The sequence below is a fragment of the Flavobacterium sp. LC2016-13 genome, from assembly GCF_009707955.1.
GTDB lineage: Bacteria > Bacteroidota > Bacteroidia > Flavobacteriales > Flavobacteriaceae > Flavobacterium.
The window spans coordinates 461,372-519,042 of the sequence record NZ_WMDQ01000003.1; the positions used below are offsets into that span (position 1 = coordinate 461,372).

The 57,671-nt window shown below is 32.8% G+C and carries 52 protein-coding genes (2 of these 52 running past the window's edge); 35 read left to right on the forward strand and 17 right to left on the reverse strand.

Annotation, left to right across the window (positions count from 1 at the left end; genetic code table 11):
• The 11 genes from GKZ86_RS08990 to GKZ86_RS09040 form a co-directional block, all read left to right on the forward strand.
• Window positions 1-377 carry the 3' portion of a VOC family protein gene (locus GKZ86_RS08990; protein WP_154782779.1) on the forward strand. Its footprint begins 55 nt before the window's first position, so only the last 377 of its 432 coding nucleotides appear in the window; its start codon lies beyond the left edge, outside the window; it ends in the stop codon at window positions 375-377.
• A gap of 471 nt (window positions 378-848) precedes the next feature.
• A complete protein-coding gene (locus tag GKZ86_RS08995; protein ID WP_154782780.1) occupies window positions 849-1,325 on the forward strand; it encodes a hypothetical protein in 477 nt (158 codons plus the stop codon).
• A gap of 10 nt (window positions 1,326-1,335) precedes the next feature.
• Entirely contained in the window at window positions 1,336-3,120 is a 1,785-nt protein-coding gene (locus tag GKZ86_RS09000; protein WP_154782781.1) for a type VI secretion system Vgr family protein, read from the forward strand.
• A gap of 6 nt (window positions 3,121-3,126) precedes the next feature.
• Window positions 3,127-3,297 (forward strand): hypothetical protein, encoded by a 171-nt coding sequence (locus GKZ86_RS09005; RefSeq protein ID WP_154782782.1) that lies wholly within the window; start codon window positions 3,127-3,129, stop codon window positions 3,295-3,297.
• The gene (locus GKZ86_RS09010; protein WP_154782783.1) at window positions 3,281-4,144 is read left to right on the forward strand and encodes a hypothetical protein; all 864 of its coding nucleotides are present in this window, start codon (window positions 3,281-3,283) and stop codon (window positions 4,142-4,144) included. Before GKZ86_RS09005 ends, GKZ86_RS09010 begins: the two co-directional genes overlap by 17 nt.
• Before the next feature lie 16 nt (window positions 4,145-4,160).
• Window positions 4,161-4,835, forward strand: coding sequence for a hypothetical protein (locus tag GKZ86_RS09015; protein ID WP_154782784.1), 675 nt, complete (start codon window positions 4,161-4,163; stop codon window positions 4,833-4,835).
• Between the two features lie 264 nt (window positions 4,836-5,099).
• On the forward strand, window positions 5,100-5,972 hold the full coding sequence (locus tag GKZ86_RS09020) for a hypothetical protein (protein WP_154782785.1): 873 nt from the start codon (window positions 5,100-5,102) through the stop codon (window positions 5,970-5,972).
• Window positions 5,951-6,658 carry a hypothetical protein gene (locus tag GKZ86_RS09025; protein ID WP_154782786.1) on the forward strand — a complete coding sequence of 236 codons (708 nt, stop codon included), beginning with the start codon at window positions 5,951-5,953 and terminating at the stop codon, window positions 6,656-6,658. Before GKZ86_RS09020 ends, GKZ86_RS09025 begins: the two co-directional genes overlap by 22 nt.
• A gap of 384 nt (window positions 6,659-7,042) precedes the next feature.
• Entirely contained in the window at window positions 7,043-7,810 is a 768-nt protein-coding gene (locus tag GKZ86_RS09030) for a hypothetical protein (RefSeq protein WP_154782787.1), read from the forward strand.
• A 543-nt stretch (window positions 7,811-8,353) separates the two neighbouring features.
• Entirely contained in the window at window positions 8,354-8,758 is a 405-nt protein-coding gene (locus GKZ86_RS09035) for a VOC family protein (RefSeq protein ID WP_154782788.1), read from the forward strand.
• Between the two features lie 24 nt (window positions 8,759-8,782).
• A complete protein-coding gene (locus tag GKZ86_RS09040; RefSeq protein ID WP_154782789.1) occupies window positions 8,783-9,382 on the forward strand; it encodes a hypothetical protein in 600 nt (199 codons plus the stop codon).
• Between the two features lie 66 nt (window positions 9,383-9,448).
• On the opposite strand, the gene GKZ86_RS09045 is transcribed toward GKZ86_RS09040, so the two are convergent.
• A complete protein-coding gene (locus GKZ86_RS09045; RefSeq protein WP_154782790.1) occupies window positions 9,449-9,682 on the reverse strand; it encodes a hypothetical protein in 234 nt (77 codons plus the stop codon).
• A 342-nt stretch (window positions 9,683-10,024) separates the two neighbouring features.
• Here GKZ86_RS09045 and GKZ86_RS09050 point away from each other — a divergent pair, with 342 nt between their 5' ends.
• Window positions 10,025-10,360 carry a hypothetical protein gene (locus GKZ86_RS09050; RefSeq protein ID WP_154782791.1) on the forward strand — a complete coding sequence of 112 codons (336 nt, stop codon included), beginning with the start codon at window positions 10,025-10,027 and terminating at the stop codon, window positions 10,358-10,360.
• A 138-nt stretch (window positions 10,361-10,498) separates the two neighbouring features.
• Complete coding sequence (locus GKZ86_RS09055; RefSeq protein ID WP_154782792.1) at window positions 10,499-10,924, forward strand: response regulator; 426 nt, start codon at window positions 10,499-10,501, stop codon at window positions 10,922-10,924.
• 15 nt (window positions 10,925-10,939) lie between these two features.
• On the opposite strand, the gene GKZ86_RS09060 is transcribed toward GKZ86_RS09055, so the two are convergent.
• The 4 genes from GKZ86_RS09060 to gnd form a co-directional block, all read right to left on the reverse strand.
• Window positions 10,940-11,383, reverse strand: a complete 444-nt coding sequence (locus GKZ86_RS09060) for a cupin domain-containing protein (protein WP_154782793.1) — start codon at window positions 11,381-11,383, stop codon at window positions 10,940-10,942.
• 107 nt (window positions 11,384-11,490) lie between these two features.
• Window positions 11,491-12,927: a gluconokinase gene (locus GKZ86_RS09065; protein ID WP_154782794.1), complete on the reverse strand. Its 1,437-nt coding sequence runs from the start codon at window positions 12,925-12,927 to the stop codon at window positions 11,491-11,493.
• Window positions 12,915-14,234, reverse strand: a complete 1,320-nt coding sequence (locus tag GKZ86_RS09070) for a gluconate:H+ symporter (RefSeq protein WP_154782795.1) — start codon at window positions 14,232-14,234, stop codon at window positions 12,915-12,917. Before GKZ86_RS09070 ends, GKZ86_RS09065 begins: the two co-directional genes overlap by 13 nt.
• Window positions 14,235-14,305: 71 nt before the next feature.
• The gene (gene gnd / locus GKZ86_RS09075) at window positions 14,306-15,205 is read right to left on the reverse strand and encodes a phosphogluconate dehydrogenase (NAD(+)-dependent, decarboxylating) (RefSeq protein WP_154782796.1); all 900 of its coding nucleotides are present in this window, start codon (window positions 15,203-15,205) and stop codon (window positions 14,306-14,308) included.
• A 414-nt stretch (window positions 15,206-15,619) separates the two neighbouring features.
• Between gnd and GKZ86_RS09080 the strand changes: the two genes are divergently transcribed.
• The 9 genes from GKZ86_RS09080 (at window position 15,620) to GKZ86_RS09120 (ending at window position 25,031) form a co-directional block, all read left to right on the forward strand.
• A complete protein-coding gene (locus GKZ86_RS09080) occupies window positions 15,620-16,213 on the forward strand; it encodes a TetR/AcrR family transcriptional regulator (RefSeq protein WP_154782797.1) in 594 nt (197 codons plus the stop codon).
• Window positions 16,214-16,520: 307 nt separating this feature from the next.
• A complete protein-coding gene (locus GKZ86_RS09085; protein ID WP_228526562.1) occupies window positions 16,521-17,666 on the forward strand; it encodes an efflux RND transporter periplasmic adaptor subunit in 1,146 nt (381 codons plus the stop codon).
• An 11-nt stretch (window positions 17,667-17,677) separates the two neighbouring features.
• Window positions 17,678-20,842, forward strand: a complete 3,165-nt coding sequence (locus GKZ86_RS09090; protein WP_154782799.1) for an efflux RND transporter permease subunit — start codon at window positions 17,678-17,680, stop codon at window positions 20,840-20,842.
• 130 nt (window positions 20,843-20,972) lie between these two features.
• On the forward strand, window positions 20,973-22,391 hold the full coding sequence (locus tag GKZ86_RS09095; protein ID WP_154782800.1) for a TolC family protein: 1,419 nt from the start codon (window positions 20,973-20,975) through the stop codon (window positions 22,389-22,391).
• A gap of 568 nt (window positions 22,392-22,959) precedes the next feature.
• A complete protein-coding gene (locus tag GKZ86_RS09100; RefSeq protein WP_154782801.1) occupies window positions 22,960-23,340 on the forward strand; it encodes a DoxX family protein in 381 nt (126 codons plus the stop codon).
• A gap of 12 nt (window positions 23,341-23,352) precedes the next feature.
• Window positions 23,353-23,562, forward strand: a complete 210-nt coding sequence (locus GKZ86_RS09105; RefSeq protein WP_154782802.1) for a hypothetical protein — start codon at window positions 23,353-23,355, stop codon at window positions 23,560-23,562.
• An 87-nt stretch (window positions 23,563-23,649) separates the two neighbouring features.
• Window positions 23,650-24,036 (forward strand): VOC family protein, encoded by a 387-nt coding sequence (locus tag GKZ86_RS09110; RefSeq protein ID WP_154782803.1) that lies wholly within the window; start codon window positions 23,650-23,652, stop codon window positions 24,034-24,036.
• 7 nt (window positions 24,037-24,043) lie between these two features.
• Window positions 24,044-24,553, forward strand: coding sequence for a DinB family protein (locus tag GKZ86_RS09115; protein WP_154782804.1), 510 nt, complete (start codon window positions 24,044-24,046; stop codon window positions 24,551-24,553).
• A 10-nt stretch (window positions 24,554-24,563) separates the two neighbouring features.
• The gene (locus GKZ86_RS09120; protein WP_154782805.1) at window positions 24,564-25,031 is read left to right on the forward strand and encodes a DUF1440 domain-containing protein; all 468 of its coding nucleotides are present in this window, start codon (window positions 24,564-24,566) and stop codon (window positions 25,029-25,031) included.
• A gap of 186 nt (window positions 25,032-25,217) precedes the next feature.
• On the opposite strand, the gene GKZ86_RS09125 is transcribed toward GKZ86_RS09120, so the two are convergent.
• Window positions 25,218-25,379 (reverse strand): DUF1328 domain-containing protein, encoded by a 162-nt coding sequence (locus GKZ86_RS09125; RefSeq protein WP_042565425.1) that lies wholly within the window; start codon window positions 25,377-25,379, stop codon window positions 25,218-25,220.
• A gap of 401 nt (window positions 25,380-25,780) precedes the next feature.
• On the opposite strand from GKZ86_RS09125, the gene GKZ86_RS09130 reads away from it, so the two are divergent.
• From GKZ86_RS09130 to GKZ86_RS09170, 9 genes are all read left to right on the forward strand, one after another.
• Window positions 25,781-28,051, forward strand: a complete 2,271-nt coding sequence (locus tag GKZ86_RS09130) for a glycosyltransferase (protein WP_154782806.1) — start codon at window positions 25,781-25,783, stop codon at window positions 28,049-28,051.
• Between the two features lie 213 nt (window positions 28,052-28,264).
• Window positions 28,265-28,822, forward strand: a complete 558-nt coding sequence (locus GKZ86_RS09135) for a TetR/AcrR family transcriptional regulator (protein WP_154782807.1) — start codon at window positions 28,265-28,267, stop codon at window positions 28,820-28,822.
• Window positions 28,822-30,066: a beta-ketoacyl-ACP synthase II gene (fabF, locus tag GKZ86_RS09140; RefSeq protein WP_154782808.1), complete on the forward strand. Its 1,245-nt coding sequence runs from the start codon at window positions 28,822-28,824 to the stop codon at window positions 30,064-30,066. The genes GKZ86_RS09135 and fabF overlap by 1 nt, the downstream gene beginning before the upstream one ends.
• A gap of 270 nt (window positions 30,067-30,336) precedes the next feature.
• Complete coding sequence (locus GKZ86_RS09145; RefSeq protein ID WP_194632494.1) at window positions 30,337-31,095, forward strand: ABC transporter permease; 759 nt, start codon at window positions 30,337-30,339, stop codon at window positions 31,093-31,095.
• A 2-nt stretch (window positions 31,096-31,097) separates the two neighbouring features.
• Window positions 31,098-31,877, forward strand: a complete 780-nt coding sequence (locus GKZ86_RS09150; protein ID WP_154782809.1) for an ABC transporter ATP-binding protein — start codon at window positions 31,098-31,100, stop codon at window positions 31,875-31,877.
• 24 nt (window positions 31,878-31,901) lie between these two features.
• Entirely contained in the window at window positions 31,902-32,705 is an 804-nt protein-coding gene (locus GKZ86_RS09155) for an MlaD family protein (RefSeq protein ID WP_154782810.1), read from the forward strand.
• 15 nt (window positions 32,706-32,720) lie between these two features.
• A complete protein-coding gene (locus GKZ86_RS09160; protein WP_154782811.1) occupies window positions 32,721-35,540 on the forward strand; it encodes an AsmA family protein in 2,820 nt (939 codons plus the stop codon).
• Window positions 35,541-35,546: 6 nt separating this feature from the next.
• Complete coding sequence (locus GKZ86_RS09165; protein ID WP_154782812.1) at window positions 35,547-36,035, forward strand: low affinity iron permease family protein; 489 nt, start codon at window positions 35,547-35,549, stop codon at window positions 36,033-36,035.
• Complete coding sequence (locus tag GKZ86_RS09170; RefSeq protein ID WP_154782813.1) at window positions 36,032-37,231, forward strand: FAD-binding oxidoreductase; 1,200 nt, start codon at window positions 36,032-36,034, stop codon at window positions 37,229-37,231. The genes GKZ86_RS09165 and GKZ86_RS09170 overlap by 4 nt, the downstream gene beginning before the upstream one ends.
• Window positions 37,232-37,313: 82 nt before the next feature.
• On the opposite strand, the gene GKZ86_RS09175 is transcribed toward GKZ86_RS09170, so the two are convergent.
• On the reverse strand, window positions 37,314-38,264 hold the full coding sequence (locus tag GKZ86_RS09175) for a bifunctional helix-turn-helix transcriptional regulator/GNAT family N-acetyltransferase (RefSeq protein WP_154782814.1): 951 nt from the start codon (window positions 38,262-38,264) through the stop codon (window positions 37,314-37,316).
• Between the two features lie 283 nt (window positions 38,265-38,547).
• Window positions 38,548-39,570 (reverse strand): AraC family transcriptional regulator, encoded by a 1,023-nt coding sequence (locus GKZ86_RS09180; protein ID WP_154782815.1) that lies wholly within the window; start codon window positions 39,568-39,570, stop codon window positions 38,548-38,550.
• A gap of 211 nt (window positions 39,571-39,781) precedes the next feature.
• Between GKZ86_RS09180 and GKZ86_RS09185 the strand changes: the two genes are divergently transcribed.
• Together GKZ86_RS09185 and GKZ86_RS09190 are read left to right on the forward strand one after the other, a co-directional pair.
• Window positions 39,782-40,267 carry a DNA-deoxyinosine glycosylase gene (locus tag GKZ86_RS09185; RefSeq protein WP_154782816.1) on the forward strand — a complete coding sequence of 162 codons (486 nt, stop codon included), beginning with the start codon at window positions 39,782-39,784 and terminating at the stop codon, window positions 40,265-40,267.
• Window positions 40,268-40,524: 257 nt separating this feature from the next.
• Window positions 40,525-40,959 carry a DUF6526 family protein gene (locus GKZ86_RS09190; RefSeq protein ID WP_154782817.1) on the forward strand — a complete coding sequence of 145 codons (435 nt, stop codon included), beginning with the start codon at window positions 40,525-40,527 and terminating at the stop codon, window positions 40,957-40,959.
• A gap of 45 nt (window positions 40,960-41,004) precedes the next feature.
• On the opposite strand, the gene GKZ86_RS09195 is transcribed toward GKZ86_RS09190, so the two are convergent.
• Complete coding sequence (locus tag GKZ86_RS09195; protein ID WP_194632493.1) at window positions 41,005-42,183, reverse strand: hypothetical protein; 1,179 nt, start codon at window positions 42,181-42,183, stop codon at window positions 41,005-41,007.
• A 250-nt stretch (window positions 42,184-42,433) separates the two neighbouring features.
• Between GKZ86_RS09195 and GKZ86_RS09200 the strand changes: the two genes are divergently transcribed.
• Entirely contained in the window at window positions 42,434-43,348 is a 915-nt protein-coding gene (locus GKZ86_RS09200) for a hypothetical protein (RefSeq protein WP_154782818.1), read from the forward strand.
• A gap of 167 nt (window positions 43,349-43,515) precedes the next feature.
• On the opposite strand, the gene GKZ86_RS09205 is transcribed toward GKZ86_RS09200, so the two are convergent.
• From GKZ86_RS09205 to GKZ86_RS09230, 6 genes are all read right to left on the reverse strand, one after another.
• Window positions 43,516-45,540 carry a glycoside hydrolase family 97 protein gene (locus GKZ86_RS09205; protein WP_154782819.1) on the reverse strand — a complete coding sequence of 675 codons (2,025 nt, stop codon included), beginning with the start codon at window positions 45,538-45,540 and terminating at the stop codon, window positions 43,516-43,518.
• A gap of 25 nt (window positions 45,541-45,565) precedes the next feature.
• The gene (locus GKZ86_RS09210; RefSeq protein ID WP_154782820.1) at window positions 45,566-46,807 is read right to left on the reverse strand and encodes a glycoside hydrolase family 71/99-like protein; all 1,242 of its coding nucleotides are present in this window, start codon (window positions 46,805-46,807) and stop codon (window positions 45,566-45,568) included.
• A 692-nt stretch (window positions 46,808-47,499) separates the two neighbouring features.
• Window positions 47,500-49,011, reverse strand: coding sequence for a RagB/SusD family nutrient uptake outer membrane protein (locus GKZ86_RS09215; RefSeq protein ID WP_154782821.1), 1,512 nt, complete (start codon window positions 49,009-49,011; stop codon window positions 47,500-47,502).
• A gap of 24 nt (window positions 49,012-49,035) precedes the next feature.
• Entirely contained in the window at window positions 49,036-52,053 is a 3,018-nt protein-coding gene (locus GKZ86_RS09220; protein ID WP_154782822.1) for a TonB-dependent receptor, read from the reverse strand.
• Window positions 52,054-52,082: 29 nt separating this feature from the next.
• Window positions 52,083-53,165 (reverse strand): hypothetical protein, encoded by a 1,083-nt coding sequence (locus GKZ86_RS09225; RefSeq protein WP_154782823.1) that lies wholly within the window; start codon window positions 53,163-53,165, stop codon window positions 52,083-52,085.
• A gap of 8 nt (window positions 53,166-53,173) precedes the next feature.
• Window positions 53,174-53,698 carry a DUF5004 domain-containing protein gene (locus tag GKZ86_RS09230; RefSeq protein ID WP_154782824.1) on the reverse strand — a complete coding sequence of 175 codons (525 nt, stop codon included), beginning with the start codon at window positions 53,696-53,698 and terminating at the stop codon, window positions 53,174-53,176.
• A gap of 481 nt (window positions 53,699-54,179) precedes the next feature.
• Here GKZ86_RS09230 and GKZ86_RS09235 point away from each other — a divergent pair, with 481 nt between their 5' ends.
• The gene (locus GKZ86_RS09235) at window positions 54,180-55,778 is read left to right on the forward strand and encodes a DUF6377 domain-containing protein (protein ID WP_154782825.1); all 1,599 of its coding nucleotides are present in this window, start codon (window positions 54,180-54,182) and stop codon (window positions 55,776-55,778) included.
• Between the two features lie 78 nt (window positions 55,779-55,856).
• Here the strand turns inward: GKZ86_RS09235 and GKZ86_RS09240 are convergent, their stop codons facing one another.
• Both GKZ86_RS09240 and GKZ86_RS09245 read right to left on the reverse strand, forming a co-directional pair.
• A complete protein-coding gene (locus GKZ86_RS09240) occupies window positions 55,857-57,077 on the reverse strand; it encodes a sterol desaturase family protein (RefSeq protein WP_154782826.1) in 1,221 nt (406 codons plus the stop codon).
• 219 nt (window positions 57,078-57,296) lie between these two features.
• Window positions 57,297-57,671: the 3' portion of a Glu/Leu/Phe/Val dehydrogenase gene (locus GKZ86_RS09245; RefSeq protein ID WP_194632492.1), read on the reverse strand. Its footprint extends 912 nt past the window's final position; the window shows 375 of its 1,287 coding nt (coding positions 913-1,287); its start codon lies off the right edge, out of view — the gene reads right to left on this strand; it ends in the stop codon at window positions 57,297-57,299.

Consider the following 57,671-nt stretch of genomic DNA (forward strand, 5'->3'; position numbering starts at 1 on the left):
CATTTTACAAATCTGTTTTTGGTGGTGATTTTTCAAAGATTTCCCGATACGAAGACATCTCAAGCGATCAGTATCCTATTCCGGAAAATGATTCTAACAGAATTATGCATATTGTTTTGCCTATTGGTAAAGGCAATTCGTTAATGGCAAGTGACACATTAACAAGCATGGGACAAGTAATGGAAAAAGACAACAGATATACGGTTTTTATTAGTGTTGAAAGTCAGGAAGAAGCCGTTAAATTGTTCATCGGACTTTCTAATGGCGGTACAATCGAAATGCCAATAGGTTACAGTCCGTGGGGTAATTATTTTGGAATGTTTTCAGACAAATTTGGTGTTCAGTGGATGATAGATTTTGACCCGAAAAATATATGAGACGAGATGTTTGTTAGGTACTTTCTCTGCTAGTTTCAGCGTCTCACTTTTGAACACAAAGAGTGGTAACTTCTATAAAATAAAATCTAGTAACGGTTTTGCCGAAAAGATATTTATAGAGTGGATATAGTATTGTTGATTTTGATTGCGTTCACGAGCGAGACGCTCACGTTGGGAATTTACAAAAAATTATTTTTCTTCTATTTAGGATTAACAATATTGTATTTATAAGAAATTATTTTTTTTGATAAAAATAGAAACAACGGAATACTATACATCAAAAGTTCTGTTAACATGTATTATCATAAATACTAACCTTTTTTTTCTTAGAAATTTACCCTTCCTCTAAAATTAAAAGACTTCACTCAAAAATGTCTTATTCTGTTATTACTAAAACTTTTACTAGTTAATAAATTGAACTACGTAAACCTAAATTTACTAAATCGATTTCGTTTAATAAAAATAGTGATTATGCAGACCAAAGATAAACTCATTAAATTATTAACTCAAAAGTATAATTCTCATATTACAATTTATGGTAATTATGAGAAAAATAAAAACACTCTTCTTTTAGATTCTAACTCAGAAACCTTATTTACGATACAAGACGATTTTCTATTTTCTTTTAAAGATAAAGATCACAACAGCTGGTCAACAATCCCAAAAGAAGTGTATGTAAACGGTACAAAAATTTATCCAAATTTAGGTGACAGCATTACTCGAAGTGATGGTGTAAAACATTGTTTCACCACAAAAGAAAATGTGATAGAAATGGCTGTCTCCTATTTTGAAAAATTTATCATCCCTTATTATGGACTTAAGGTAAACTGGAGAGTCTGTCATTTTCAGGAGATGATAAACGGAACAAAATACAGCTATAAATTATCTGAAATAAAATTTAAATCATCTTCGTACAAGGAAATCGAAGCTTACATATCATCTAACTAACAATAAAATTATGTCAAATTTCTCAGAACAAGTTCATATAACGATTGACGAATTTACGCAAACCGTTGTGTACTACGATTTAGAGTTATCTCAAATAATGATGGATCATCATTATTTTTCGTTTGTATGGCAGTATACAGGAAAAGCAGTTATTAAACCAGCAGACCAGGCAGCAGCCGTTCGTAAATATGAAGGAAGGGAAGTTATTTTTACTTTTAAAAGCCTAAACGGCGGCATTAAATTAATGTCTAAAGGAATCATCACCAAACTTAAATCGGTTGATGTAAACGGAAGTCCGGTTGGTTTACATGTAAAAGGAATAAGTCACACGGTTTTACTCGATGACATGAAAAAATCCAGAACTTTTCTGGACCGCAACCTACAGGAAATAGCACTGAATATTTTTGCCGAAGAAACTGCCGGAGAATTTTATCAAAGAGATGCCATTGAACCTACTTACATCAAAATTTTCGATTACAAACCGCAATACAACGAAACCAGTTTTGATTTCTTAAAACGTCTTTCTGCCCGTTACGGACAATGGTTTTATTTTGACGGAATGCGCATACAATTGGGACAAACCAAAACCAGTAAAGTAAAACTAATCAACGGGGCTTCACTTCATGAATTTGGTATTGAAACCAATTTAGTTTCCCATAAAACCTCTTTTGGAGGCTATGATTATAATACTGCCAGCAATATTACAGCCTCAGAAGCCAAAACCAATACAGGAAGCGTTGATAGTTTCTCAAGGATTATTTTAGACAGGCAAGCCTCGGTTTCTCAACCCAATCTAAATATTGGCGCCTATACCAATCAGGCGCAAAATGCAACAGAAATTGCAGAATTGTCCAAACTGCAAACCGCAAGTCGAGATGCCAATAGTGTTTTTTATACCGGAATATCTTATTTGCCTATTGGCGTGGGGCAGGTTTTTACCATTCAGGATCAAACCGTAGAACATGAACTTCTTGCTATTGAAGTGATTCACCACTCGCAAGTTCACGGAAATTACAAATGTGAATTCAAAGCCATTCCTGCTGATGTTGCCGCACCGCATTATACCAATGTAAATGCATTTGCCATTGCACAAAGCCAGTCTGCCAAAGTATTTGACAACAATGACCCCGAAGGATTAGGACGCATAAAAGTCGATTTTTATTGGGGAGCCGGAAGCACAAAAAGTGAATGGATGCGCGTAGCGCAACAATATTCAGGAGACGCAAGAGGAATTTACTGGACGCCTGAAATTGGCGATGAAGTATTGGTTGATTTTGAAGGCAGTAATATCGATTGCCCGTATGTTTTAGCATCGCATTATAACGGAAAAGCCAAACCTGAATTTTTTGATTCTAAAAACATGATTAAAGGATGGAAACTGAAATTTGGTCAATTGTTCAAGTTCGTTGAGAAAGTAGGAATTTGGCTTTCTGACCCGAGTGGGAATGAAATTCATTTGGATGAAGAGAATAAAAATATAAATGCCACTACTCCCGAAACTTTTACAGTACGTGCAAAGAATATCGTTTTTGAAGCAACGGAAAGTATAACTTTTAAAGCAGGAACTAACATCATACAAGAGGCTGAAAATGATATAAACATTACTGCTGCTGGCAGACTACTTGAAAACGGCGATGAAAAAATAGAAATTATTGATGAAAAAATCACGATAAACGCTGCAGAACATATTGAGACAGCAGAGAAAATAAACATGAATGCTACAAATGGAGACATGACATTCAAAGCTTCAAAAACGATTCACGCCAACAGCGGAGAGAAAAGCAATTTTAATTAATTAGATATGGCAATAATTAAACGAGCAAGAAACAGCATCCTTAAAATAAACACAAGGCATGTTATAATAGCAGGTGAAATAGAAAAAACAGCAGAAACCATAAAATTGGTTGCTACTTATGGAAATATAGAATTATACAGTACAAATAAAATTATAAAAAATGGGAACATCAATTAGTCTTGGGGATTACGAGCCAGAAAAAATACCAGAACCTTGGGAAGAATATCAATATAGAGATTTGTCAAGAGCATATTATACGCAAAGTATTTCAATAAGAATCAATGGATTATTTCATTGTATAACAGCTTTAACGTCTTTAGAATTGAATAAATGTTATACTGATCCAGTAGAAAAAGGAGAATATTTATCTACAACTGCAAGAAATTGTTATTTAAGTGCTTTAACTATTTATATGGACAATAAAGGCAGAATAATTAAAGGAGAAAAAGTGCTTACACAATTTAAACTGAAATCTAATAATGGAGAGCATATTTTAGATTCATCATTTAAGGTAAGAAAGCAAATGGAGTTATGTGTTGATAAAAAGGAACTTCATAATCATGTAATAAAAAACAAGCAGATTACTTTTAGAAATGGAAAAATATATTCTTTAAAAAAATTTCATGAATATATTATACAAGCCTCTATTTGTAATCGTCGTACTGATGTAAATTATACCAATCTAAAAGTTACAGGAAATCGAGATGAGCTAAATAAAAAGCTAAGTCTTTTGGGAATAGCCGAGTCTTCTGTTGGTTTTGTATCAGGAAAAGCGCCGGTAATTGCTGAAACGGCAATGAAAATTTTAGGTTTGGCGTTAAGTACAGAACCACAATTTAATCTTGCAGAATATACTTTTCCTATAAATGGACCAGTTTATCTTGATAATAAAACTGTGATTCAAAATTACAAAAGAGAAAATCATAATGGATATATATCTTCTCAAAAACTACAAGGCATCCCTCATGAAGAAAAGAGAGATATTCTAGAAGAATTGGAAGAAATTGGATTGAATATAAAATAATAATAATAATAATAATATGAAATTTTTACCAATACTATTTTTAGCTCTTGGAGCTATATCCTGTCACAACACAGATACAATTAATCATTACCTAACTAAACCCATAAATCCACAAGTATTGGAAAGCAATGGTTTTTATAAGTATTCCTATTTAGTAATATTAGATGATCAAGATAAAGTTGATGATACTATCAGATGTAACGTAAAATATGATATGTATTCAAATGTAAAACCTGAAAAAAATGCAGAAGGTAAATTATATCCGACACAATTATGGAATTTCTTTCGTAAAGATTCAATTAAAAAAAAGAGAAACATAGATTATCTTAAAAATGATTTAAACAACAGAATTATAACATATGTTTTTATAAATAATACTCTATCATATAAAAGCATTATTATAAAATCCCTTGATAAAACAACAAAAAGAATAGCTGATTTAACTACAAAAGAGAAAATCATAAAATACTATGACAGTTTAAAAATTTCTATAAAGCCATTTTTTGAAAAAAATATTAGTACAGAAAAATATACGACTTTATTTATGATTGATAATTATAGAACAATAATTTATTATAACGATAAAGATAGTTCTTATGAAATGTTTACAAATTATAAGAATAATTATAATTACAATATTTTAGAAGATTGGTATGGTGGAAGAACAACTTATGGTAATCCAGTTAAGTAAGATTTGTTAATTTAAAGTATATATTTTTTCCCCACTCTGGCGCGATTGCCTCAGTCGTGAATATAAATAATGATAACAATAAAGTAAATCTATTAATAGTTTATCAAAAGATGTCTAAAGAAATATCGTAATTCTTAATTTAAATTGCGTTCACGAGTGAGACACTCGCATAAGCATGGGAAATAGAAAAAACAGCAGAAACGATAACGTTAATTGCTACTTATGGTAATATAGATTTATACAGTACAAATAAAATTATAAAAAATGGGAACATCAATTAGTCTGGGCAATTATGAGCCGGAAATAATTCCAGAGCCTTGGGAGGAATATCAATATAGAGATTTGTCAAGAGCATATTATACACAAAGTTTAAACATGACAATTGATTCTGATGGATTATTGCATTGTGTAACTGCATTAACTTCTTTAGAACTCAATAAATGTTTTACCGATTCAGAAAAGAATGATAATATAAATAAAACCCCAAGAAATTGTTATTTAAGTGCCTTAACCATTTATTTGGATAATAAAGGAGAAATAATAAAAGGAGAAAAAATAATGACCCAATTTAGACTCATTTACGATCAATCTAAAAATAGGCATATTTTGGATTCTTCATTTAAAATTAGAAAACAAAAAGAAGCGTGTATAGATGCCAAAGAGTTACACGATCATGTTATCAAAAACAAAACAGTAACCTTTAGAAACGGAAAAATTTATCTATTAAAAAAGTTTCACGAATATATTGCTCAGGCATCGCTTTGTAACCGACGTACCGATGTAAATTATACTAACTTAAAAGTTACAGCAAACCGTGATGAGTTAAATAATAAATTAAGTCTTTTAGGTATAGGAGAATCTTCTGTTGGTTTTGTATCAGGAAAAGCTCCTGTAATTGCTGATGCAGCAATGAAAATTTTGGGTATGGCATTAAGTGCTGAATCACAATTTAGTCTTGCAGAATATACGTATCCTATTGCTGGACCTGTTTATTTGGATAATAAAACAAGAATTCAAAAATATAAAAGAGAAAATACAAATGGCTATGTATCTCCTCAGAGAACAAAAGGTAAGCCTGAGCAAGAAAATAGAGATACATTAAAAGAATTAGAAGAATGTGGATTCGTACTAAAATAATATTTAAGATTAGAATTATAGGCGTTTTGCTGATTACATTTATATCTACAACATGTAGTAAAAAAGATACAATTAATCACTTTTTGACTAAGCCTATAACACAGGAAGAGTTAGAAAAGAATGGTTTTTATAAATATTCATATACTGTAATATTAGATGATGAAGATAAAGTTGATGATACTATACGTTGTTTAATTAAATACGACATGTACTCCAATGTAAAACCAGAAAAAATGGAAAATGGAAAAATATGTCCAACTCAATTATGGAATTTTTATAGTGAAGATTCAATTAAAAAAAGAAAAAATACTGACTACCTTAAAAATGAATTGAATAATAGAATTATAACTTATCTTTTTAGGAATGATTCTTTGTTTTACAAAGATATATCTATAGAGTTTTTTGATAAAACTCAGAATAAAATGCCTGATCTAACAAGTAGAAAAAAAATTATTAATTATTATAACGGAATCAAAGTTTCTATAGAACCATTAATAAAAGATGCTAAGGAAGGAGAAAAATATGCTACACAATTTCTAATTGATAATTACAAGACTAGATTTTTTTACTCTGACACAAAAAGTGATTATGAAATTTTCACAAATTACTTAATGAGTTCTACTTCTTATCCTATAAAAGAAGATTGGTACTCAGGTTACATATATGAAGTATATTATTTTGACTAAATGAAAAAATTAAAAATATTATTATTGGTTTTATCTTTTTCCCACTGCTGGCGCGAGCGTCTCGTTCATGAACACAAAGAGTGTAACTTGTAATACAATAAATCTCGTAACACTTTTTCGAAAAAATATTACGAGAGCTGATATCCATATTGTTGATTTTGATTGCGTTCACGAGCGAGACGCTCGTGCTAGCTTTTAGAATTGCAAAATAAATTAATTGTTCTAAAATAAAATTTCTCTTACCAATTTGTAAGAAAAAAATAAATACATTTGAGAAGAATAAATGAAACAAACTTTCTTGATTATATCCAATTTTGGGTAAATTGATGAAGGTTTTTTTATATCTAAAAAGTTGTGCGACAACATAGAAAAACACTTTAAAGGATGAAAATAAAGGCAATACATTTAACTTTTTTATTATTACTTACTACTTTAACAATATTTGGACAACCCAAAATTATTGGAGAATGGTACACACCAGTTAGAAATAAATTTTTAAAAATAATTATTAAAAACGATTCTATAATTTTAACAAAGCAGAAATTCGATTTAAGTGAAAAATCAAATTATCCATACGAAGGATTGTTTAAAATTGAAACAAAATTATTTGATAACAATACTTTTTCATACGTTGTTTCTGAAACAAAATTTGTTGACAAAAGTGATTTGCATGGAGATAAATCAGAAGTTACCGGAAAACAAATTTCATATAAGATATTAACTTTTAAATCTGATTCAATAAATAAAAAATTAGCGATGGCAATTTATTCGCTTGACTCTAATTTTACCAGTAAGGATATAGCGGAACAGTTTTTAAATGAAGTGCAAACTAATTTTATTGGAATTGGTCTCTACGATAATTTAGGTGTAGAAATGGAGACAAAGAAAAAGAATATAAATTTAATGCAGTTGAATGATGTTAAAAAATATCTTCAAGAGATAATTCTCTTTGATAATGCAAATAGGGATAAAATTCAAAAAAAATATAAATTAAATTATGTTTACAAGGAATCAATAATTAGAGAAATATTATCAAAAATTGGATATAATTCATTTTATAATGGAAGAGATTTAGAAGTAATTTTCGAAAAATATTCAACAGATTCAGAAATCAAAAAACTACTAAATCAGATTTCGAAGTCAAACGAATAAAATGATGATCGCACTCGCTCTCGTAAGTGCGTCATTCGTTAACAAATTGCTGTTTCTAATCCCGATCTCCGAAGAGTTCATCCGCAAACACTGTACGTATGTTTCCGAATTCACACCTGCGAGTGGTAAAATCAAATTCTAAAAAGCTTTCTTAAAAAGAAATAAATATAAAAATCCTTTACAAACTCACTCAAAAAAAGAAAATATAATTATGATAAAAATCTTTAAATGGCTTCTTTATATTGGGTTAATTTTGCCGTTACTATATTCGATTTTGGATGTAATTTATAAAGTTAATTTGCCTATTATAGAAGTATATTACATTGGTAAAACTACACGCAAAATTTTTTCGGTTTTTTTTATTTTATTCATCTTACTGAGTGTTTACATGTTCAAAACACAAAAGAAATTTATTTATATATTTTTTACAGTTTATAATTTATTCTTTTTGATCGTAATGAATTATTGCTGGACTTCAATATAAATCGGTTAATCTTTTAAAACAGAAAAACAATAAATTAATCATCCTACATCAAAGTAAAAATGAAGCAAATATTTATCAATTTACCTGTTGAAAACATAGAAAATTCTATGAACTTCTATCTTCAATTGGGTTTCACAAACAAACCTTTATTTTCAGATGATCATCAAAAATGTATGATTTGGAGCGAAGAAATATCTGTAATGCCTATGTCACATGAAAAATTTGCAGGTTACAGCAAAAAAGCCATTCCTGATACAAAAACTGTAATGGGTGCATATTATACACTTCATGTTGAAAGCGTTGACAGAATTAACGAAATTATTGATCTTGGCTTAAAAGCAGGCGGAAAAGAACCAATTGAAATGATTGATGAAGGATTTATGCAATTGAGAAGAATTGAAGATCTTGATGGACATACATGGGATTTTATTTTTATGGATCTTAGTAAATTTCAAAAAGAATAGAAACCTAAATACATAAAAAAACTCATGAGCGAAAACATTTTATTACTTCTTCGAATAATAACGGTAGACTTTTTTACAGCATTTGGTTTGTATTCATTTTTATATCTAGTTGTTTCTATTTTTATAAAGAAACCAATTCTGTACAAAATAGATGAAGAAGCAGTTAAATTTATTTCTTTGGCTGGCGTAATTTATTTTGCTGTCTGGATAATTGGAATTTTTGTTTTTTATGCAGAAAGTAATCCCGAAGAAAAAAGCGATTTGATCAACAGAATGTTTGGAAAATACTGGATTGGAATTTGGTTACAGCCAATTCTATGGTTTGCCGTTACACAATTATTGCGGTTTAAAAAAGTTAGCAAAAATGCTTTGTTGAGAATAATATTTAGCTTTGTACTTATTGTTTCAATAGAACGATTTATAATATTTATTACTATTTTCCATCGTGATTACTTGCCAAGCTCATGGACAATGTATCACGATTTAGATATTTATCCCTCTAATTTTTTTCTTGCATTATTGATTAAAATTATGGTGTTTTTGCTTTTTGTTGGAATATATTATTTGATAAAAAGTAAATTAATAGTCGTAATCAAAAGTAAAATAGCTGAAAATTCAAAATAAATAATCATTAGAAAACCTCGATTTTATCAAAATCGAGGTTTCTTTTTTATTATCAATTAAAAAACTCTATTCTACATCCAAATAAGGATTTAAAGTTTCGGCTAATTCGTTCAGCCAAAAAAAGCTGTTTCTTAAGTTTGTTACTTCGTTTTGAAGCATTTCATCTTCGCTCATAATGCCTAAAGTCAGCACATAATTTATGTGTCTAATTGCTTTAGCCATACTTTTGGGATCTATGGTGTCGTTGAAAAAATGCAGTAGCCTTGTTTCGGCTTCTTTTGAAAGGGTGTTTGTACTCATATCTTACATTTTAGTGATATTAAACCCATGTTCGTAAAGATGTTCGTCATTAAAAGTAATATTTGTTACTTTCAATACTATCATCATACCACAAGGGCAAATTCTATTTTGTTTTAATGTGAAGATTTAAGAACAGCGAATTTATTAAAACTATTCAATATTAACAAGCTTTTACTTATGTATAATTGTAATTTTTTAAATCTCATTCCGAATCTGCAGCTATAATTATTACTCTTTTTAAAAATGCCTTATTTTGACACAATAAAAACTTTTAGTGGCAAAACAATTAAAATTGGCAGTCTTATATTTACGTACTAACCTCAAATTTTAAATATTTTTATTATGCTAACCACTCAAAAAATCAACGAGTTACTATCTAAAAATTATGCTTCAAATATTACAATTCTAGGCAATTATCTAAGTTGCAAATACACTTCAATTCTCGACAATAATAACGGAACTATATTTATTGCATCTGATAATCTTTTATTTTGCTTTAAAGATCAAAACGAAAATCATTGGTTGACCATTCTAAAATCGTTTCACTTAATTGAAAACGAACATAATTTGGAGTTTGATCATTTTTATGCTCCAAACGACGATATTAAGTATAGTCTAACAACGAAAGAAGAAGTCGTTGCAATGGCAGTTGATTATTTTGAACAATATACTTTTTGAATATGAATTGCAATATAAAGTTATACAGTGCTTTAGTTCTGGTATTTCAGTCTGGATAGAAGTTATTGGCACTTTCAACACTCAGGTTATATTAAAGTTGCCAACTGAATTAAATAAACTACCTTTATAAGAAACACTATGAACAAAGGCGGACCTATTATTATAATTGAAGATGATTTAGATGATCAGGATATTTTGAGTGAAGTTTTTAAAGAACTGAATTATAAAAATGAGGTCATCTTTTTTGACGATGGCGAAAAAGCATTAAGCTATCTAACATCAACAGAAATTGAGCCTTTTATCATTTTCTCTGACATAAATATGCCAAAACTAAGCGGTATAGAACTACGGGAAAAAATTCATCAAAATGAAGATTTAAGACTTAAATCAATTCCGTATTTGTTCTTTTCTACAAGTGCAGAACAAAGGCACGTTATAGATGCGTATTCAAAATCTATTCAGGGCTTTTTCGTGAAACCATCAAGTTATGCCGAAATAAAAGAAACAATTAAAACAATTGTAAGTTATTGGGAAGCATGTGTATCTCCAAACTATGTAAAATAGAATTTAAAGTTACAATTATTTCAAATCTTTCTTAATCACCAAATACTTCAAAGTAGTATCACCAACATTACTAATTCCGTGTTCAACATTTGACGGGCAATAAAAACTGGTATTTGGTCCTGCAACGGCAGTTTTTCCGTCAAGATAAAATTGAGCTGTTCCTTCGAGAATATAGAAAAACTCTTCTTCAACGTGATGATGCGGCGCATGTGTTGATTTTCCAGGTTCTACAATACTCATTTTGAGCGTATTTTCCTGAGTAAAATCTTTATTGGCAAACCAATATTGATAACCTACTTTGGTTTTTGTCGCTTTCTCTAACTCAAAGTGATTGACACAATTTTCGATGGTATATTTTTTATCGGTTGCGTTTGTCTCTTTTTTTACTTCTTGAGAAAAAGCAAATTGCTGAAAGAATAAAATAGCAATTACAGTTCTTATAAGGGTTGTTGTTTTCATTTTTTTTATTGTAATGTTACGAAAAAATGGAGGCTGTTGAATATTATATTTTAAAAGTGAGCTAAGAAAGTTGTATTTCTTTGACAAACTTAAATCATAATTTGTTTTTAAAAATCTTTCAATAAAGGATACACTTTTTTAAACTTTTTAAAAGAAACGTCATAAACACTTTTGTTTGCTACATTCGGAAAATAGGTTTTTCCGATTTTGTTTTCGCTTATTATCTCTTCGCCCTGAGATTTTAACCCTATCAGGACAGCGCCCCAGGAAGATCCTTCGATTGTTTGTGAGGTTTCAACCTGCATCTGAAAAATATCTGCTGTCATTTGTAGCCAAAGTTCACTTTTCCCAAATCCACCACTGGCCATTACTTTGATTTGTTTTCTTTTTTCAGGATCAGGAAGCAAAATTTTAGTGATTTGAAACAATCCAAATAAAATTCCTTCTAAAGTTGCGCGTACCAAATGTGCCTGCGTGTGTGTTATGTGCATGCCTAAAAGCGCTCCTTGTGCTGAGGCATCCCAAATAGGCGCTCTTTCTCCAAGTAAATAAGGTACAAAAAGCAAACCTTCAGAACCCGCAGGAATTTTTTCGGCTTCTTCAAAAAGAACTTCAAAAGACTGATCTGTTTTTAACAAAGCGTCACGGAGCCACTGCAAAATGATTGCGCCATTGTTTACAGCTCCTAACGTAAGATATTGGTCATTCATCAAATGGTAACATTGCGTACGCATTTGTTCGTCGAGATAAGGTTTATCAATAGGCAATCGTACTGCGCCGCTCGTACCAATTGTTAAGGCAATACAGCCTTTGTTCATGGCGCCTGTTCCGAGATTGGCTAAAGCGCCATCGCCACCACCAATTACATACAGAAAATCATCTGAAATTCCTTTGCATTGATGCGTGACCTCACAAATTGCTGATAATTGATGCCGTTTTATATTTAAGAAATCTAAAATTTCTGCATCCCATTGTAACGTATGAATGTTTAATAATCCGGTTCCCGAAGCCATTGAAGTATCTGTATAATATTCATTGGTAAGATGATGCCATACATATTCTTTGATACTGATGAATTTAAAAGTTCGGGAAAAAATTTCAGGATCAAATTCTTTGAACCATGCAATTTTGGCCATCGGAGAAAAAGGATGAATCGGAATTCCTGTTTTTTGATAAAAATTTTTCTCTTTATCAGAATTTTTAATCTTTTCGACAATTACAGCAGCTCTGTTGTCTGCCCATAAAATAGCGTCTGTTAATGGTTTCCCGGTTTCATCAATTGCGATAATACTTTGCATAGCCGAACTAAAACTAATAAACTGAGGCTTAATATCTTTTGTGATTTCGGTAATGCACTCTTTTACGGTTAGCAGAATCTCATGCGGGTTTTGAACACTCCACTCCGGTTTGGGATGATACATTTCATACGCCATAGAAATTTGACGGATCACATTTCCCTGCTTGTCAAAACAGACTGCTTTTGTGGCCGTGGTTCCAATGTCAATTCCTATATACAATGATTCCATTTCTTTTATTTGATCCATAAGTTTAAAACCAATACGCCAATTAATCCCATTACTCCAATAATTGTTTCCATAATTGTCCAGGTTTTAAAAGTATCTGAAACACTTATGCCAAAATATTCTTTAAACATCCAAAATCCGGTATCGTTTACATGAGAACACATTAAACTTCCGGCACCTATAGAAAGAACCATCAATTCCGGACTTACACCAGAGGCAATTACCAGCGGTTGTACAATACCTGCTGCAGTTAATCCGGCAACGGTAGCAGATCCTAATGCAATCCTAATTATTGTAGCAATGAGCCAGCCTAACAATAATGGAGAAAGCGATGAACTTTCGAAAAACGCACTCAAATCTGTTCCTATTCCGCTATCTATTAATACTTGTTTAAAAGCTCCTCCAGCGCCAATGATTAGAATGATCATCGTAGCAGAACTTAAAGCATTACCCGACTTATCCATGATATCCTGCATTTTGCGGCCACGAAAAATTCCTAATGTAAGTAGTGCAAAAAGTATTGCGATTAACATTGACGTGGTTGGATTTCCGATAAAAAGCAATACTGAACGCAAAGTGTTTGTTTCAGGCAATAGTAATTCACTAAATGTGGCAGCTGCCATTAAAAATACCGGAACTAATGCAGTCAGAATACTAATTGCAAAAGAAGGCATTTCGGCTTCTGTGAAAGTTTTACTGTCAAATAATCCTTTTGGAGGAAATGCTTTTATTTTTTTTATAAATTCAGGAAAAACAATGCCGGCAACAAAAAGTGCAGGAAGTGCAACCAAAATCCCATAGAGTAACGTTTTACCAATATCTGCTTTAAAAATCACTGCAATTGCTGTTGGCCCGGGATGCGGAGGCAAAAAACCATGCGTGATAGAAAGTGCTGAAGCCATTGCAATGCCCAAATAAATGATGGGTTGTCTGGTACTTTTGGCTACAGCAAAAATCATCGGAATCAAAATGATAAACCCTGCATTATAGAACATCGAAATTCCAACAGAGAAACCGGTAATAACCATTGCCCATTTAATATGCCTGATGCCAAATGACCGAATCATGACTGAACTTATACGCTGGGCAGCGCCGCTGTCTGAAAGCAAATTTCCTAATATAACTCCAAATGCAATAATCAAAATTAAAGAGCCTAACGTACTTCCTATTCCTTGCTGAATGGAATTAATTAAATCCGGAAAATTCATTTGCTTGGAAATTCCAACAAAAAAAGCGGCAATAATTAAGGAAATAAACGCATTGAGCTTAACAGCAGAAATAAGAATCAATAATAAAAGAATACCGGCAATCAGAATCAGTAGGGACATGAAATTTGAATATTAAGGATTAATAAGTATTCCAAACGAACTTTATAAAATCTTCCTGATGAAAGATTTTATTATTCATTTTTTTCTACAGCATGTCCTCCAAACTCGTTTCGAAGTGCGGCCACCACTTTTCCTGAAAATGTATCTGACATTTGAGAGCGATAACGCATCATTATTGAAAGGGCAATTACGGGAGTTGGAACACCTAAATCTAAAGCTGTTTCCAATGTCCATTTTCCTTCTCCTGAAGAATGCATAATACCTTTTATACCGTCTAGTTTTGCATCTTTTGAAAAAGCACTTTCCGTAAGTTCCATTAACCAGCTTCGCACCACAGAACCATGGTTGAATAGTTTTGCAGTTTTTTGAAAATCAATATCAAATTCTGAATGCTCAAAAACTTCAAAGCCTTCTGCAATAGACTGCATCATACCATATTCGATACCGTTGTGTACCATTTTAGTAAAATGACCACTTCCCGCTTCACCGGTATATAAAGATCCGTTTTCAACAGAAATATCCTTAAAAACTTCAGCCACATACTCAAAAACATCAGCATCTCCGCCTATCATGGTACAGGCACCGTTTAAAGCTCCTGAGGTTCCTCCTGAAGTTCCACAGTCTAAAAAATTAATTCCCTGCTCTTTAAGAAGTGCATATCGACGTTTCGAGTCTTTATAATTAGAGTTTCCTCCATCAATAATAATATCGTTTTTTGACAAATAAGGCAGTAAAGAAGTAATTACGGAATCTACTATTTCTCCCGCCGGAACCATTAACCAAATAACTTTTCGTTCCAGTAATTTTTCGCATAATTCTTTAACAGAAAGAGCGGTTTCAATTCCTTCATTACCAATTTTTGACACAAATTCAGTATTGACGTCCTGTGCCACAACCTGATAATTATTTCGTTTTAAATTTAATGCGAGATTAAATCCCATTTTCCCTAATCCGATTATTCCTATTTGCATTGTTTTTATTTTACAGTTTGCTTCGTAAAAATATTACTTTCTTTACTTTTAATTTCGTCATTTTGAATTTAATATTTTAAATAATAAAATTTGATTGAAAGCCGCTATAAAAAACATTAGAAATGAGTTTTCTTGTCTGCACTAGCCAAAACTAAGATGCTTTTATGATGGTGAAGAAGCCTTCAGGTATCTAAAATCTATACCTGGCAGGAAGAAAAAAGGCAATAAAAAATTAAAAAACAATCTTTCTATTATAAAAACATAAACCTAATTTCCTTATAAATAAAGGCTTCAGAAGCTTTTATAAGATACCTTATGGTACAATAAGAAAATATTATAATAGAATTATAGTATAATTAGAAAAACCGCCATACATTTGCCTAACAGTGTTAAACAATTTAATACTCATTAAAAATGGCAAGTAAAGATCGTATTTTAAGACAAAAAGAAGAGACAAGAAGTAACATTCTTGAGGCTGCTTATGCTATCGTCAAAGAAGAAGGATGGCAAGGTCTGAGTATGAGAAAGATTGCTGACAAGATTGAATACACTGCTCCTATTATCTACGAATATTTTTCTAATAAGGATGCTATTTTAAATGAACTAACCGGTAAAGGGTTTATTAAATTATCTAAAGAGCTTCAGGAAGCCAGAGGAAGATTTGAAAAACCGGAAGATCAACTGGAAGCTATGTGGATGGCTTATTGGGATTTTGCTTTTACAGATACTGAAATGTATCAGGTTATGTTTGGTGTGCAAATGAACTGTTGTTCGCAACAATGCTCTGCTGCAGAAGCGCCTTATAAATTATTTACTTCGGTGATTGCTGAAATTATGAAAAAGAGCAATCCGAGTGCTGAAGTAATTAAACAAAAGTATTTTACTTTCTTTTCTGTTATTCATGGTTTGATCGCTATTAATATCATCAACAGAAGTGAAATTATGGAAACCATAAACAATCAAATCTTAAAAGATGCGATTGGAGGAATCATAAAATCAATACAATAAAAAAAATTTCATAATTACTTAACAGTGATAAATGATTTAATAGAGTAATATAAAAGTACTTTTGCATATTACTTCCCAGCATAAATAAAGTAACATAGCACTTTTTTTTACTATTTTACTTAACAGTGATAAATAATTTAATACCGATTATAAATACTTAATTGGAAGGCATAATTATATGAATTTTTGCACCAATTTACTTAACAACGTTAGATAATTTAATAGAATTAAAATGAATACCACCAATACTATAAAAGAGAGAATGTTAAACAACGAGAATTTCCAACAAATTAAAACCAATAGAAAAATGAAAAATGTAATTATAACCAGCTTTATTCTGGCTCTGGTACTTGCTAGTTGTGCCGATAAATCGCAAGCTCCGGCTCCACCGCCACCTCCGGTTTTACCTGTTGCCGCTATCACAATTGAAAACACTACTACTGATAATGAATATCCTGCCTCTATACAAGGAACTGTTGACGTTGAAATTCGTCCGCAAGTAAGTGGAAACTTAGATCGCGTTTTAGTAGACGAAGGTGCTTATGTATCTAAAGGACAATCTTTATTCAAAATAAACGAAAGACCTTACCGTGAGCAATTAAACAATGCATTGGCTAGTCTTCACGCTTATGAAGCAGCTTTAATCAACGCTCAGTTAGAAGTTGATAAATTAACTCCTTTAGTTCAAAACAAAGTAGTTTCTGATTATCAGTTAAAAACTGCTAAAGCTTCTCAAAAAATTGCTGCTGCAAATATTGAACAAGCTAAAGCAATGGTAGCATCTGCAAAAATTAACTTAGGATATACAAATGTGACAGCTCCAGTAAGTGGTTACATTGGAAGATTACCTAAAAAACAAGGAAGTTTAGTTTCTGCATCTGATGTTGAGGCTTTAACAACACTTTCAGACGTTCATGAAGTTTTTGCTTATTTCTCTTTAGGAGAAACAGATTTCATCAACTTTAAATCACAATACGCAGGAAACTCACTTGGAGATAAAATAAAACACTTACCTCCGGTTTCTTTAATATTAGCTGATAACAATGCTTATCCTCAAACAGGAAAAATCGACATGGTAGATGGTCAATTTGATAAAACTACCGGTGCCATTACTTTAAGAGCGACTTTCCCTAACAAAAACGGAACATTACGTTCTGGAAACACAGGAAGAATCAGATTAGGAATTCAGCACGACGATGCGATTTTGGTTCCACAATCGGCTACAATAGAAATGCAGGATAAAATCTTCGTTTTTACTTTAAGCAAAGACAACAAGGTTAACAAAATGCCAATTACGGTTATTGGAAAAAGCGGAACAAACTATCTTATTAAAGATGGTGTAAAATCTGGCGATCAAATCGTATTAAGCGGTGTTGATAAACTTCAGGAAGGACAAGTAATTCAACCTGAAAAATCAGCTACAAAAGTTGCCGAAATAACTAACAAAAAATAATTTTTACGAAAATGTTCAAAATATTTATACAAAGACCCGTTTTAGCAACCGTTATTTCCATTTTATTGGTGATATTAGGTATACTTGGTCTTACGAAATTACCTTTACAACAGTTTCCTGATATTGCGCCGCCATCGGTTTTGGTAACGGCAGTTTATCCGGGAGCGAACGCAGAAACGGTTTTACGTTCTGTTGCGCCTTCACTTGAAGAGTCTATAAATGGTGTTGAAAACATGACTTACATGAGTTCAACAGCGAGTAATGATGGTACTTTAGCCATTACTGTTTTCTTTAAATTAGGAACTGATGCTGACCAGGCTGCAGTAAACGTGCAAAACAGAGTTGCACAAGCTACAAGCCAGTTGCCTGCAGAGGTTGTTCAGCAAGGTGTAACAACTGCGAAACAACAAAACAGTTTTATCATGGCGATTGGTATGTATACAGAAGATGAATCGAAATACGATCAGACTTTTGTTGCCAATTATGCTCAAATTAATATTATTCCTGAGATTAAACGTATTCCGGGAGTTGGTGCCGCCAGTATTTTTGGTGGTGTAAAAGATTACTCAATGAGAGTTTGGTTAAATCCAACTCAAATGTCTACTTACAATGTTACGCCAAACGAAGTTATGGCAGCTATTCAGGACAAAAGTTTAGAAGCTGCTCCGGGTAAATTTGGAGAAAGAAGTAAGGAAGTTTTTGAATATGTAATTAAATACAAAGGAAAGCTAACCAAACCAGAAGATTATCAAAATATTGCAATTCGTTCTAATGCCGACGGTTCTGTCCTTCGCTTAAGAGACGTTGCAAGAGTTGAACTTGGTGCTTATTCTTATAACAGTTTAACACGTTTAAATGGTAAAAAAGGAATCGTAATTGGAGTTATTCAATTAGCGGGTTCTAACTCAAATGATATTCAGGTTGCGATAAATAAATTGATGGTTAAAGCATCAAAAGATTTTCCTCCTGGCATTAAACACAATATTTTCTATAGCACAAAAGTATCTTTAGATCAATCAATCGATCAGGTAAAACATACTTTATTAGAAGCTTTTATATTAGTATTTATTGTGGTATTTATCTTCTTGCAAGATTTTAGATCAACATTAATTCCGGCCATTGCTGTACCTGTAGCAATTTTAGGAACGTTCTTCTTCATGCAATTATTCGGATTTTCGATCAACCTTTTAACGCTTTTCGCTTTAATTCTGGCGATTGGTATTGTGGTAGATGATGCAATTGTGGTTGTCGAAGCCGTGCACGCTAAAATGGAGCATAAACATTTGTCTCCAAAAATAGCGACACATGAAGCAATGCACGAAATTACGGGTGCTATTATCTCGATTACGCTGGTAATGGCTGCTGTATTCCTGCCGGTCGGTTTTATGGAAGGCTCAACAGGAGTTTTCTATCGTCAGTTTGCTTTTACGATGGCAATTGCAATTGTAATTTCGGCCGTAAACGCTTTAACTTTAAGCCCTGCCCTAGCCGCTTTATTCTTAAAGGATAATCACGGTGAACACGAAGGAGATGCTCCATACGTGAAAAAAGGATTTAAAGAGAAATTCTTTAACGGATTCAACAAAAGTTTTGACTCATTAACAAACCGTTATGTTGGCGGATTAAAATTCTTAATTCGTAACAAATGGGTAAGTTTAGGCGGATTGGCTTTAATTACTTTCGCTACTGTTGTAATGGTTAAAACAACTCCATCAGGATTTATTCCAACAGAAGATCAAGGATTTATTGCAATTGCCGTAAATACGCCTTCAGGAACATCTTTAGACGGAACTCAAAAAGTAATGACTCAGGCAGAAAATACTTTAAGAGCTTTAAATTCATCACGATTTGTAACAGCGATTTCAGGTTTCAACTTGTTAACGAATTCTACAAGTCCATCATCAGCAGTTGTTTTCGTATTGCTTAAACCAAACGAAGAACGTGGCGATGTTAAAAATATCGATGAAATCATGAATGAAGTTCGTGGCAAATTAGGCGCGATTTCAGGAGGAAGTTTCTTCGTATTTAGTTTCCCAACCGTTCCTGGTTTCAGTAACGTTGAGGCTTTAGATTTGGTTCTTCAGGATAAAACCGGTGGTAAACTGGATAAGTTTAGTGGAATCTCTCAAAACTTTATCGGAGAATTGATGAAACGTCCTGAAATAGCAGTTGCTTTTACAAGTTTCAAGGCTGATTATCCTCAATTACAATTGGATATTAATGATGCAAAAGCAGATCAGTTAGGCGTAAAAGTCAAAGATATTCTGCAAACCATGCAAGCTTATTTTGGTAGCGCGCAGGCATCAGATTTCAATAGATTTGGTAAATATTACAGAGTTGTTGTTCAGGCTGATATTGCAGACAGAGCAGATCCATCAGCAATTGATCGTGTATTTGTAAAAAACAAAAATGGCGAAATGGTTCCGTTAAATACTTTGGTAAAACTAAGCCGTATTTATGGTTCTGAAACAGCATCAAGATATAATTTATTTAACTCAATTGGTATAAATGCAATTCCGAAACCTGGATTTAGTTCCGGAGATGCCATCAAAGCAATTGAAGAAGTAGCAGCACAACAATTACCTGCGGGCTACGGATTTGAATTCTCAGGACAAACCCGTGAAGAAATTTCTTCAGGAGGTCAATCGGCAACAATTTTCTTACTGTGTTTGATATTCGTCTATTTCTTACTTGCCGCACAGTATGAGAGTTACATCCTGCCTTTAGCAGTAATTCTATCAATCCCTGCAGGTATATTTGGAGTTTTCGTAGCCATTGGTTTAACTGGAATTGAAAATAACATTTATGTTCAGGTTGCACTGGTAATGCTTATTGGACTGCTCGCTAAAAATGCCATTTTGATTGTCGAATTTGCCGTTCAAAAACGAAAATCCGGTCAGGCATTAGTAAAAGCATCCATAGATGCAGCAAAATTACGTTTACGACCAATTATCATGACATCTCTTGCCTTTGTTGTGGGATTAATCCCGATGATGAGCGCAACAGGACCGTCAGCACAAGGTAACCACTCTATTAGTATTGGTGCCGCCGGAGGTATGATATCAGGAGTAATTCTTGGGTTGTTAATCATCCCGGTTTTATTCATCGTCTTCCAACATTTACAAGAAAAGGTTTCTGGAAAACCAGTAGCCGTAATTCATAACGAAGAAAAATAAAAATGGAAAATTATATAACGACAATACTGGTGACCATTATAACGGGCATCGTTTACATATCCTACAAGATTTCTAAAGATCTGGACAGCAGAAAAGATACTTGTACTGAAATTTAATGACAACATATAAAATGAAAAAGTATATAACCAAAATTGTGATGATCGCTATTTTGATCGCCACAGTAATATCCTGTAAGGTTTCGAAGGATATTGAAACTCCAAAAGATGCATTTCCTGAAAATTTCAGGAATGCATCAACTTCAACCGATACAACAAGTATTGCTGATTTGGAGTGGAAAAATTTCTTTACAGAAAAAGATATTATTCAATTGATTGATAGCGCGGTGGCCAGAAATAACGATTTACAAATCGCTACAAAAAACATCGAAATTGCACAATACAGATTCACACAATCTAAATGGGGAAATGTTCCTCAGGCCAATTTATTTGTAAATGCAAGTACAAGCAATCCGTCTGACAATAGTTTTACAGGAATGAACCTGAACCAGGCTTTAGGTCAAAAACATATTGACGATTATTCTGCAGGAGTTTCACTTTCTTGGGAAGCTGATATTTGGGGAAAAATCCGCAGTCAGAAAAAAGGTGCTTATGCAAGTTACCTTCAATCTGAAGAAGTAAAAAAAGCGTTGCAGACTAATATTGTTGCGAATGTTTCTAAAGGATATTATAATCTTTTGATGTTAGACGCGCAATTGGATATCGCTAAGAAAAATGTACAACTAAACGATAGTACAACCAATATAATCAAACTAAAATTTGATGCCGGACAAGTTACTTCGTTAGGAATTCAACAATCTGAAGCACAAAAATTAACTGCTGCACAATTGATTCCTTTATTAGAGCAAAATATTGCTATTCAGGAAAATGCTTTGAGTGTTTTGACAGGATCATTTCCAAATTCAAAACAAAGAAGTATTAAATTAAGTTCAATTGAAGTAAAAAACAATACAGCAATCGGAATTCCGTCTTCATTAGTAAGCAGAAGACCTGATGTAAAAAGTGCTGAATTGGCTTTAAAAGTTGCCAATGCAAACGTGGGAATCACAAAAGCAGATTTGTATCCTTCGCTTAAAATTACCGCTCAAGGCGGAGTAAATTCGTTCGAAACCAGCAATTGGTTCAATATTCCGGCTTCATTATTCGGAACTGTTGCAGGAGGTTTAACACAACCTTTATTGAACAATAAAAGAGTTCGAACTCAATATAATATTGCTGTAGCCGAAAGAGAAAAAGCAGTTTTAAATTTCAGACAATCGGTTTTAGTAGCCGTTAGTGAAGTTTCAGACGCTTTAGTAAAAGTAGAGAAATTACAGCAGCAGGAATCTTTCCTTAAAGAAAGAGTAAAAACCTTGCAGCAAGCCATTAAAAATTCGAATTTGTTATTCAAAAACGGAATGGCAGAATACCTTGAAGTTTTATCTGCGCAATCTAATTTATTGCAAAGCGAGCTGGAACTGGCAAACATAAAAAGAGAGCAACTTTCTGCTAATACCGAATTATATCGTGCATTAGGCGGCGGTTGGAGATAATACCCGTTTATTTAATTATTTATTTGAGATGCGCTGCGAGACTTCGGTTTTGCAGCGTTTTTTTTTGTTGTTAGAATGCAGATTAAACAGATTCGCGATGCGAAGACGCGGATTTGAACGGATTTTTTTTAATCAAAGTTGTGTCATTTCGACCGGAGGAGACCCGAGCGATAGCGAACAGGCGAAGCAAATCACATAACGTTTACACGTAATACTTTCCCTTTTGGATGTGATTTACAGCTCGTAGCTCTCTGGATGTGATTTCTCCCTCCGGTCGAAATGACACAAAATACGATTATTATCCAAAAAAATAAAACTTCCAATCTTTCCTCTTTATTCTTTCCTCTTTATTCTTTCCTCTTTATTCTTTCCTCTTTATTCTTTCCTCTTTATTCTTTCCTCTTTATTCTTTCTTCTTTCCTCTTTCCTCTCCCCTCTCCCATTCAAAAATCTAAAATCAACTTCTGTCCCAAATGCCCCTAAAAAAGTCGCAAACATGTATTAAAATAAAAAAATAAGAATTGTAAGTTTGTAATACATTAACTAATAACTATTTAATATTAAACCAATGAAAAAAGCAAAAATTATTTTTTGGATTACTACTATTCTTATTTTTTTATTTGAAGGCGTTATGCCGGCACTTACTTCTCAAAGTGAATTAGCAAAAGAAGGAATTAAACATTTGGGATATCCTGAGTATTTTGGGAATGCTTTGGTTGTTTTCAAAATTCTGGGCGTTTTGGTTTTAGTAATTCCACAAGTTTCAAATCGTGTTAAAGAATGGGCTTATGCCGGTTTTGCTTTCGATTTTATATTCGCTTCAATAAGTCATTTTGCGGTTGACGGAATTGGTTTTGAAGGCTTTTTTCCTTTAATCGTTTTATTGATTCTGGTAATTTCTTATGTGTACCATCATAAAATTGAGCGTTACAAAAACATCGCTTTGTAAATTCAGAAAACGATGATAGAGGTTTTTAAAACAAATGTTCAGGAAGTCGAGCACTCTCAAATGATTGTGGGAAAGCTTCTTGAACATTTCCCAAATAGTATCATCAATTTCGATCTCGAAGATTGCGACAAGATCTTGCGAATTCACGCTTCATCAATTTCAAATCATAAAATTATCGAATTGCTCAATTCGTACGGATACCATTGCGAAGTTCTTTTATAAATTATTCAAAACCTTAAAACTTTAACTGTCAGAGTTTTAATATATAATTGTAAATTTGGGTTATCAATCATTAAAATCAATCAACAAATGAATATACCTAAGAATCATCAGACAGTAATGCCGTATTTAATTTTAAACGATGCATTAAAATTTATAGATTTTACGAAAAATGTTTTTAATGCCGTAACATTACAAGCTCCTCATTTGAGAGAAGACGGAACGGTACAGCATGCTGAAATTACCTTAAGCGGAAGTACAATTATGGTAACCAATGTAACCAAAGAGTGGAAACAAGAAACGGCAAATTTGTTTGTATATGTTCCCAATGCCGATGAAAGTTTTAATAAAGCAATTGAACACGGTGCCGAAATACTGATGGGATTAAGCAATCAGGATTACGGAAGAACTTGTGGGGTAAAAGATCCGTTTGGAAATGTGTGGTGGATAACATCTGTAGATAAACTTACAATCTAAATGAAAAATGAAAGCAACAGTTCAAAAAAATATTGTTGAAACATTTAAAAAACTAAACGAAAGTGTTTCTTCTTTTTCACAGGAAGAATTTAATATTGCTCCGTATAAAGGAAGCTGGACCGCAGGACAAACTGTTGAGCATATTATTAAGGCCTGTTCCGGTTATCCTAAATTATTTGCCGGAAATAAGAAAAATACCATTCGAAAACCTGATGACAATATCAAAGAACTTGAAGGCATTTTTTTAAACTTCAATATAAAAATGGATTCTCCTGATTTTCTTAAACCTGAGATTATCGACTATAATAAAAATTCTCAAACTTTAGCTTTGCTTAAAATAGAATCGGAATTATTAAACAGCTGCGAAACGTATGATTTAACGTTGACATGTCTGGATTTTCAACTTCCCCATTTTGAACAATTCACGATTTACGAATGGATTAGTTTTGCTCTTTTTCATGCTCAAAGACACACCAAACAACTCAATGCTATTTTGCATTACATGACAGAATTATAAAAGATATTATATGAAATCAAAAACCGGAGCTGTATTTTTATCAGGATTAATTTCTGGTACACTCGACATTCTTGCAGCCATTTTTTTCTACGCTATTGTTTTTCAAAAAACAACTGCCATAAAAATTCTACAATCTATTGCAAGCGGTGTTTTTAAAAAAGAAGCTTATACAGGCGGAGCACAAATGACATGGTACGGATTAGGTTTTCATTTTATTATTGCCATCCTTTTTGCGTGGTTCTATTTTACGATTTATCCTTATCTCCCATTTTTAAAAAAGAATGCATTATTGTCCGGAATTATTTATGGTATTTTTGTCTGGATTGTAATGAATCTGATTGTTTTGCCAATTGTATTTCCGTTATTGCCTGAAAAGCATTTCGACTTTCCGTTGATTTTATCTGTATTGATTTTAATCTTTTGCATCGGATTTCCAATCGCGTTTATTGCTCGTAAATATTATATTTCAATACGATAATTTTAAATGCTTTAGTTTTTTAAACACATAGAAACATAGATTTTTGAGGTGAAAAAGGCGTTTCACTTGTCTAAACAAACATAGTAAAGAACAGGTGAAACCTGAAATCTGAAACAAAAAAAACCTGAAACAAAAAAAGCGACACCAATATTGGTGTCGCTTTTTTTATATGATTAAAACTTATTGCTAAACTTTTCTTCTTCCGCTAATTAATGAAAGTATAAATAATACAATAAATATGAAGAATAAAACTTTTGCAATACTAGCGGCTCCGGCAGCAATTCCTCCAAAACCAAATATTCCCGCTACTATAGCTAGAATAATAAAAATGACTGTCCAACGTAACATATGATTTATTTTTAAGTTTATAAAATGACTTATTTAGTCTGTTTGTTATATCAAATTTCTTTCTTAAAAACAGCTTCGTTTAACTCTATCCAATTTTTTTTTATCGCAAAAAAATATGATACACAATAAATTTTAAATTTTAGTAAAAGTTTCATAATTAAACATTTAACTTTATAGAATTTCCATAAAAACGCATTTGAGTTAATTTTTTAGTGGATTGGATTAATCGACACTTCATGTAAATTTTAATTTTATATCAAATAAGAATAAGGAAGAATTTTACAAAAGGAAGTAACCATTTTTAAAGCCCTTTTTTATATTTATTATAGAGCTGCTAATAAAAAATTGCGGTTGCTAATGTGAACTTAAACGACTTATTAAACGAACTAAAAAGAATCCTCATGAAAGCAATATCTAACAAATCGAAAATCGTTTTCTTATCGACTTTTCCACCAACTCAATGTGGAATAGCTACTTATACGCAGGATACAATAAAAGGAATTACCGATGTATTTGGTAAATCTATAGCTTGTGAAATTTGTGAATTGGTTGATAAACCAAATGCAAACTCAACACAGGCCTTTACTTTAAACACAAAAAACAGAGAAGACTATACTCGAGTTGCTGAGGAAATTAATGCTGACGAAAATGTCAAATTAGTTCATATTCAACATGAATTTGGTTTATTTTCAGGGAACTACGGAGATCATTTATTAGATTTCTTAAATGTGATCAAAAAACCCGTAACGTTTACATTTCACACCGTGCTTCCTGGTCCTAATGACGAATTAAGAACATTTGTAAAATTGCTTTTAAGCTACAGTAATTCAGTATTTGTGATGACCAACAGATCTGAAGAAATATTAATTAATGATTACGAAATTCCAAAAGAATATATCACTACTATTTCTCACGGAACTCACGTTGTGGTTTACGAAGCACCGGAAACTGCTAAGGCAAAATTTGGAATCGAAGACAGAACCGTACTTTCTACTTTCGGTCTTTTAGGCGAAGGAAAAAATATTGAAACCGGTTTAAGAGCTTTAGGTAAAATTGTCGAAAACACGCCAAATGCACTTTATTTAATTATTGGAAGAACACATCCAAATTTAATTATCGATGGCGTAGATACGTATCGTGAAAAACTAGAAAGCATAGTTGATGAATTAAACTTACACAACAATGTTCGTTTCATAAATCAATATCTTGAAACAGAGGAACTTTTAGAATATCTACAGGCAACTGATATTTATATGTTTACCTCAAAAGATCCAAATCAGGCGGTAAGCGGCACATTTTCTTATGCCATGAGTTGCGCCTGCCCGATTGTAGCTTCAAAAATTCCGCATACAAAAGAAGTACTAACAGAAGATTCAGGGATTTTAGTTGATATTGGAGATGAAAATCAATTTGCTCAAGCTGCCATTAAACTGCTTAATGACGAAAATCTAAGAGAAGAAATGGGGAAAAATGCTTTCAGAAAAACCAGAGCATCTTCTTGGGAAAACATCGGTATTGCACACATGAATACCTATAAAAAATTAATGGATAAATCATCTGATGTTAAATTCAGTTATCCGTCAATTCAATTAGCGCACGTCAAAAAAATGACGACAGAACTTGGAATTATTCAGTTTAGTAAAATTTCTATTCCTGATCTTGAGTCCGGTTATACTTTAGATGATAATGCCCGTGCTTTGGTTGCAATTTGTATGCACTATAAATTAACCGAAGACAAAGATGATTTACCATACATTTTAATTTATCTTGACTTTATAGAACGTTGCCAGAAACCAAAAGGTAATTTCATGAACTATGTCGATCAAAATAATCGTGAACATATCGAGCAAAATGAAGAAGTCAATTTAGAAGATTCAAATGCACGCGGAATCTGGGCTTTAGGAACTGTAGTTTCTATCGGAAACATATTGCCGGAATCTATTACTAAAAAAGCCTCTAAATGTTTGTTAAACTCCTTAAAATGGGCCGAAAGTATTCAGTCGCCACGTTCTATTGGTTTTGCAACAAAAGGTTTGTATTTATATCATAACGCTGTTCCTAATTTATATGTAGCGGCTATTATCAATAAATTGAATGCAAAATTGTTGTCTAATTATGAAATTCATGCTACAAAAGACTGGAAATGGTTCGAAAATTATATGACTTACGGTAACGGAATTTTACCTGAATCGATGTTGTATGCTTATTTGGTAACCAATAAACCAATCTATAAAAAAGTGGCTCTGGAATCGCTGGATTTCCTGATTTCGAAAACTTATAATGGCGATAATTTCAAAGTAATTTCAAACAACGGCTGGTATCACAAAGATTCTGAACCACACGGATATGGCGAACAACCAATTGATGTTTCGTACATGATTCAGACTTTAAATTCATTTTACAGTGCGTTTAAAAATCCGGAGCATAAACAACAAATGAAAATTGCATTTAACTGGTTTTTAGGTAAAAATCATTTAAACCAAATTATGTACAATCCCGTTAGCGGAGGCGGATATGATGGTTTAGAAAAAGAAAATGTAAACTTAAATCAGGGAGCAGAATCTACGGTTTGTTATTTAACTGCCCGATTAATAATGGAAAATCTTAAATTATCAGAAAGCAAAGTGATTCCGCTTATGAAAGCTAAAACAGGAGTTGCTATTAATCAATAAATTTTTAACTAATTATATATTCCAAAAAACTAAATTTTCTACTATTACCCTAAAATCCCTTTCTCACAAAGGGATTTTTTGTTTTTTATATCTAACAGAATCATCAAATTTTTAGTCTTTTTTAAATCACCTGCTTTAATCGTTTTAAAAATAAGCATTAAATATTTTGCCTATCTACTAATAGGTAGTATCTTTGTTGAAAATTTTATTGCTATGAAAACAAGAGAAGTAATTATAGACAAAGCAGATCAGTTTATTAGAAACAAAGGGTATAATGCCTTTAGTTTCAAGGATATTTCTAATGATATAGGCATCAAAACCGCTTCAATTCATTATCATTTCCCTACAAAATCAGATCTTGGTGTAGCAACAATAAAAGAACATATTGCCAGAACTCAGGCTTTAAAGGAAAAAGTTGCCAATGAATCTCCATTAATAAAACTGGAAGCTTTCTTGGCCGTTCAGACACAAATAAAAAAAGAAAATAAAGTCTGTATTGTGGGTTCATTAGCAACAGACTTAAATACACTTGACGAATCCATAAAAACAGAATTAAAACTATTTGCCCAAATCGTAATAACCTGGCTAACGGAAGTTTTAACCGAAGGAAAAGAGCTTAAAATTTTTGATTTTGAAATGGCTCCAAGAACAAAAGCAATAATGATAATAACGAATATGGTTGCCATTGTGCAGCTTTCAAGACTTACAAACGATAATGATTTTGAATTGGTAAGAGAAACAATATTAACAGAATTAAGACCTAAGCAATAATGAAAAGAGTAGTAATAACAGGATTAGGAGCTGTAACTCCTATTGGAAATAATGTTCAGGAATACTGGAATTCCTTAATTAACGGAGTTAGCGGTGCAGCTCCAATAACAAAATTTGACACCACACAATTTAAAACCAAATTTGCATGCGAAGTTAAAAACTTTGATGCCCAACATATTTTTGAAAAAAATGAAATCAGAAAATACGATCTCTTTACGCAATACGCATTGTATGTAACAGATGAAGCCGTAAAAAATGCAAACATAGATTTTGATTCTTTAGATAAAAACAGAATTGGCGTTATATGGGGTTCCGGCGACGGTGGGGTTTCTACTTTTGAAGAACAAATTGGAGAATACAAATTAGGCAACGGAACACCAAGATTTAGTCCGTTTTTCATTCCAAAAAGAATTATCAATATCGCTTCAGGAGCTATTTCTATAAAATACGGTCTTCGAGGCATTAATTATACCACAGCTTCAGCTTGTTCTGCCAGTAATACAGCCATTATTGATGCCTTTAATTACATTCGTTGGGGCAAAGCAGATATGATTATTAGCGGCGGTTCTGAAGCTTCTATTTCAGAATCTTCAATTGGCGGCTTTAATGCTTCAAAAGCGTTGTCGACATTAAATGATGATTTTACTAAAGCCTCACGTCCTTTTGATGCAACCAGAGACGGATTTGTTTTGGGCGAAGGCGCTGGCGCAGTTATATTGGAAAGCTATGAACATGCAATAAAAAGAAATGCTGTAATTCTTGCTGAAATTGTTGGTGGCGGATTAGCCGGAGATGCTTATCATTTAACAGGAACACATCCTGATGGCGAAGGTGCCATTTTAGGAATGCAGCTTGCGCTTGAAGAAGCTGAAATTACACCGGACAAAATTGATTATATCAATGCACATGCAACCTCTACTCCAACCGGAGATTTAAGCGAACTTAAAGCTATGGAAAAAGTATTTGGTATTAATCCAAATGCAAATATTAGTGCAACAAAATCAATGACAGGACATTTACTCGGTGGCGCCGGAGCAATTGAAGCTATTGCTTGTATAAAAGCAGTTCAGGAAAACATAGTGCCACCAACAATAAATACGCAAAACATAGAACCGGACTTTTTAAACAAGTTTAATCTAACACTTGGAAAAGCACAATCGAGAACTGTGAATTATGCCATGAGCAATACATTTGGTTTTGGCGGACATATAGCGAGTTCAATCTTTAAAAAATTTACAGAATAATGTAATGCTGCATTTTACAGCTTAATTAAATAAAACTCAATTTCAAAAAATCCCTTTCACGTAAAGGGATTTTTTTTGTTTTTAAAAGATTTGAGTAACGTCAACTTATAGCAATTATTGTATAGTTATGTTAATTATATAAACATCCAAAAAAGTTGTGTAAGAATTTTTGTTAACTAATGAGGTAATTTTATTTAAAAATAACGAAGGAAAATTAAATATGTTAAATATTGATTTTCAGAATTCTAAACTCACCTAAAACATACTATTGTGATTGCAAACTTAAAAAATACCTTCGCAGATATAGGAAATGCAACTTTGTTTGCAAAGCAGTTTTTTAAGGAAGTTTTTATACCTCCTTATGAGGCCAGACAATTTGTAAAACAATGTTATATTATAGGATATAAATCATTGCCTTTGGTTGCGATCACAGGCTTTATTATGGGCTTGGTACTTACGCTGCAATCAAGACCAACTTTGGTAAAATTTGGAGCAGAATCCTGGTTACCGGGAATGGTAGCACTTTCGTTAATTCGTGAAATTGCTCCTGTAATTACAGCTTTAATTTGTGCGGGAAAAATATCATCAGGAATTGGTGCCGAATTAGGTTCGATGAAAGTAACAGAGCAAATTGATGCGATGGAAGTTTCTGCTATTAATCCGTACAATTATTTGGTTGTAACACGCATTTTAGCCTGTACATTAATGGTTCCATTATTAGTATTTTTTGCTGATGCAGTGGGAATTATAGGCGGGTATATTGGAATCAATATTCATGGCGACGTTAACTTTTATCGCTATCTCACACAAATTCTCCAATCATTAGCATTTCTGGATCTTATTCCGGCAACGATAAAGACTTTTTTCTTTGGATTTTTTATTGGAATGATTGGATGTTATAAAGGATTTAACGCCACAAATGGAACTGAAAGTGTTGGAAAAGCAGCAAACTCAGCCGTTGTAACTGCTTCTTTAGCCATTTTTATAATTGATATGGTAGCTGTACAAATAACCGACTTATTTTTTTAAAGATGATTAAGGAAGAAAAAAATATAGAGAAAGAACCAAAAGTTAAAAGCAAAGCTCCCATAATCGAGATTAAGAATTTGCACAAAACATTTGGTAAAAATAATAAGATCTTAAAAGGAGTAAATCTTACTGTAAATCAAGGTGAAGATTTGGTGATTTTAGGCCGTTCAGGTTCAGGAAAATCAGTAACTATAAAATGCATTGTAGGTTTAATTGAACCGGACAAAGGCGAAATTAAAGTTTTTGATGAAAACGTTTTGAATCTTAAAAAAAGTGAACTAAACGAAATCAGAGTCCGAATTGGGTTTCTGTTTCAAAGTGGCGCTTTATATGATTCAATGTCGGTTCGTGAAAATTTAGCCTTCACTCTAAAAAAACATAAAAGAGATTTAACTCCGGAAGAAGTTGAAGCTGAAGTTGTTGAAGCACTTGATAATGTTGGTCTAAGCGATGCCATAAACAAAATGCCATCTGAATTATCCGGTGGAATGCAAAAGAGAATTGGCTTGGCAAGAACCCTAATTCTGAAACCTGAAATTATTTTATACGACGAACCAACAACCGGTTTAGATACAATAACATCAAGAGAAATCAGTGAATTAATATTAGATATAAAACACAAACGTAAAACAACATCGATCATTATTACACACGATATGGCTTGCGCCAAACTTACTGCAGACCGCATTATGGTGCTAAAAGATGGTGTAATACACGCTGAAGGAACTTACGAAGAATTAGAGGAAAGTGAAGACGAATGGGTACGCTCATTTTTTGAATAAAACTTAAAAATAAAAATAGAAATCATGGATAAGCAATCTGGATATACTTGGAAATTAGGAATGTTTGTAACAGTTGGATCGTTGCTTTTTATAATAGCAATCTACTTCATCGGAAAACAAAAAAATCTATTTGGATCAACATTTCATATCACATCTCAATTTAAAACGGTTAGCGGTTTAGAGGTGGGAAATAATGTTCGTTTTTCAGGAATCAATATTGGAACAGTCGAAGAAATCAGGCTAATAAACGATTCTTCTGTTGTGGTTTCAATGGTTATTAAAGATGACGTTCGCGAATTTATAAAAACAGATGCTCGTGCCAGTATTGGTTCTGACGGATTAATGGGCGATAAAGTTCTAACTATTTCTCCGGGTGTTAAATCTCAAAAAATAGTTGAAAATAATGGTGCAATCGCTTCTGTAAACGGAATAGAAATGGCTGACCTTATGAAAAGCGTTAAGAAAAGTGTAGACAATGTGGGTGTAATTTCTGATGAGTTAGCGATTTTCAGCCATAGCATGAATAACGGTAACGGTGCATTAGCCAGATTAGTCCGCGATGAAAAAATGGCTAATAGCGTTTCGAATACGCTTAATAATTTAGAATCCGGTACAAAAGGCTTTAGTCAAAATATGGAAGCAGCAAAAAGCAACTTCTTATTTAAAGGTTATTATAAAAAGAAAGAAAAAGAGAAAAAGAAAAAAGAAGAAGAACTGAAAGAGAAAAAAGAAGAAGAACAGAAAAAAGCTGAAAAAGCAAAAGAAGAGAAAGAAGAAAAAGCCAAAGAAGATAAAGAAAAAGCCGAAGCCGATAAAGCAAAAAAGTAATTTAAATATACGCCTATGAATTTCTCATATAAAAACATTGCCATCAAAACACTCAAAGTGTTGGGAATAGCAATAGCATCTATTTTGCTATTGCTATTTCTCATTCCGTTACTTTTTCCCGGAAAAGTAGCTTCTGAAGTAAAAAAAATTGCAAACGAGAGATTAGATACAAAAATGGAATTCTCGAAATCGAGACTTTCGTTTTTTACGCATTTTCCATCATTAACCGTTTCGCTTGATGATTTGTCGCTTACAGGATCTGCTCCTTTTCGTAATGATACTTTGCTTAAAGCAGATCAGGTTGCGTTTGGAATAAACTTAAAAAGATTACTTTTTGACAATGAAGTAAAAATCAATAAACTATACGTTTCTAAAGCCTTAATAAATGTAATGGTAAACCAAAAAGGCCAGGCCAACTACAATATTTATATTGCTCCAGAAGATGACAAAGAAGATAAAAACAAAGCAAATAAACCTGAAGAAGGAACCGCAATTCGTTTAGAACGTATTGATTTTGAAGATTGCCACGTTAAATACAACGATCGTTCTGCCAAAATTCTGATTGATGCAAAAGGTTTTAATTATGTTGGAAAAGGAAATCTAAGCGAAGATATTTTCGATTTAAATACAGATGCTAAAATTGACAATATCGATTTTTACTACAACAGAACCGCTTATCTGAGAAAAAAAGAATTACGCGCTGATTTAATTACGAGAATCAATACGCATGCACTTTCATTTATTCTTCAAAAAAATGAATTGCGAATTAATAAACTGCCTTTACAATTTACCGGTTTGTTTACCATTTTAAGAGATGGTTATAAAATTAATATAAAAGCCGCTTCAAAAAATTCAACTTTAAAAGACCTATTTTCTGTAATGCCACCGGAATATTTAGCCTGGATGGAAGAAACCGAAATTTCGGGTAAAAGTGATTTGCTTTTTTCTTTTAAAGGAGATTATAATGTTGCAAAAAAACAAAAACCGGATTTGGCATTCAATCTAAAAATTAATGAAGGCGCTATAAATTATCAAAATGCCCCTGCCCCATTAACCGATTTTCAGATGAATCTAAATGCGATTTTGCCTTCGCTTGATGTCGAAAAATTACTCATAAACTTAAAAACCTTAAAATTTAAAGTTGGTGAAAAAGATTATTTCACCGCTTATTTACACAGCAAAGGTTTTACAGAAATGAACGTAGATGCAAGTGTAAAAGGCGCATTAGATCTTGCCACCGTAGATGCAGCGATTGGCTTAAACACTATGGAATTAAAAGGAATTTTGAAAACCAATATTCAGGCAAAAGGTATTTTTAGCACATCAAAAAAACTATTTCCTAAAACCATTGGCGGAATTTCATTGCGAAATGGCTGGCTAAAAACAGATTCTTATCCAAACCCAATTACTGATATTACTTTTATTGCCAATGTGCTCAACAAAGCCGGAACATTTCAGGATTTGATTGTGGCCGTTGCACCCGCTTCATTTGTGTTTGAAGGAAATCCGATGTATGTAAATGCAACGCTTTCTGACTTTAGTGATTTGGCTTATAATGCAAAAATAAAAGGCGAACTTAATGTGGGTCGCATCTATAAAGTCTTTTCTCAAAAAGGAGTTGAGATTACGGGTTATGCAAAAGCGGATCTTTCGCTAAAAGGAAAACAAAGTTATGCTACAACGGGACAATACAGTAAACTGGATAATCGCGGAACTATTATTCTTAAAAATATAAAAGCAACTTCTGAACTTTTCCCGAAAGCATTTTTTATTAAACAGGGAAATTTCCGTTTTCAAAATGAGAAAATGTGGTTTGAAAAATTTGATGCTTTTTACGGAAAATCTGATTTTGCCATTAATGGATATCTTCTTAATACGATCAATTACTTTTTAGAATCACACGGAACTTTGAGCGGAGATTTTAACCTGAAATCAAAACTGATTAATGTTGATGAATTTATGGCGCTCGAAAAAGGAGAAAATACAGATCGAAACATTGAAGTTGACTATGCCAAAGAAGATCATCCGAAAATGAGCGGTGTCGTCATAATTCCTAAAAACCTAAATGTAGGACTTAAAACAGACGTTGATAAAGTTGAATATAACGGACTTGTTTTGAATAAGCTTAATGGAAAAGTTGGTATTACTAAAGGCGGTTTTTATTTAGAAAAAACAACTTTTAATATCATCGATTGCATTTTAGGACTTGATGCTTCATACAAAGATGAGTCGCCAACATCTGCACATTTTGATGCTCATTTTACAGCCAAAGATTTTAGTGTACAACGAGCATACAAAGAAATTCCGATGTTTCATGATATGGTTACGGCTGCTGAAAAAGCAGAAGGAATTATTGGTATCGATTATAAAATCAAAGGCGATTTAGACGGAAATATGGGACCTATTTATGAATCTCTTGAAGGTGACGGAATTTTGAATTTGAGAGATGTAAAAGTAAAAGGTCTTAAACTTTTTGACGGAATTAGTTCTAAAACGGGACAAGATGGTTTAAATAATCCTGATATGAAAGGCATTGAAATTAAATCTAATATCGATAATAATTTAATTCATATCGAGCCATTTACTTTTAGTGTTGCCCGTTTTAAACCCACCATTAAAGGAACTACAAGTTTTGACGGATTGTTAGATTTAAGAATGCGATTAGGACTTCCGCCTTTTGGTTTAGTAGGTTTTCCTATTACGATTACGGGAACGCATGAGGATCCTAAAATTAAAATTTTCAGCAAAACCGGTCAACAAATTTTTGACGCCGTTTATGACGAAAAAAATAATAAAGTCATCCGGAAAGAAAAGGTAAGTAAACGAAAAAGTTAAAATCAAATGAAAAAGAAAAAACAAGGCGGCAATAGTGCTTTCGAAAAATTTGCCTCAAAAGTTTCAAAAGCAGCAGGAAGTACAACTGCTTTTATTAGTGCTTTTTTAATAGTTGTAGTTTGGGCTATTTGTGGTCCCATTTTTAATTATTCTGAAACGTGGCAACTGGTTATAAATACAGGAACGACGATTATTACTTTTCTGATGGTTTTTTTAATTCAGAAAGCTCAAAATAAAGATTCGCTGGCTATTCAATTAAAATTAAATGAATTGGTGGCTTCAAATGAATATTCGAGCAACAGCCTTGTCGATATTGAAAGTATGACGGAAGAAGAAATGATTATCGTTCAAAAATACTATCACAGACTTAGTGAACTTGCTAAAAAAGACGAAAGCGTGAGAACCTCGCATTCTATTGCCGAAGCACACGAACAACACGAACGTAAAGACAAAAACAGAACGAAATTGCGTACCCAAAAAATCACAAAAAAATGAAGCTACGCTCAACAGAAACTTTCTGGCCTCTAAAACATGCGATGGATATTAGTTATCCGTCGTTAGAATCAGATATAGAAACTGAAATTTTAATTATTGGCGGCGGAATAACCGGTGCTTTAATCGCTTACAAACTCATAAACGAAGGAAAAAAAATTATCCTGGTCGATCGCAGAGATGTTGCCAACGGAAGCACGGCTGCCAGCACGGCTTTACTGCAATATGAAATTGATGTTTCGCTACATGATCTTATAAAATTAAGAGGCGAAAAATGTGCCCTTGATAGTTATAATAACGGTAAAAAAGCAATTTTTGACTTGCGAACTATTGTTGATGACATAAAAAGCGATTGTCAGTTTGAGTTTAAAAAAAGTATTTATTTTTGTTCGCTCAAAAAAGATCTTCCATTTCTAAAAACAGAATTCAAAAGCCGTAAAGAACATGGTTTTGATGTTACCTGGCTCGAAAAATGGGATTTAGAAAAATTAGGTTTAAATGCACTTGCCGCAATAGAATCTAAAACAGCTGCGGTCATGGATCCGTATAAATTAGCGCAGGATTTATTGGAGTATTGTGAGAAAAAAGGAATGCAGATTTTTGATCGTACCAATATTACTTCCGTTCACAAACACAAAAATAAACTTGTAGCACACACAGATGACAAATTTGACATTACCGCAGATCATATCATTCGTTGCAGCGGTTACGAAAGCACTGAAACTATTGCTGAAAAAATTGTCGATTTAAAAAGTACTTATGTCATAGCATCTGAAAATATTCCTGAATTATCAAGTGCTTTTAAAAAGGCTATTTTTTGGGATACCTCAACGCCTTATTTATATTTTAGGGCAACTGCAGATAACAGAATCATAGTAGGCGGCGGCGATGAAGAGTTTAAAGATCCTAAAAGACGAGATAAACTTTTACCAAAAAAAGAACAATTTCTGCTAAAGAAATTCCAAAGAAAATTTCCGAAAATCAACTTTAAGATAGATTATTCCTGGGCAGGAACTTTTGGAGAAACCAAAGATGGTCTTCCCTATTTTGGAAAACCTAATCCTGAAAAAAACGAACATTATGTTCTTGGTTTCGGAGGAAACGGAATCACTTTCAGCGTTATAGGCATGAACTCAATTTTATATTCGATTGAAGATAAAAGCCATCCGGATTTGGAGTATTATAAATTTCATAGGTAGTTTTTAAGGTACTAAGGTTCTAAGTTACTAAGATTCTGAGTTTTTTCTCTTAGTACCTTAGCAACTTAGAACCTTAGCGACTTTACAAGACTAACTCCATCTGAATATTACAACGTTTATAAGGCGTTGCTAAACCGGAAATTTTTTGAAAACCCAGTTTATGATATAAATTAATAGCCGGTTTTAAGATTGTATTGCTTTCGAGATATAATTTTTTGGCACCTTGTTTTTTGGCACTTTCAACAATTGCTTGTCCTAAAAGCCAGCCAATATTTTTGCCTTGTGCTTTGGGAGAAACCGCCATTTTTGCCAGTTCAAAATCATAATTTTCATCCTTCATTTTAATCATGGCGCAAACACCAACAGGTTCATTTTGGTATAAAGCAACAAAAATCTTTCCGCCTTTGTCTAATATATATTCTTTTGGATGGTCTAATGCTTTATAATCTGCTTCCTCCATTTCAAAATACGTCGAAATCCATTCTACATTCAATGCCCTAAACGCATCCTGATATTTAGGCTCGTATTCAACAATTTGAACATCCTGACTTTCTCTTGTTTTTTTATGCTCGTTTACTCGTTTAAACAATGATTTTTGCTCCAGTAAAAACTCCCATTCTTCAAGCGCCGCCCATAAATTATGGTTTGATTCTGCAATTAAAGATTCAACAGCAGCTTCTACATCAATACATTGCAGTTTTATTTTCTGAGACAAAAGCAAACCTTCCTTCGTTAAAACAACAATGTTCCTGCGTTTATCATTGGTTTTCTCATTTTCCTCTACCAAACCAGCAGTAATCATTTCCTGAACAATCTTACTTACCGAAGGTTGAGAATGTCCAATTTCATTCGCAATTTCCGTAATTGTTATTTCCCTTTCTTCCGTCAATACATAAAACACCGGAAACCATTTGGGCATAAAATCTACACCATAAAGTTCATAAATTTTCGTCGCATCATCTGTGATACTTGCTGTCATTAATCGTAATCTGCTTCCTAAAGCAACCTTACCAACTTTGTCAAAAAAATCCATAATATAGTTGATTACATAATTAGTTATGCAAATATATTCTTTTTTTAGATATTAAGGTTCTTAGGAGCTAAGTTTCTAAGTTTTTTTCTGAATTTAGAATAAATTCTAAGTAATTATTTATTGACATTACTTCAATAACGACGAAAGACGCACTCCTGTGCGTCTCTACGGAAAATCTTTTTTTTATTTTTGAAAATACCTCAGCAACTGAACATCTAAGCCACTTCACACATTTAAGAAAACCTTAGAAACTTAGTCACTTAGTACCTCAGCACCTTAAAAACTAAGCTGTAATGGCCAGCGGATTCAAATTAAATTTATATTCTTTTGGGCTGCAATTGAATTTTTGTTTGAAGATTTTAGAGAAGTAGCTTCTGCTTGTAAAGCCAATACAGTATACAATTTCTGATATATTTAAGTCTGAAGTTCTAATTAGGATTTCGGCTTTTAGAACTCGCATGTGTGTTATGTAGTCGTTTACAGTTCGGTTATGAATCATTTTAAAACCTTCCTGCAATTTATTTGGCGATAAACCTGATCTTTTGCTTAATGATTTAATCGTAAAGGCTTCTTCAGGATTTGCTTTTATGGCTTCAGAAAGTTCTTTTATTTCTTCCATCTCCCGTAAAGTCAAACAATTGGCATCTTTAGAAGCAGCAAGTAAATCGTCTGTATGTTGTTGAATTTCCATAGCCAGGATAATTCTTAATATTCCTTCTTTCAATAAATTACGAACAATTCCTTTTTGATTTATGGCGTTTAATTGTTCTATTTTTTCGGCAATTCTTAAATTATATGAACCTAAATAGAAGAAGTCTTCCGGAGTATTTTCATCAAAAAAAGTTTCTTTTACTTTTTCATTAAGACAATTTGTTTGCTTGTTTCCTGTTTGAGTACCAACAATAATCAAAGTGAATTTAGTTTTAGTATCTTTTTCAAAAAACAAAACATGTTCCTGATCTTCTTTTGAGGAAAGAATAGCAGTTTGAAACGTTTTCAATTTTCTTTCTTCACCCAAAATGCCAAAACTGTGAGATAAATTTCCTTTAGAGCAATATGCAAAATAAACAGGAGACGCTTTCAAATTCGTTATATTCATTCTCACATCAACGGCAAAAGTCATGTCAAACTGAATGTACGAAATGTCATCGTTAAATGAAGAGCCAATAATAGATCCCTTTGCAAAATTATTGTTGACTTCTAAAGTATATTCGTCTAAATCGAATGTTACTTTTCCGCCAACATTTAAAGCTAACTCTTCAAAAATATTATTTATTCTCTCTGTATTTATCTCAACTATTTTCATTTTGCGTGGATTTAAAATTCTAACTTTATTTGTGATAGATTTTTAAATACTATAGAATTCGTTGTAGAAGATTGAATTCAAAGAAAAATCTATAATTCAAAGTTCGTTTAATCATGCATCGAAAATGTTATATAATTTTTGTATTATGTTTTATAATTATCTCTAAATGATTATTTTAACATTAAACCTTTTCGCTAAATTAATTCATAATATGAAGAGTTTTTCATTTGCCCCAATAACTTCTGAAAATGCTAACATTTTGATTTTAGGCACAATGCCCGGAACAAAGTCGTTAGAATTAAATCAGTATTATGGTCATAAACAAAATAATTTCTGGAAATTTATGTTCACCATTTTAAAAGAAGATTTTTCAGATGATTATCAAATCAGGAAAGCTCTTTTACAAAAAAACAATATTGCTTTATGGGATGTTTTGCAATTTTGCGATCGAATTGGAAGTTTGGACAGCGCTATTAAAAATGAAATTGCCAATGATTTTGAGTCGTTTTTAAAAACACATCCAAACATAAAAACAATACTTTTTAATGGTCAAAAAGCGGCTGCATTTTTCAAAAAATATGTTCATTTAAATAAACCTTATAATTTAATTACACTTCCCTCATCAAGTCCGGCAAATGCAAGTCAATCCTTCAATTTGAAGTTGGAAGAATGGAAAATAATTCAAAGTTTCATATAGAAAACAAGAACGTTTGAATTCTATAATATTATAGCTTTAAAATGTAACAAAAAGAAACTGCTGTACTATAATTTTACCATAGGTTTTGAGATATTTAAATAATTGAAAATCTCGTATTTTATAAAGACTCACTATTTATAAAGTACAATAATAGATACGATTATAAAAATATTGGTTGTTAGTTTATTTTAAACAAAAGCTATTCTTTTAGAGTAGCTTTTGTTAATTTAACACCTTATATTTAATGTAAAAAAGTCATGAAAGTTCAAACTTATTCAAACCACATCAGGTTTTATCGTTGGCACCATTTTGTCTACTATCCTATTCTTATACTATTTTTAATAGCAAGTATTTATTTTGCTTTTCATTCAGATGAACCTTTAATATGGTCCTTTATTAGTGTTGGTTTTGTGTTTTTATTTTGTCTGGCCTTTATGTTACGCCAGCATTACGCCCTTATTTTACAAAACAGGATCGTTCGGTTAGAACTTCGTTATCGCTACTTTACACTTACAGGAAAAAGGCTCGAAGAATTTGAATATAAATTAACCGATGATCAGATATTTGGTTTACGTTTTGCTCCTGATAATGAATTACTTCAACTTATCGAAGATGCAATAAAAAACAACTTAACAGGCGATGCCATCAAAAAAGCAATTGTACACTGGAAAGCTGATTATAACAGAGTTTGATCTTTTTGATCTTTTGAAGTTCTAAGATTCTGAGATGCTAAGGTTCTAAGATTTTTGAACTTTTCTTTTTAGATTGAACAAAATATAAATCAAAAAAAGTAGTAACCAAACGGTTATAATAACACCGAAAAAAATCGCAATAATTGACGGATGAAGATAATTTGGTTCATAAAATAACTTGTCAAGTGTTGTAAATTTTTCTGTTAAAGCCTTTCTGTCAAAATTATTTCTAATCGCATTTAGCGGTTCATTATTATGCTCTTTATAATAATAAACATCTGCTGTAAGCTGTTTAGGAACAATATGGGTTTCGATATTATATTTTTTCAATAAAGTATCCAGCTTTTTAAAATTATTAAGCAGCGAATCCTGTTTGTATTTATAAATCAATTTATATCGTTTTACAGCTGATTTGTATTTTTGTTTATCTATAGAAACCTCATCAATAGCTTTAAACAAAGAGTTATTCTCTAAAAAAACACAAATATCTTCGTCATATCTTGGGTTTACTTCCATTCCCCTATAGACAATTTCAATACTGTCCTTAGTTGTTTTCTTAGTAATGATTCTTTGTGTAAACACCTCTTTATAAACAACTAAACTATCTAACAGAGGGTTAATTCGACGCGCTATTTTAGTATATTCTGCTGTAAGCATTTTCAAAGTATCAATACTATAATACTTGCTTTCTGTAATATAGTTATCATCTGATATTTTGGTACTGTCGATTTCTTCTTTAACCGGATAAGGTTTTGGATATAAAATATTTACGGGATTAAACAACTTCTCAGAACTATACGAAGTATAATTATATAAAAACGGATTTAAAACATTGAGTAAAGTTTTGTCTTTATTGAAATTAGTTTCAGGTAATTCTGTTTTCAATTTTGCATTCAATCCAAAACTATAACTTATAAAAAAAGAGAAACTCAAAAAAGATACGAGCAATAATAGTGAACCGACTTTAAAAAGCATAACAAACGAATATTGCTGTTTAGAATGATTTCTCACTAAAAAAATCAGGAAGAAAAACAAAAACAATCCGCTAATAAAAAAGTGGGAAATCGAAACATCATCATAAAACTTGAATCTGTAAAACTCCGTATAAATATCAATATTCCTAATTCCTTCAAATTGAAAATAGCCATATAAAAAATATCCAAAATGTATTAAAAGCAATAATACAAAAGACTTGATAAAGAACTGTTTAAGTGTTTTAGTCATGTTTTTTTAGGTTATTACTCTCAAATATAGAGAATCAAAACTACAGGATTGTGTTTTTTGGGCTTTAAAATCACAAAATTTCGCTCACATTGTTTTTATAGAAATTCTAGTCTTTTTAACCAAAAATCTATTTAGCTAAATATCAGATTGTTAAATAAAATAATATAAGTAAAAACTGTAAAATGAATGATTTTTTTTGTTAACTTTATTGTTAAAATTATTGTCAATAAAAACTAAAAAAATAAATCTTATGAAAAAATTATTTTATTTGTTGATAGTCCCATTTTACACGTTTATATTGAATGCGCAAATTGTTGCAGAAGCCACTCCAAAAGATAGTCTAATAGCCGTAGAAAATAATACAATTAATTTGCAAAATGAAACATTAGACAATTTGTCGTGGCACGGAAGACGTTTTAAAGTTACCGCCGGTGTATTTTTTCCTACTAACAATACGGAGGTAGAAGTAGGAAGCAACAATGGTAATTTCGGAAATTTGATTGATTTTGAAAAAGATCTTGGTTTTAAGAAAAACACTAATTCATTTACAGCTGCATTTGAGTGGAGAATCTCAAGAAGATCAAGACTTGGAACTGAATATTTTTATTTGAAAAGAACGGCTAGTAAAACCCTTCAAAAAGAAATTGAATTTGGTGATCACACGTATCCTATAGACGCAAGGGTTGCGGCTTTTATGAACAATGAAATTGTACGTGTTACGTATGGTTATGCAATTATATCTAAACCAAAATATGAAATTGGAGCGCTTATAGGTGCGCACGTTTTGTTAGGAGATGTTGGTTTAAGACTTGAAGGAAATACTCAGGCAGTCGAATATAGAGACAATTTTGATTTTACGGCTCCGCTTCCTGACCTTGGGCTTTGGGGAGAATTTGTGTTGGGAAGAAAAGTTGGTTTGTACGCAAACGTGAACTATTTTGCCATAAAAATTAACGATGTCGACGGTAGACTTTGGAGTTATAATCTTTCTGTTCTTTATAATGTATACAAAAATTTCAGCTTAACTGCAGGATATACAGGCCTGAACATTAGAGTCGATGTAGAAAAAGCAAGACTTAACGGTTTCTTTAAATGGGGTTATAACGGCCCTACGCTTGCTGCAACGTATTCTTTTGGCGGACATGTTAAGTTTTATAAACATTAGTTTTGAGGTGCTAAGGTTCTGAGGTGCAAAGGTTCAAAGGTTTTTACATTGAAACCTGAGACTTGAAACCTGAAACCTGAAACCTGAAACAAAAATAACAAACCCGACACCTTTTAAAGATGTCGGGTTTATTGCTCAAACTTAACTCAAAATAAACTTAAACTAACTTATTTCTGTAGTGGAGAAAATTTTATAGCTGTTCCTCCTCCAGCTGCGAGTTTAATATCTAATATTGTTTTACTATTTACTTTTTGTTTTGAAATCGTTACCGGATACGGATTTGTTTTGTAGTTCGCTCCTGCTCCATCAGCATAAATTTCGGCTTCGTATTCTTTTCCTGCGTCTAGAAATGATAATGTTACTTTTAGATCTCTGGCATTGCTGTTTGTTATAGAACCTAAATACCAGTTTTTCTCGTCCCAGTCTTTTCTAACAATTGTGGTATATTCTCCAATTTTAGAATCTAAAACTTTAGTTTCTGACCAATTGCACGGAACTTCTTTTACAAATTGAAATTCAGGTTTTCCTTCGTAATTTTCAGGTAAATCTGAAGCCATTTGCAACGGACTAAAAACAATTACATACAATGCCAATTGATTGGCTAATGTTGTTTGTACTCTGGCTCCGGAAGGTGTTTTATAATCAAAATTGAAATTCCCGGGCGTATAATCAAAAGGTCCGGAAAGCATTCTCGTAAAAGGCAAAGTCGTTAAATGTTCCGGTGTATTTCCTCCATCTACAGACCACGCATTATATTCCTGACCTCTTCCGCCTTCCTGTGACATAAAGTTTGGATAGGTGCGTTGTATTCCTGTTCCTTTTATAGGTTCGTGATTATCAATCATAATATGGTATTTAGCCGCCGTTTCCATTACTTTTCTATAATGACGCGCTCCATATTGGCTGTCGTGCCATTCTTTTTTATCTAAATATTTATTTACGTAACCCGTTTTTACGGTGTTTACGCCCATTTTATGATACAATTTAAAAGCATCTTCTAACTGGCTTTCGTAGTTTTTTGTAGCACCTGCCGTTTCGTGATGTCCAATTAAGCGAACATTTTTCATGGCAGCATATTTGGTGATTTCTTCCAAATTAAAATCAGGATACGCTTTTACAAAACTAAATGCAGATCCGTCAGCAGTCCAGTCGCCGTCCCAACCCTCATTCCAGCCTTCTACAAGAACACCGTCAAAATTGTTTTTCGCAGCAAAATCAATATATTCTTTGGTGTTTTTAGTTGTTGCACCGTGTTTTGGTCCTTGTCCCCAAGTGTATTTTTCTAAATGCATTCCCCACCAGATTCCGATATATTTTGAAGGCGTGATCCACGAAAGATCATCTATTTTTGATGGTTCGTTTAAATTTAGCATAATCGTAGAAGTTGCTACTTCTCCTGGATTTTTGCCAACAATAATAGTTCTCCAAGGTGTTTTAAAAGGCGTTTCTGCATATACTTTTACACCATCGGCCCACGGCACTAAATCACTTTTGTATTGTTTGTTATTTGTTTTTAATAACGTCATCGAGGCAAAATCGGTTAAATTGGCTTCGTGAATTGCTACAAATAACTTCTCTTTGGTTTCAAAAGTGGCCGGCGTATTAATCGTATCGGTTTTGCTTGTTGGCGTTTTGCGATACGTACTTTCGTAATAACTGTTTTCGCGATGCACGGGAATCCACCACACATCATTATCTGATTTAAAAGTAAACTGTGTTATTTCATTCGAAATTTTGACTTTACCTAAATGAGGCTGTTTTGGAAATTCATATCGAAAACCAACTCCATCGTCAAAAACCCTGAAAATAATATCAACCAAACGTTCTTCTCCTTTTGACTCTTTCAAATGAACAATCAATTCGTTATGGTGATCTCTTACTTTTTTAAATTCTCCCCAAGGTTGTTCCCAGGTTTCGTCAGCTGATTTTTCTTCGGTGGAAACCACTTCAAAACCATCTGTCATTTTTGGAATTCCCTGAAATTCAAATCCTAATAAAGAAGGTTCTATTACCGATTTTCCGTTAGAAGTAAAACTATATTCAGGCTGACCTGAAGCGGTTAGCTCAAAAACTAATTCTGTATTTTTTCCAGGCGAAGCGATTTTGTATATTTTTTTAGTACTGAAACTGCAGGCACATACCAACATCGATGTAAAAACAATCAGGCAGTAGCTATATCTTATTTTTTTCATTATTTAATTGTATTAATTACAACTCTTATTTAATTTCATTTATCAATTCTTTTGCTTTTACTGGTTGCATCGAAACAAAATAATTAAAAGCCTGGTCTAATTTTTTCTGGGCATCGGCATTGCCTTTCTTTTCTATTCTTAGGTTGTATAGTTTACTGATTTCTGTAAAAAATGATTCGGTATTTTTAACTCCCGCAAAGGTTTTTACTTTCTCGATATACTTGTAACCAAATTCTACTGTTGGTTCAAACATGGTTCCTTCTCCAAAGTCGTTCCATGTAATCAATTGCAGATAATTCAGATTTGCATTTTTAGCTAATAAAAGGGTTTCATCAAGTGTTGCTCCGTTGTTATGTTCAATCGTCCAACCAATAGCTGCTCCGCCTCCGCCTGCTGCATAAAAATCTTTAAAACCGGGATAAGCGCTTCCCATTGCAACACCTAATTTTGGTTTTGTATTGGTATAGAAATTGGTTAAAAAACTGTTGTCTTTATAAACCCATGCATATTCTCCTGATGCATTTACTCCCGCTTCTACAGATTGATCCCAAAGGGTTAAAAAAGCAGGTTTTGTGGTTAAAGTATTAAAAACATTTGTCCATTCTGCCGGAGTTTGCAATACAATTGGACCAAAATTAAGCAACAATGGTTTTCCGTTTATTTTGATGTAATTCGCATCATCAAAATAATTTTTCTCCATATAAGCCAAATCGGTTTTAGCAGCGCCGGTTACAGAAATTGCTTTTCCGGCATCGACTGCGCTTTTGGTCACTCTGTCTTCATACACAATGGCATATTCTAAACCTACTTTATCTAACATTGCGATAAGCTGCTCGGTATTTTCTTTGACCATTCTGTAATCGTAAACATCAAATGTGCCGTACCAATCGATTAAAACTCCATCAATTCCTGAATATTTCATCAATAATAAATGATTTTCGATCACATTTTTATCGCCGGAATGATACGGACCAATTAGCGGATAATAATACGATGCAATTTCTCTGCGATTGTTTGCTCCAATGTTGTTCGGGTTTTTATTGGCCATTGTCCAGTGATATCCCCATTTTTTATCGGCACTGCTTTCATTGGTTTCAAACCAAGGCATATAGTGCACGTAAATTTTGGTGCTATTTGTTTTTTCAATCGCGACGGGTTTAGCTGCTTCCGATTCTGGTGTATCTGAATCTTTGTTATCGTTGCTGCAACCAGCGACGAGCAAAATATTCATTATCCCAAAAAACAATAATGTGATATATCTTTTCATATTGATGTACTTTTTATTTTATAGTTTTTTTGTCACAGATTTAAATAGATTTAAGCAAATTTTGCAGATTTATTATAATCAAATTTGATCTGCTCTGATCTGCAGAATCTGCGTGAAACCTTTTTTTAATCATTCTAATGCTTTAATCTGTGGCTGAAATTTTCTCTCGCAGATTTTGCAGATCTGGCTGATATATTTTTTGTTATGATTAAAATTATTTCACGCAGATTTGAATAGATTTAAGCAGATTTTGCAGATTTATTATAATCAAATTTGATCTGCTCTGATCTGCAGAATCTGCGTGACACCTTTTTTTAAAATCATTTTAATCTTTTAATCTTTGGCTAAAGTTTTCTCTCGCAGATTTTGCAGATCTGGCTGATTTATTTTTTTAATCCTTTAATCTTTGACTTAATTATTTCACGCAGATTTATTATAAATCATATTAGAACTAAATCTGCTTAATCAGCAAAATCTGCGAGAGACAAAATTTATTTTTAATCGCTTTAATCTTTGACTAAAATTATTTCACGCAGATTTAAATGGATTTAAGCAGATATTGCCGATTTATTGTAAAATATATTAAAATTAAATCTGCGTGAAACTTTTTTTAATCCCTTTAATCTGTGGAAAAAGATAAAAACATGTCAATCTTCCACGATTAACCAACATGGAAGACTGACATTTAAAGCCTAGTTTACAGGATAACCAGGATTCTGCTGAAGGTTTTTATTTGTAGTTAAAACAGTACTCGGAATCGGGAAAATTGCTCTGTATTGTTCTGTTGCTCCTTTTTCCCACCATGGCTGAAAGAATGTTCCAAAACGAATGTTGTCTGTTCTTCTTCTTCCTTCAAAAGTAAATTCCTTAAGTAATTCTTTATCTATAAAGTTAAGATCTATCGTAGTCGGCATTTCTTCTCCGGCACGCGCAGTTACTTGTTGCAGAAACGGTTTTGCCAAATCTGCAGATCCTAAACGAACGTAACATTCGGCTTGCATCATTAATATTTCGGCATAACGAATTAGCACAAAATCGTGATCACGTTCCCACATTTCTCCGGCTTTCATTTCGTATTTTCCTAAACGAACACCTTGATTTTCTTTCGCATCGGCAACACTTGTTACTTCTTCAGTATAGGTTAAAGGTTCTCCGTTATCCATCATAATAACTTGTCCGGTTGCTAAGTTTATCTGATCTCCGGCTACCATGCATTTTTTTCTTTTATCTGTATCGGCAAATTCAGAATAAACGCCTGGTTGTGCACACATTCCGTTAGCACTCCAAGGATAATCTCCTATGGCAGAAATCGTTAATTTATGCAGGTAATGACAAGACATTGATGACATATAGTTTCCTACTGTTCCTGCTTTTGAATCGTATGGAATGGCAAAAATAATCTCTGGCGATTTTTCATTTTGGGTTGCAAAATTGGCAAAGAAATCCGGTGTTAAAGTATAACCTGTAACTTTCTGACACATATTGATGCAATCCTGCCAACGCGGTGTTCCTATAAAAGCCTGAGAGTTTAGGTACAATCTTGCCAACACAGAATACGCAACGTTTTTAGTGAATTTTGAATAAACAATATTTGTGGTTAAATGCGGAATAGCATCCAACAATTCTTTCTCTACAAAATCATAGACTTGTTTTCTTGTTGAATTTGATGGTAAAGCAGTATCTTCAAAATTAACTACGATTGGCACATTTCCGAATAAATCTAAAAGATTATAATAGTAATACGCTCTTAATGCTTTTAGTTCTGCATAAATTGGCGCTTTTGCGGCATCTGTCAATGATGATTTATCGATTTGATAAATGATCGAATTGATTTTTGCAATTCCGGTATAATTGTAACGCCAAGCCGAAAGAATCATACGATTATCTGCTTTCCAGGTATGTTTTTGCGCATCCTGATATTGTCCGCCATCGTACCAGTTTGTTCCTCTTGTTGGAATCGTTGCTTCGTCAGAAACTGTTTCATTCAAAAAGAATACGTATTCGCAAGTTGGATAATTATTTGATATTCCATCGGCAAATCCTCTTAATGAAGAATAAGCTCCACCTACAAGCGCATCAATTTCTTTAGGAGTGTTTCCAAAATCTCCATCTTCTACTCTATCATATAAATCTTCATTTAAATTGGTACATGATATCGTAAAAAGCATGCTCATCAATATTGCTGCTGTTATTTTGATTTTCATTTTGTATATTTTTGAGTTAATCGCTTAGTTATTTAGCGTAAAATTTAATCCAACAGAAATTGTTGTTGGGCGTGGATAGTTGTTATACCTGTCAATTCCCGGAGCTGCTAATCCGGTTAAATCCATAACTCCGGTTTGATTTATTCCGTCCTGAGCATTTAAACCAATTTCCGGATCAACGCCTTTATATTTGGTAAATACGGCAAGGTTTTCTCCCATGAGATAAACTCTCAATTTTGAACCTTTGTATTTCAATGGTAAAGTATACCCAACAGAAACGGTTTGAAGTCTGAAAAAAGAAGCATCTTCTAACCAGTAATCTGAATATTTTGGTGCCGAAGTAATTCCGCTTCCCAAGAAATCATCCGGAACATTATAAGCCGGTAATCTGTTTGGGTCATTTAACATCATATTGGTTGCGTTTAATGCTTTTTGACCAAACATTCCGTAACCTGAAATTCCAAGATCAAAATTTCCGTACGTAAAATTCATTCCGATACCTAAAGTTAAATCGGGCTGAATATTTCCTAAATCTGTTTTATCAGCATCTACTAAAGCACTTTCTGCCACGACATTTCCTGATGCATTGTAGTATTGTATTTTTCCATTTTCATCCAGTCCTGCATTTTTAAATCCCCAGAACGTTCCAACAGGATATCCTTCGGCAATAATTTGAGAATATTGTCCTGACATTCCCGCTAATCCGTGCAAAGATCCGCTGTAGATAACATCTGTTTTATAAGTAGGATTTGAAAGTTTTTCAATTTTTTGAATGTTGTGTCCAAGCGTTAAATTAGCATCCCAGGTAAATTTATCTCCTTTTATGATGTCTGTATTCAATGTAAGTTCAACTCCTTTGTTTGACATTTCACCAACGTTTGCTAACATTGTTCCAACTAAATAAGGCGGTTGTGGCACTTCATACGTATATAATAAATCTCTTGTTGTTTTAGAATACCATTCGAATGAACCTGTAATTCTGTTAAAAAGACTAAAATCGATACCAATATTTACTTGTTCTGTAGATTCCCATTTTAAATCAGGATTTGGATTTTGTTTTGGAGAATAAGCCAAACTCCAGGTTCCTGTAACAGGATCGTAGTAACTGTCATTTCCAACTCCTAAAATTGAAAGCGATTTGTACTCACCAATTCCGTCCTGATTACCGGTAATTCCCCAACCTACTCTTAGTTTTAAATTTCCAAGCCAGTCTTTAGTCGAAGTCATAAAATCTTCGTTAGAAATTCTCCACGCTGCAGACGCTGATGGAAAAGTTCCCCATTTATTATTTTCTCCAAAACGGCTTGAACCGTCGCGTCTTACAGTTGCAGTCAACAAATATTTGCTGTCGTAACCGTAATTGGCACGTGCATAAAACGAAACCAGATTCGATTTTCCTTTATATGAATACACATCGCCTAAACGATAATTGTAACCTGCGCCTAAATTGTTATAACTAAAAGCATCTGTAACAAAACCAGAACGTTGTGCACCAAAACCTTCGTAAATATTTTCTAAATATGAGTATCCCGCAAGTGCGCTGATATTATGTTTATCGATAACCTTCGTATAATTTACATACAATTCGCCTTGTGCATTGGTATATTCTTCGTATTTTTTTTGTGCATAACCACCTTCTGTTCTTCCTTCAAGAACGGCGTATGAAGGTTTATATGTACTTCCCTGAACGGCATTATGTTCTAACGAAATATTAGCAACTGCAAGAAAATCATGCAAAAATTTAACTTCTGTTTTAAAATACCCTAAAAGTCTGTGTCTTTCGTTATCAACAGTTCTGTTGGTTAAAATTTCAACCGGATTTTCGTAAATATTTCCTCCAACAGAAGAAAAATTTCCATTGGCATCATAAACCGGAATTGTTGGGTTTAAGTTGTAAGCACGCTCAAAAATTCTGTAATCTAATGGATGCCATTTATCGATATTGGCAAATATTCCGATATCGAATTTTACATCTTTATTATCTCCAAGATATTGATATGCGCTAACATTTCCGCTCAATCTTTCAAGACCTGTAGATTTTATAACACCTTCGTTGTTTAAGTATGAAAGTGAAGCTCTAAAACCGCTGTCTGTTTTACCTGAATTAATGCTTAATGTATGTGATTGTGAAATAGCGGTTTGCTCTAATTCTTTTTGCCAATTGGTATTTCCACCATAATCTACAGCATCCATATTTCCGGTTTGACGAACATAACCTCTCCATTGGTTGGCTGATAAAAGATCTAAATTATCGGCGACATAACCCACGCTCGATAAACCGCTATAGGTAACAGAAACTCCTTTTGTTCCTGATTTTGTGGTGATAATAATAACTCCGTTTGCTCCTCTTGATCCGTATATGGCTGTCGCCGAAGCATCTTTTAAAATATCTACTGATTTTATATCTGAAGGCTGAACGATATTAATATCAACGCCCGCAATTCCGTCAACTACAATAAGCGGACTGTTGCTTGCTGTTAGTGAGGTTCCTCCGCGTAAGCGTAAAGTTGAACCTGCTGCAGGATCTCCGGAAGGACGAATAATGTTAAGTCCCGCCACTTTTCCCTGCAAAACCTGTTCTGTAGAAGAAATGGTTCCTTTAACCAAATCATCAGCACTAACGGTAGAAATGGCTCCGGTTAAATCTGATTTCTTTTGGGTTCCGTATCCAACAGAAACAACCTGAACTTCTGCCAATTGATATCCATCATTTTGCAAACGAACATCAAGGTTTGAAGAGGTTGCAGTAATTTGAACCTTTTGTGTTGTTGATCCTATAAAAGACACTTCGATTGCACCTCCTACGGCTACCTCTAAAGTAAATTTTCCATCAAAATCTGTTGTGGTTGCATTTTTTGTTCCCACTTCAATAACTGAAGCTCCGGGCAACACACTTCCTGTATTGTCATAAACGGTACCTGATACTTTCTTTTTTCCCTGAGCAAAAATTCCTGCCGAAAGGAAAAGCATGAAAATCATGAATACCACCGATTTAGTAGTCCACATTTGATGCAGGACTATTTTTTTATTTTTACTATTCATTAGAATTCGTGTTTTAATTTGATAGTGAATTATTTGTCTAAAGTTTTAAGCGGAATCGAAGTGTCCGAAATTGTTTTGTCTTTGTTGTCTTTGACCAAAACATGAATTTCACTTAAATTCGGAATATCCTTAAGTTCCGAAACCAGATTGACAAATCCTTTTATTTCAGCAACTCCACCAGTAAACTCACCTGAAATTATTTTGCTGCCCGCAGTAATCGTGTAAATTAATTTGTTTACGCCCGGTTCGTTATTTTTTCTATAGATTCCCAGAAAATCTTTTTGGCTGATCTGTAAAGGGAAATATCCAAATATTGGTGCTGGCGGCGGTACATAAGCTCCGGCATATAAAACCTGATCCGGAATTGTTCCTGCCCAATCGTCTTTTACCATCAGAAATACTAAGTTTTTCATTTCGTAACCATCCGGGGCATTGTAATAGGTTTTCGGAACTAAATCCATTTTATAAAAACCGTTTCCTAAATCTTTTAGTTTTGTTTTTTCTACAATGTCCGGTAACCATGATTGGTATTCTTGTTTAAGATCCCAATCGTTCAATCCGCTATGCATGTGCACGCTAGTTGCGCCTGCAAAGCCCGGAGCCAGATTAGCATTAAATAAAATACTAACTCCTTTATCCAGTGTTGGTTTTGTTGGATATGCTCTGATTAATTCATTTGCGGTATAAAAAGATGAAAAATCAGTATAAGGCATATTGGCTACTTCACTTTGTTTCGATCCGTTCTTGTTTTTTAAACGAAACCAAAATCCTGCACTCGCTGCAATTTCTGCCGGCGTTTTAGAAAAGTATACTGTTGGTGTTAATGTAAAACTCCAAACTTTGTTGCCAACATAAGTTAGTTTTGCAAAATTAGATGAGTTTTCCCAATTGCCCGCATCCGGTTCAGATGGTGACCAAATCCAGATATAAAGATCTTCAGTTTCAGCAAATGTTGTTCCCGAAAGATCAAAATACCAGGTAACCTGCTCATCATATTTGTACACGACAGGAAATGATGACATTGCACCTACAGCTCCGGTGGTTTCTTGCGCCTGAATGAAATTAGGAACCATCAAAAGGGCAAGTAAAATTGTATATATAATTTTTTTCATATTACTTTTTAATTAATAGCTGTTAATTTGAATACATAAGACGCATAGGCACTTCCGCCGGAAGAATGCACTAATTTTAATTCCATTTCGTCGTTATTTCCCGGAATTGAGGTTAATTTAAGTTCATCTGTTTTTTGCGTTTTTTGGGCATCACTGTACAAATAAATACTTACAGGACCGCTTGCATTTGTTTGCTGAAAATCTGAACTTAATCTCCAAAAGCCTTTAGGAGCAAATAGTGGTGGAACGTCTCCTAAAACTTCATAACTTGTGGGTTGGTTCTTTTCGTCTACGTTGAATTTGATTTTAAAATCTTCGTAGTTAAAGTAAGTACTCAAGTTTTCTTCATGTGGTTCGATGGCATTTACGATTGCAAATTCATCAACCAATTTCAAATTTGTTAATCCCCAATTTCCGTTTACTTTCTCATAAAGGGTAATCGGATCAACATAGCTTCCGTCTTCGGTATTATCACAGCCAATGACTGTTAAACACATGAAAACAGCTAACCAATAAATACTGTTACATTTCATAAATTTGTGGTTTGATTGTTAGTTTTTTTGTCCCAATAAGGACAGAACGAAGCTAGACGTTAAATAAATCTTAAAAAAAATATCTGAGAAAAATCAAGATAAAAATTGAATAAATTTTAATTCAATTAATTGAATATCAATAAATTATAATATTTTTGTTTTTATAAAAATCAAGGTGTTGTTTAGATGAAAAGAGGCAAATATTTAATGGTAAAAATGACAATATCAGAATTAAAGTGTGTATTTTTTTCACTATACATATATATAATTACTTTTTATTGTATAATTGTAAATTATTAGACTACTTTTAACATTTAGAACTCATTTCACACCTATTTTATCTGTTTTTAAATGTGTTTCAAATGAAGTTGAAAAATCCCGGAAGTTGTTAATCAGCAACTCTCAAGCTTATTTTTTGAATTAAAACGAATTAACTCAACAAGACCAAAAAACTATTTTTTACCCTAACCAAAACAAAACCATGCGAAGAATATTAATTCTATATTTTTTCATTGCGGGTTTTTCTCTAACTGCGAAAGAGACCAATCCTGTTCTTGAAGAATTAGATAAAGTGCTTCTTAAAAAAGAGGTTTACTTAAAAAAGAAATACCAAAAAATTGAAGCCTTAAAAAAGAATGTTTCAAAATTTACTTTAAGTCAGAATAATGAACAGCTTTATAATTGTTATATGTCATTGTTTGATGAATACAAATCCTTCAAATACGACTCGGCTTATTATTATTTAGAAGAAGCAAAAGTTAAGGCAATCGTTTTAAAAGATCCTAAATATTTGGCTAAAAGCCGAATTAAAGAAGGTTTTGTACTGCTTTCGTCTGGGCTTTTTAAAGAAGCAATTGATACATTAAATGTTATCGATGACAAGAAACTAGATCAAAAAAACAAATTCGAATATTACTCTATAAAAGCCCGAGCTTATTATGATCTGGCCGATTATAATCGTGATCAGCGTTTTAATATTCATTATGTACAACAAGGAAATCATTTCCTGAAAAAGGCTTTAGAATTAATCGGAACCAATACAAATGAATATTGGGCAGCCGAAAGTTTAAAAAGATTAAAACAGCAAGATTGGCGCGGTGCCGAATTTGCTTTTAGTTACTGGATTAACAATTATAATTTACCTCCGGATTATTATGGTATTGCAACATCAAGTTTAGGCTACATTTATTCGGAAAGAGGATATACTAAAAAAGCCATTTATTATCTGGCTTTGGCGGCTATTGCCGATGTTAAAAATGCGACCAAAGAAACGGTTGCACTTCGAAATTTAGCTAACGAACTCTTTAAAATGGGTTATCTGGACAAAGCGAATGAATACATCAATATTGCGATGGATGATGCTACTTTTTATAATGCAAGGCATCGCAAAATTGAAATTTCATCGATTTTACCGATTATCGAAAAGGCACAATTGAATAATGTAAAAGATAAAAATGACAAGCTTGAAAAGATCATTATTCTCTTAACGATTCTTACTGTAATTATTATTTTATTTCTGATTATTATCTTCAAACAATTGAAAGAAAAGAATAAAGCGAGAAGAATTATGGCTTCATCGTATCAGCAACTTCAGGAAATGAATATTAGCCTGAGTGAAGCAAATGCTATTAAGGAAGAATATATTACATATTTTATTAAAGCGACTTCGGCTTTCATCAATAAAATAGATCATATTCAGAAAAGTACGCTTCATAAAATTATTACGAAGAAAACTGATGAAGTTATTGCAAGTTTAAAGCGTTATAATGTTAAGGAAGAACGCGAAAATCTCTTCCATCAATTTGATGAAATTTTCCTGAAATTGTTCCCCACTTTTGTAACCGATTTTAATCATTTATTTCCGAATGATCATAAATGTATTGTAAAGAAAGGTGAACTTTTGAATACGGAACTTCGCATTTTTGCTTTGTATCGTTTAGGAATTCAGGACAGCAGTCAAATGGCTGAATTTCTGGAACTTTCTGTGGCTACAATTTATACGTATAAAACCAGAATTAAAAGCAAATCAGACTTTAAAGATACTTTTGAAGAAAAGATTATGGCGATTAAAACGATTTGATAAAAAAATAGCCACAAATTCACGGATTTTTATTCATATAGATTTTAAAAATAATTCGTGAATTCGTGGCAAAAACTTTTATTCTGATTCCAATTGAAGAACAACATTCTGATAACGTGTACTCAATGAAAACAATTGCTCAGCAAAAATCATAATTGCTAACGGAATAAAGAAAAATGATATTAAATCTTCTTCGTATAAAAAGTAGGTTGTAACGATAAAAATTCGTCCATATTCCAGATAATAAATCCATCTGCGTTGTTCTAATAGTGCACCGCAATTAACTAGTGTTATTAGAATAAAGAATAATACAAAAACCTTATCGACAATATTTAAAAAATCAAAATAATAAGTAAAAGCAGTTAGCAATAAAATGCAAACGCCTAATTGTATATAAAGATAATTTTTGAATCGCAATCGTTGGTGCGGATTGGCTTTGTCCTGCAGGAAGCGTTTTTCTAAAATTGGCCTAATATCCTGATCCATGTGGGCGGGACTTCCAAAAACAGCTTGCCATTTTGCCTTGAATCCTTCAGAGCGTTTCCATAATTCATATATTTCAAAATAATAATGAAAGTGCTGCCACAAGAAACTATAGCTTTTTAGCGGATGTGTTAAGCCGTATTTTGGTCTTTTTTCTTCTTCCTGGAAAGTTCCAAAAATACGATCCCAAAAAGTAAACATATCACCATAATTTTTGTCGAGATATTTTTCGTCAGATGCGTGGTGAACGCCATGAATTGAAGGCGTTACAAAAACATATTCTAACCATTTTATTTTTCCGATGAGCTGCGTATGTGTAAAGAAGGAATACGCGCCGTGAACAATTAACATAGTAATAACCATAGTTGGATGAAAACCAACAAAAGGGAGTACGCACCAAAATCCTGTTCTGATTATTGCCTGAAAAGTAGTAATTCTGGCTGCAGCGGTAAAATTAAATTCTTCGCTATGATGGTGCACAATATGCGCCGCCCAGAAAAAATTGACTTCATGCCCTAACCGATGGTACCAATACCAGACAAAATCGGTAGCAAGAATTAGTGCAAACCAAATAAAAGCATTGCTCGGAATATCAAAAATTCGGTAATTATCATATATTAAATAATACAACTGATAAAAACTTGCAGCGATAAATAAGTTGATTAATCTTTCTGCAATACCAATACTAATATTCGAAACAGAGCTTTCATAATTGAAAATTTCCGGTTTTTTTCTGCGCTGCGTCAACTTATATTCTAAGAATAAAACCAAGAAAAAAGCAGGCATTGCGAAGGCTAGAAAATTAATATGTTCCATTTTTAAAAATTACTTTTTTGATTCATAATACAAGTAATCACAATCTATTTAATATTTTAAACACATAGAAACATAGTTTTTGTAAACTCAAAAAAGGCGTTTCACTTGCATTAACACACATAGCTATGTGTGAGAAACGAGTTTCTTTTTGTTTTGCCTTTTTTAAGATCATAAAATCTATGTTTCTATGTGTTAGATATTTACTCAGTTCAAAAGCTCTTAATTCTGCTTGAATTTTGGAGCTTCTAATGCTACTTCTTTTACAGATTGTGTTTCGGCTACTTTTTGCAAAGCAATAATATAAGCGGCGATACGCGGTGTAACATTGTGTTTTGCTGCAATTCTAAAAACAGTTTCAAAACCTTTTTCTAATATATCTTCTAAACGTTTATTTATCTGGTGAATTCTCCACGATTCTAAAAGCGAATTCTGAAGCCATTCAAAATAAGATACTGTAACGCCTCCGGCATTTGCCAAAATATCAGGAACTACCAAAACATTATTATCGTGTAATATTTTATCAGCATCAGACGAAACAGGTCCGTTTGCTCCTTCTACAATAATTTTCGCTTTAATTTCATTGGCATTTTTTTG

Excerpts from the sequence above, each read along its gene's own strand:
- GKZ86_RS09160 (WP_154782811.1), top strand. The coding sequence starts at position 32,721 with ATGAATTTCTCATATAAAAACATTGCCATCAAAACACTCAAAGTGTTG.
- GKZ86_RS09175 (WP_154782814.1), bottom strand. The coding sequence starts at position 38,264 with ATGGATTTTTTTGACAAAGTTGGTAAGGTTGCTTTAGGAAGCAGATTA.
- GKZ86_RS09235 (WP_154782825.1), top strand. The coding sequence starts at position 54,180 with ATGCGAAGAATATTAATTCTATATTTTTTCATTGCGGGTTTTTCTCTA.
- GKZ86_RS09070 (WP_154782795.1), bottom strand. The coding sequence starts at position 14,234 with ATGTCCCTACTGATTCTGATTGCCGGTATTCTTTTATTATTGATTCTT.
- GKZ86_RS09165 (WP_154782812.1), top strand. The coding sequence starts at position 35,547 with ATGAAAAAGAAAAAACAAGGCGGCAATAGTGCTTTCGAAAAATTTGCC.
- GKZ86_RS09005 (WP_154782782.1), top strand. The coding sequence starts at position 3,127 with ATGGCAATAATTAAACGAGCAAGAAACAGCATCCTTAAAATAAACACA.
- GKZ86_RS09180 (WP_154782815.1), bottom strand. The coding sequence starts at position 39,570 with ATGAAAATAGTTGAGATAAATACAGAGAGAATAAATAATATTTTTGAA.
- GKZ86_RS09170 (WP_154782813.1), top strand. The coding sequence starts at position 36,032 with ATGAAGCTACGCTCAACAGAAACTTTCTGGCCTCTAAAACATGCGATG.
- GKZ86_RS09125 (WP_042565425.1), bottom strand. The coding sequence starts at position 25,379 with ATGTTACGTTGGACAGTCATTTTTATTATTCTAGCTATAGTAGCGGGA.
- GKZ86_RS09200 (WP_154782818.1), top strand. The coding sequence starts at position 42,434 with ATGAAAAAATTATTTTATTTGTTGATAGTCCCATTTTACACGTTTATA.
- GKZ86_RS09100 (WP_154782801.1), top strand. The coding sequence starts at position 22,960 with ATGAAAAAAGCAAAAATTATTTTTTGGATTACTACTATTCTTATTTTT.
- GKZ86_RS09090 (WP_154782799.1), top strand. The coding sequence starts at position 17,678 with ATGTTCAAAATATTTATACAAAGACCCGTTTTAGCAACCGTTATTTCC.
- gnd (WP_154782796.1), bottom strand. The coding sequence starts at position 15,205 with ATGCAAATAGGAATAATCGGATTAGGGAAAATGGGATTTAATCTCGCA.
- GKZ86_RS09225 (WP_154782823.1), bottom strand. The coding sequence starts at position 53,165 with ATGAAAAAAATTATATATACAATTTTACTTGCCCTTTTGATGGTTCCT.
- GKZ86_RS09010 (WP_154782783.1), top strand. The coding sequence starts at position 3,281 with ATGGGAACATCAATTAGTCTTGGGGATTACGAGCCAGAAAAAATACCA.
- GKZ86_RS09230 (WP_154782824.1), bottom strand. The coding sequence starts at position 53,698 with ATGAAATGTAACAGTATTTATTGGTTAGCTGTTTTCATGTGTTTAACA.
- GKZ86_RS09045 (WP_154782790.1), bottom strand. The coding sequence starts at position 9,682 with ATGAGTACAAACACCCTTTCAAAAGAAGCCGAAACAAGGCTACTGCAT.
- GKZ86_RS09060 (WP_154782793.1), bottom strand. The coding sequence starts at position 11,383 with ATGAAAACAACAACCCTTATAAGAACTGTAATTGCTATTTTATTCTTT.
- GKZ86_RS09105 (WP_154782802.1), top strand. The coding sequence starts at position 23,353 with ATGATAGAGGTTTTTAAAACAAATGTTCAGGAAGTCGAGCACTCTCAA.
- GKZ86_RS09035 (WP_154782788.1), top strand. The coding sequence starts at position 8,354 with ATGAAGCAAATATTTATCAATTTACCTGTTGAAAACATAGAAAATTCT.
- GKZ86_RS09110 (WP_154782803.1), top strand. The coding sequence starts at position 23,650 with ATGAATATACCTAAGAATCATCAGACAGTAATGCCGTATTTAATTTTA.
- GKZ86_RS09115 (WP_154782804.1), top strand. The coding sequence starts at position 24,044 with ATGAAAGCAACAGTTCAAAAAAATATTGTTGAAACATTTAAAAAACTA.
- GKZ86_RS09240 (WP_154782826.1), bottom strand. The coding sequence starts at position 57,077 with ATGGAACATATTAATTTTCTAGCCTTCGCAATGCCTGCTTTTTTCTTG.
- GKZ86_RS09065 (WP_154782794.1), bottom strand. The coding sequence starts at position 12,927 with ATGGATCAAATAAAAGAAATGGAATCATTGTATATAGGAATTGACATT.
- GKZ86_RS09120 (WP_154782805.1), top strand. The coding sequence starts at position 24,564 with ATGAAATCAAAAACCGGAGCTGTATTTTTATCAGGATTAATTTCTGGT.
- GKZ86_RS09135 (WP_154782807.1), top strand. The coding sequence starts at position 28,265 with ATGAAAACAAGAGAAGTAATTATAGACAAAGCAGATCAGTTTATTAGA.
- GKZ86_RS09220 (WP_154782822.1), bottom strand. The coding sequence starts at position 52,053 with ATGAATAGTAAAAATAAAAAAATAGTCCTGCATCAAATGTGGACTACT.
- GKZ86_RS09185 (WP_154782816.1), top strand. The coding sequence starts at position 39,782 with ATGAAGAGTTTTTCATTTGCCCCAATAACTTCTGAAAATGCTAACATT.
- GKZ86_RS09095 (WP_154782800.1), top strand. The coding sequence starts at position 20,973 with ATGAAAAAGTATATAACCAAAATTGTGATGATCGCTATTTTGATCGCC.
- GKZ86_RS09130 (WP_154782806.1), top strand. The coding sequence starts at position 25,781 with ATGAAAGCAATATCTAACAAATCGAAAATCGTTTTCTTATCGACTTTT.
- GKZ86_RS09020 (WP_154782785.1), top strand. The coding sequence starts at position 5,100 with ATGGGAACATCAATTAGTCTGGGCAATTATGAGCCGGAAATAATTCCA.
- GKZ86_RS09150 (WP_154782809.1), top strand. The coding sequence starts at position 31,098 with ATGATTAAGGAAGAAAAAAATATAGAGAAAGAACCAAAAGTTAAAAGC.
- GKZ86_RS09190 (WP_154782817.1), top strand. The coding sequence starts at position 40,525 with ATGAAAGTTCAAACTTATTCAAACCACATCAGGTTTTATCGTTGGCAC.
- GKZ86_RS09215 (WP_154782821.1), bottom strand. The coding sequence starts at position 49,011 with ATGAAAATCAAAATAACAGCAGCAATATTGATGAGCATGCTTTTTACG.
- GKZ86_RS09030 (WP_154782787.1), top strand. The coding sequence starts at position 7,043 with ATGAAAATAAAGGCAATACATTTAACTTTTTTATTATTACTTACTACT.
- GKZ86_RS09055 (WP_154782792.1), top strand. The coding sequence starts at position 10,499 with ATGAACAAAGGCGGACCTATTATTATAATTGAAGATGATTTAGATGAT.
- GKZ86_RS09000 (WP_154782781.1), top strand. The coding sequence starts at position 1,336 with ATGTCAAATTTCTCAGAACAAGTTCATATAACGATTGACGAATTTACG.
- GKZ86_RS09040 (WP_154782789.1), top strand. The coding sequence starts at position 8,783 with ATGAGCGAAAACATTTTATTACTTCTTCGAATAATAACGGTAGACTTT.
- GKZ86_RS09025 (WP_154782786.1), top strand. The coding sequence starts at position 5,951 with ATGTGGATTCGTACTAAAATAATATTTAAGATTAGAATTATAGGCGTT.
- GKZ86_RS09015 (WP_154782784.1), top strand. The coding sequence starts at position 4,161 with ATGAAATTTTTACCAATACTATTTTTAGCTCTTGGAGCTATATCCTGT.
- GKZ86_RS09210 (WP_154782820.1), bottom strand. The coding sequence starts at position 46,807 with ATGAAAAGATATATCACATTATTGTTTTTTGGGATAATGAATATTTTG.
- GKZ86_RS09080 (WP_154782797.1), top strand. The coding sequence starts at position 15,620 with ATGGCAAGTAAAGATCGTATTTTAAGACAAAAAGAAGAGACAAGAAGT.
- GKZ86_RS09155 (WP_154782810.1), top strand. The coding sequence starts at position 31,902 with ATGGATAAGCAATCTGGATATACTTGGAAATTAGGAATGTTTGTAACA.
- GKZ86_RS09205 (WP_154782819.1), bottom strand. The coding sequence starts at position 45,540 with ATGAAAAAAATAAGATATAGCTACTGCCTGATTGTTTTTACATCGATG.
- GKZ86_RS09085 (WP_228526562.1), top strand. The coding sequence starts at position 16,521 with ATGAAAAATGTAATTATAACCAGCTTTATTCTGGCTCTGGTACTTGCT.
- fabF (WP_154782808.1), top strand. The coding sequence starts at position 28,822 with ATGAAAAGAGTAGTAATAACAGGATTAGGAGCTGTAACTCCTATTGGA.
- GKZ86_RS08995 (WP_154782780.1), top strand. The coding sequence starts at position 849 with ATGCAGACCAAAGATAAACTCATTAAATTATTAACTCAAAAGTATAAT.
- GKZ86_RS09195 (WP_194632493.1), bottom strand. The coding sequence starts at position 42,183 with ATGACTAAAACACTTAAACAGTTCTTTATCAAGTCTTTTGTATTATTG.
- GKZ86_RS09050 (WP_154782791.1), top strand. The coding sequence starts at position 10,025 with ATGCTAACCACTCAAAAAATCAACGAGTTACTATCTAAAAATTATGCT.